The sequence below is a fragment of the Streptomyces sp. NPDC006339 genome (assembly GCF_040612775.1).
GTDB lineage: Bacteria > Actinomycetota > Actinomycetes > Streptomycetales > Streptomycetaceae > Streptomyces.
The window spans coordinates 55390-111851 of record NZ_JBEXQW010000005.1 but is presented as its reverse complement, the minus strand read 5'-3'; the positions used below and the strand labels follow the sequence as shown (position 1 = coordinate 111851).

51 protein-coding genes (2 of these 51 only partly in view) are annotated in these 56462 nt (G+C 71.8%); 26 read left to right on the top strand and 25 right to left on the bottom strand.

The window, feature by feature from the left end:
• Positions 1 to 189 carry the 3' end of a transglycosylase domain-containing protein gene (locus ABZ135_RS05655; protein ID WP_356692103.1) on the top strand. The gene continues 1995 nt to the left of window position 1, outside the view, so 189 of the gene's 2184 nt are visible here — the last part of the coding sequence; the start codon falls outside the window, past its left edge; the stop codon is at positions 187 to 189.
• 76 nt (positions 190 to 265) lie between these two features.
• Here ABZ135_RS05655 and ABZ135_RS05650 read toward each other — a convergent pair whose 3' ends face one another.
• The 3 genes from ABZ135_RS05650 to ABZ135_RS05640 form a co-directional block, all read right to left on the bottom strand.
• A complete protein-coding gene (locus tag ABZ135_RS05650) occupies positions 266 to 2128 on the bottom strand; it encodes an ATP-binding SpoIIE family protein phosphatase (protein ID WP_356692101.1) in 1863 nt (620 codons plus the stop codon).
• A gap of 301 nt (positions 2129 to 2429) precedes the next feature.
• A complete protein-coding gene (locus tag ABZ135_RS05645) occupies positions 2430 to 3095 on the bottom strand; it encodes a DUF402 domain-containing protein (protein ID WP_356692099.1) in 666 nt (221 codons plus the stop codon).
• Positions 3096 to 3139: 44 nt separating this feature from the next.
• Positions 3140 to 4552, bottom strand: a complete 1413-nt coding sequence (locus ABZ135_RS05640) for a class II fumarate hydratase (protein WP_356692097.1) — start codon at positions 4550 to 4552, stop codon at positions 3140 to 3142.
• Positions 4553 to 4659: 107 nt separating this feature from the next.
• Between ABZ135_RS05640 and ABZ135_RS05635 the strand changes: the two genes are divergently transcribed.
• The gene (locus ABZ135_RS05635; RefSeq protein ID WP_356692095.1) at positions 4660 to 6192 is read left to right on the top strand and encodes a ricin-type beta-trefoil lectin domain protein; all 1533 of its coding nucleotides are present in this window, start codon (positions 4660 to 4662) and stop codon (positions 6190 to 6192) included.
• A 96-nt stretch (positions 6193 to 6288) separates the two neighbouring features.
• Here ABZ135_RS05635 and ABZ135_RS05630 read toward each other — a convergent pair whose 3' ends face one another.
• On the bottom strand, positions 6289 to 6951 hold the full coding sequence (locus tag ABZ135_RS05630) for a lipoprotein (protein ID WP_356692093.1): 663 nt from the start codon (positions 6949 to 6951) through the stop codon (positions 6289 to 6291).
• A 95-nt stretch (positions 6952 to 7046) separates the two neighbouring features.
• Here ABZ135_RS05630 and ABZ135_RS05625 point away from each other — a divergent pair, with 95 nt between their 5' ends.
• Complete coding sequence (locus ABZ135_RS05625) at positions 7047 to 7568, top strand: dirigent protein (RefSeq protein ID WP_356692091.1); 522 nt, start codon at positions 7047 to 7049, stop codon at positions 7566 to 7568.
• A gap of 36 nt (positions 7569 to 7604) precedes the next feature.
• Here ABZ135_RS05625 and ABZ135_RS05620 read toward each other — a convergent pair whose 3' ends face one another.
• Both ABZ135_RS05620 and ABZ135_RS05615 read right to left on the bottom strand, forming a co-directional pair.
• Positions 7605 to 8249 (bottom strand): HAD family acid phosphatase, encoded by a 645-nt coding sequence (locus ABZ135_RS05620; RefSeq protein WP_356692089.1) that lies wholly within the window; start codon positions 8247 to 8249, stop codon positions 7605 to 7607.
• A gap of 174 nt (positions 8250 to 8423) precedes the next feature.
• A complete protein-coding gene (locus ABZ135_RS05615) occupies positions 8424 to 10094 on the bottom strand; it encodes a fumarate hydratase (protein WP_356692087.1) in 1671 nt (556 codons plus the stop codon).
• A 209-nt stretch (positions 10095 to 10303) separates the two neighbouring features.
• Here ABZ135_RS05615 and ABZ135_RS05610 point away from each other — a divergent pair, with 209 nt between their 5' ends.
• Both ABZ135_RS05610 and ABZ135_RS05605 read left to right on the top strand, forming a co-directional pair.
• Positions 10304 to 11026 (top strand): DUF1707 domain-containing protein, encoded by a 723-nt coding sequence (locus ABZ135_RS05610; RefSeq protein WP_356692085.1) that lies wholly within the window; start codon positions 10304 to 10306, stop codon positions 11024 to 11026.
• 211 nt (positions 11027 to 11237) lie between these two features.
• Positions 11238 to 11621: a WhiB family transcriptional regulator gene (locus ABZ135_RS05605; RefSeq protein WP_356692083.1), complete on the top strand. Its 384-nt coding sequence runs from the start codon at positions 11238 to 11240 to the stop codon at positions 11619 to 11621.
• Between the two features lie 136 nt (positions 11622 to 11757).
• On the opposite strand, the gene glpX is transcribed toward ABZ135_RS05605, so the two are convergent.
• Complete coding sequence (gene glpX / locus ABZ135_RS05600) at positions 11758 to 12789, bottom strand: class II fructose-bisphosphatase (RefSeq protein ID WP_345485884.1); 1032 nt, start codon at positions 12787 to 12789, stop codon at positions 11758 to 11760.
• 120 nt (positions 12790 to 12909) lie between these two features.
• Here glpX and ABZ135_RS05595 point away from each other — a divergent pair, with 120 nt between their 5' ends.
• Positions 12910 to 13443, top strand: coding sequence for a DUF4245 domain-containing protein (locus ABZ135_RS05595; protein WP_356692081.1), 534 nt, complete (start codon positions 12910 to 12912; stop codon positions 13441 to 13443).
• 131 nt (positions 13444 to 13574) lie between these two features.
• Here ABZ135_RS05595 and ABZ135_RS05590 read toward each other — a convergent pair whose 3' ends face one another.
• From ABZ135_RS05590 to ABZ135_RS05575, 4 genes are all read right to left on the bottom strand, one after another.
• Entirely contained in the window at positions 13575 to 14165 is a 591-nt protein-coding gene (locus ABZ135_RS05590) for a malonic semialdehyde reductase (RefSeq protein ID WP_356692079.1), read from the bottom strand.
• 139 nt (positions 14166 to 14304) lie between these two features.
• On the bottom strand, positions 14305 to 14541 hold the full coding sequence (locus tag ABZ135_RS05585; protein ID WP_356692077.1) for an exodeoxyribonuclease VII small subunit: 237 nt from the start codon (positions 14539 to 14541) through the stop codon (positions 14305 to 14307).
• 67 nt (positions 14542 to 14608) lie between these two features.
• Positions 14609 to 15838: an exodeoxyribonuclease VII large subunit gene (xseA, locus tag ABZ135_RS05580; RefSeq protein WP_356692075.1), complete on the bottom strand. Its 1230-nt coding sequence runs from the start codon at positions 15836 to 15838 to the stop codon at positions 14609 to 14611.
• Between the two features lie 207 nt (positions 15839 to 16045).
• A complete protein-coding gene (locus ABZ135_RS05575) occupies positions 16046 to 17401 on the bottom strand; it encodes an APC family permease (RefSeq protein WP_356692074.1) in 1356 nt (451 codons plus the stop codon).
• Positions 17402 to 17467: 66 nt separating this feature from the next.
• Between ABZ135_RS05575 and ABZ135_RS05570 the strand changes: the two genes are divergently transcribed.
• Together ABZ135_RS05570 and ppgK are read left to right on the top strand one after the other, a co-directional pair.
• Entirely contained in the window at positions 17468 to 18484 is a 1017-nt protein-coding gene (locus ABZ135_RS05570) for a 4-hydroxy-3-methylbut-2-enyl diphosphate reductase (RefSeq protein WP_356692072.1), read from the top strand.
• Positions 18485 to 18509: 25 nt separating this feature from the next.
• A complete protein-coding gene (gene ppgK, locus ABZ135_RS05565) occupies positions 18510 to 19274 on the top strand; it encodes a polyphosphate--glucose phosphotransferase (RefSeq protein ID WP_356692070.1) in 765 nt (254 codons plus the stop codon).
• A gap of 94 nt (positions 19275 to 19368) precedes the next feature.
• Here ppgK and ABZ135_RS05560 read toward each other — a convergent pair whose 3' ends face one another.
• A complete protein-coding gene (locus tag ABZ135_RS05560) occupies positions 19369 to 19995 on the bottom strand; it encodes a DUF6542 domain-containing protein (RefSeq protein WP_356692068.1) in 627 nt (208 codons plus the stop codon).
• A 150-nt stretch (positions 19996 to 20145) separates the two neighbouring features.
• Here ABZ135_RS05560 and ychF point away from each other — a divergent pair, with 150 nt between their 5' ends.
• The gene (gene ychF, locus ABZ135_RS05555) at positions 20146 to 21234 is read left to right on the top strand and encodes a redox-regulated ATPase YchF (protein ID WP_356692066.1); all 1089 of its coding nucleotides are present in this window, start codon (positions 20146 to 20148) and stop codon (positions 21232 to 21234) included.
• Positions 21235 to 21336: 102 nt separating this feature from the next.
• On the opposite strand, the gene ABZ135_RS05550 is transcribed toward ychF, so the two are convergent.
• From ABZ135_RS05550 to ABZ135_RS05540, 3 genes are all read right to left on the bottom strand, one after another.
• Positions 21337 to 21993 carry a hypothetical protein gene (locus ABZ135_RS05550; protein WP_356692064.1) on the bottom strand — a complete coding sequence of 219 codons (657 nt, stop codon included), beginning with the start codon at positions 21991 to 21993 and terminating at the stop codon, positions 21337 to 21339.
• Positions 21994 to 22199: 206 nt separating this feature from the next.
• A complete protein-coding gene (locus ABZ135_RS05545; protein ID WP_356692062.1) occupies positions 22200 to 22931 on the bottom strand; it encodes a HEAT repeat domain-containing protein in 732 nt (243 codons plus the stop codon).
• Positions 22928 to 23221: a CPCC family cysteine-rich protein gene (locus ABZ135_RS05540; protein WP_356692060.1), complete on the bottom strand. Its 294-nt coding sequence runs from the start codon at positions 23219 to 23221 to the stop codon at positions 22928 to 22930. Before ABZ135_RS05540 ends, ABZ135_RS05545 begins: the two co-directional genes overlap by 4 nt.
• Positions 23222 to 23407: 186 nt before the next feature.
• Between ABZ135_RS05540 and ABZ135_RS05535 the strand changes: the two genes are divergently transcribed.
• The 3 genes from ABZ135_RS05535 to ABZ135_RS05525 all read left to right on the top strand — a co-directional run bounded on the left by ABZ135_RS05535 (position 23408) and on the right by ABZ135_RS05525 (position 25340).
• Positions 23408 to 23878, top strand: coding sequence for a DIP1984 family protein (locus ABZ135_RS05535; protein WP_356692324.1), 471 nt, complete (start codon positions 23408 to 23410; stop codon positions 23876 to 23878).
• A 356-nt stretch (positions 23879 to 24234) separates the two neighbouring features.
• Positions 24235 to 24975, top strand: coding sequence for a DUF4232 domain-containing protein (locus ABZ135_RS05530; RefSeq protein ID WP_356692058.1), 741 nt, complete (start codon positions 24235 to 24237; stop codon positions 24973 to 24975).
• 32 nt (positions 24976 to 25007) lie between these two features.
• Positions 25008 to 25340, top strand: coding sequence for a hypothetical protein (locus ABZ135_RS05525; protein WP_356692056.1), 333 nt, complete (start codon positions 25008 to 25010; stop codon positions 25338 to 25340).
• A 119-nt stretch (positions 25341 to 25459) separates the two neighbouring features.
• On the opposite strand, the gene ABZ135_RS05520 is transcribed toward ABZ135_RS05525, so the two are convergent.
• Positions 25460 to 26824: a pyridoxal-phosphate dependent enzyme gene (locus tag ABZ135_RS05520; protein WP_356692055.1), complete on the bottom strand. Its 1365-nt coding sequence runs from the start codon at positions 26822 to 26824 to the stop codon at positions 25460 to 25462.
• A gap of 193 nt (positions 26825 to 27017) precedes the next feature.
• Between ABZ135_RS05520 and ABZ135_RS05515 the strand changes: the two genes are divergently transcribed.
• Entirely contained in the window at positions 27018 to 28592 is a 1575-nt protein-coding gene (locus ABZ135_RS05515) for a S8 family serine peptidase (protein WP_356692053.1), read from the top strand.
• A 163-nt stretch (positions 28593 to 28755) separates the two neighbouring features.
• Here ABZ135_RS05515 and ABZ135_RS05510 read toward each other — a convergent pair whose 3' ends face one another.
• Both ABZ135_RS05510 and ABZ135_RS05505 read right to left on the bottom strand, forming a co-directional pair.
• Entirely contained in the window at positions 28756 to 28884 is a 129-nt protein-coding gene (locus tag ABZ135_RS05510; RefSeq protein WP_356692051.1) for a hypothetical protein, read from the bottom strand.
• Positions 28836 to 29942, bottom strand: coding sequence for a serpin family protein (locus ABZ135_RS05505; protein WP_356692049.1), 1107 nt, complete (start codon positions 29940 to 29942; stop codon positions 28836 to 28838). The genes ABZ135_RS05510 and ABZ135_RS05505 overlap by 49 nt, the downstream gene beginning before the upstream one ends.
• Positions 29943 to 30222: 280 nt before the next feature.
• Here ABZ135_RS05505 and ABZ135_RS05500 point away from each other — a divergent pair, with 280 nt between their 5' ends.
• On the top strand, positions 30223 to 31443 hold the full coding sequence (locus ABZ135_RS05500) for a DUF4190 domain-containing protein (RefSeq protein ID WP_356692048.1): 1221 nt from the start codon (positions 30223 to 30225) through the stop codon (positions 31441 to 31443).
• Positions 31444 to 31710: 267 nt separating this feature from the next.
• Here ABZ135_RS05500 and ABZ135_RS05495 read toward each other — a convergent pair whose 3' ends face one another.
• Positions 31711 to 33051 carry a glycoside hydrolase family 18 protein gene (locus ABZ135_RS05495; protein WP_356692046.1) on the bottom strand — a complete coding sequence of 447 codons (1341 nt, stop codon included), beginning with the start codon at positions 33049 to 33051 and terminating at the stop codon, positions 31711 to 31713.
• A gap of 228 nt (positions 33052 to 33279) precedes the next feature.
• Here ABZ135_RS05495 and ABZ135_RS05490 point away from each other — a divergent pair, with 228 nt between their 5' ends.
• From ABZ135_RS05490 to ABZ135_RS05470, 5 genes are all read left to right on the top strand, one after another.
• Positions 33280 to 34032, top strand: coding sequence for a GntR family transcriptional regulator (locus tag ABZ135_RS05490; protein WP_356692044.1), 753 nt, complete (start codon positions 33280 to 33282; stop codon positions 34030 to 34032).
• Positions 34033 to 34347: 315 nt separating this feature from the next.
• A complete protein-coding gene (locus ABZ135_RS05485; protein ID WP_356692042.1) occupies positions 34348 to 34527 on the top strand; it encodes an SPOR domain-containing protein in 180 nt (59 codons plus the stop codon).
• Positions 34528 to 34561: 34 nt separating this feature from the next.
• Positions 34562 to 35098: a (deoxy)nucleoside triphosphate pyrophosphohydrolase gene (locus ABZ135_RS05480; RefSeq protein ID WP_356692040.1), complete on the top strand. Its 537-nt coding sequence runs from the start codon at positions 34562 to 34564 to the stop codon at positions 35096 to 35098.
• A 100-nt stretch (positions 35099 to 35198) separates the two neighbouring features.
• Positions 35199 to 35630 carry an ATP-binding protein gene (locus ABZ135_RS05475; RefSeq protein ID WP_356692038.1) on the top strand — a complete coding sequence of 144 codons (432 nt, stop codon included), beginning with the start codon at positions 35199 to 35201 and terminating at the stop codon, positions 35628 to 35630.
• A 144-nt stretch (positions 35631 to 35774) separates the two neighbouring features.
• Entirely contained in the window at positions 35775 to 38435 is a 2661-nt protein-coding gene (locus tag ABZ135_RS05470; RefSeq protein WP_356692036.1) for a SpoIIE family protein phosphatase, read from the top strand.
• A gap of 84 nt (positions 38436 to 38519) precedes the next feature.
• Here the strand turns inward: ABZ135_RS05470 and ABZ135_RS05465 are convergent, their stop codons facing one another.
• Together ABZ135_RS05465 and ABZ135_RS05460 are read right to left on the bottom strand one after the other, a co-directional pair.
• On the bottom strand, positions 38520 to 39230 hold the full coding sequence (locus tag ABZ135_RS05465) for a PspA/IM30 family protein (RefSeq protein ID WP_356692034.1): 711 nt from the start codon (positions 39228 to 39230) through the stop codon (positions 38520 to 38522).
• A 47-nt stretch (positions 39231 to 39277) separates the two neighbouring features.
• On the bottom strand, positions 39278 to 41365 hold the full coding sequence (locus ABZ135_RS05460; RefSeq protein WP_356692322.1) for a TPM domain-containing protein: 2088 nt from the start codon (positions 41363 to 41365) through the stop codon (positions 39278 to 39280).
• Positions 41366 to 41582: 217 nt separating this feature from the next.
• Between ABZ135_RS05460 and ABZ135_RS05455 the strand changes: the two genes are divergently transcribed.
• Entirely contained in the window at positions 41583 to 42605 is a 1023-nt protein-coding gene (locus ABZ135_RS05455) for a hypothetical protein (RefSeq protein ID WP_356692032.1), read from the top strand.
• Between the two features lie 21 nt (positions 42606 to 42626).
• On the opposite strand, the gene ABZ135_RS05450 is transcribed toward ABZ135_RS05455, so the two are convergent.
• Genes ABZ135_RS05450 through ABZ135_RS05435 form a run of 4 tightly spaced genes read right to left on the bottom strand, consistent with a single transcriptional unit; the run spans position 42627 to position 46437 of the window.
• The gene (locus tag ABZ135_RS05450) at positions 42627 to 43397 is read right to left on the bottom strand and encodes a succinate dehydrogenase/fumarate reductase iron-sulfur subunit (RefSeq protein ID WP_356692030.1); all 771 of its coding nucleotides are present in this window, start codon (positions 43395 to 43397) and stop codon (positions 42627 to 42629) included.
• The gene (locus ABZ135_RS05445; protein WP_356692028.1) at positions 43394 to 45352 is read right to left on the bottom strand and encodes a fumarate reductase/succinate dehydrogenase flavoprotein subunit; all 1959 of its coding nucleotides are present in this window, start codon (positions 45350 to 45352) and stop codon (positions 43394 to 43396) included. Before ABZ135_RS05445 ends, ABZ135_RS05450 begins: the two co-directional genes overlap by 4 nt.
• Position 45353: 1 nt before the next feature.
• Positions 45354 to 46175, bottom strand: coding sequence for a hypothetical protein (locus ABZ135_RS05440; protein ID WP_356692026.1), 822 nt, complete (start codon positions 46173 to 46175; stop codon positions 45354 to 45356).
• Positions 46176 to 46209: 34 nt separating this feature from the next.
• The gene (locus ABZ135_RS05435; protein WP_356692024.1) at positions 46210 to 46437 is read right to left on the bottom strand and encodes a hypothetical protein; all 228 of its coding nucleotides are present in this window, start codon (positions 46435 to 46437) and stop codon (positions 46210 to 46212) included.
• A gap of 261 nt (positions 46438 to 46698) precedes the next feature.
• On the opposite strand from ABZ135_RS05435, the gene ABZ135_RS05430 reads away from it, so the two are divergent.
• From ABZ135_RS05430 to ABZ135_RS05405, 6 genes are all read left to right on the top strand, one after another.
• The gene (locus tag ABZ135_RS05430; protein ID WP_356692022.1) at positions 46699 to 49107 is read left to right on the top strand and encodes an ABC transporter substrate-binding protein; all 2409 of its coding nucleotides are present in this window, start codon (positions 46699 to 46701) and stop codon (positions 49105 to 49107) included.
• A gap of 381 nt (positions 49108 to 49488) precedes the next feature.
• Positions 49489 to 51390 (top strand): translational GTPase TypA, encoded by a 1902-nt coding sequence (typA, locus tag ABZ135_RS05425; protein WP_345485838.1) that lies wholly within the window; start codon positions 49489 to 49491, stop codon positions 51388 to 51390.
• Between the two features lie 450 nt (positions 51391 to 51840).
• Positions 51841 to 53478, top strand: coding sequence for an ABC transporter substrate-binding protein (locus tag ABZ135_RS05420; RefSeq protein WP_356692020.1), 1638 nt, complete (start codon positions 51841 to 51843; stop codon positions 53476 to 53478).
• Positions 53479 to 53649: 171 nt separating this feature from the next.
• Positions 53650 to 54582 (top strand): ABC transporter permease, encoded by a 933-nt coding sequence (locus ABZ135_RS05415; RefSeq protein WP_345492102.1) that lies wholly within the window; start codon positions 53650 to 53652, stop codon positions 54580 to 54582.
• Positions 54575 to 55525 carry an ABC transporter permease gene (locus ABZ135_RS05410; RefSeq protein WP_356692018.1) on the top strand — a complete coding sequence of 317 codons (951 nt, stop codon included), beginning with the start codon at positions 54575 to 54577 and terminating at the stop codon, positions 55523 to 55525. The genes ABZ135_RS05415 and ABZ135_RS05410 overlap by 8 nt, the downstream gene beginning before the upstream one ends.
• Before the next feature lie 14 nt (positions 55526 to 55539).
• Positions 55540 to 56462: the 5' portion of an ABC transporter ATP-binding protein gene (locus tag ABZ135_RS05405; protein WP_356692016.1), read on the top strand. 136 nt of this gene lie beyond the right edge of the window; only the first 923 of its 1059 coding nucleotides appear in the window; it begins with the start codon at positions 55540 to 55542; its stop codon lies off the right edge, out of view.

Genomic DNA, 56462 nt, shown 5'->3' with positions numbered 1-56462 from the left:
ACCGCGACGGCCACCGACGAGGCCACCACCCCGCCGGAGCCGACCACGCCGACCGGAACCACCCCGCCGGAGCCGCCCACGCCGACCGGCACGACCCCGCCGGAGCCGACGCCGACCAGGACGATCGACCCGACGATCCCGCCCGTCCCGGACGGCGAGAGCGGCGCGGACAGCCGCCCCGGCGACTGACCCCACCCGCACACGGCGACGGCCGGGCCCCCACCAGGGGCCCGGCCGTCGTCTTCGTACGGGGAGGTCACCGAGCTCAGCGCGTGGCCAGCTCGAACCACACCACCTTGCCCCCCGACAGCCGGGTCGCCCCCCACCGCCGGGCCAGCCGGTTCACCAGGAACAGCCCGCGTCCGCTCTCGTCGGTGTCCCGCGCCCGCCGCTGGCGGGGCAACTGCGGCGAGTCGTCGCCGACCTCGCAGCGCAGCACGTCCGTCCGCAGCAGCCGCAGCGTCACCGGCCGCTCCGCGTAGCGCACCGCGTTGGTCACGACCTCGCTGATCAGCAGCTCGACCGAGTCCGTCAGCTCCTCCAGGTCCCAGCGCGCGAGCGCCCGCCGGGCAAGCCGCCGCGCCCGGCCCGGAGCCGCGTCCTCCGGCTCCAGGAACCAGTACGCCACGTCGCTCGGCGCGATCCCGTCGAAACGGGCCGCGAGCAGCGCGATGTCGTCGTCCCGGTCACCCGGACCCAGCATGTCGAGAACGTCGTCGCACAGCGCCTCCAGCGGAGGCGAGTGGTCCGGTCCGGTCAACTGGGCCGTCGCCGCGAGCCGCTCCCGCAACTGCTCGATCCCGGTCCACACGTCCCGCAGCCGGGACTCCACCAGACCGTCCGTGTACAGCAGCAGCGTGGCCCCGGCCGGCGCGTCCAGCTCCACCGCCTCGAAGTCCACCCCGCCCACCCCGATCGGCGCACCCGGCGGCACCCGCAGCACCTCCGCCCGGCCGCCCAGGTGCAGCAGTATCGGTGGCGGATGGCCCGCGTTGGCGATGGTGATCCGGTGCGAGACCGGGTCGTACACCGCGTACATGCACGTCGCCATCCGGTTCTCGCCGAGCCGCTGCGCCTGCTCGTCCAGGTGGTGCAGCACCTCCTGCGGCGGCAGGTCGAGGCCGGCCAGGGTCTGTGCCGTGGTGCGGAGCTGGCCCATGATCGCCGCCGAGGTCATGGAGTGGCCCATGACGTCGCCGACGACCAGGGCGACCCGGCTGCCGGGCAGCGGGATCGCGTCGTACCAGTCACCGCCGACCCGGGCCGTCTCGGCCGCGGGCAGATAACGCGAGGCGAGCCGCACACCGGTCGGCTGCGGCAGCGAGTCCGGCAGCATCGTGCGCTGCAGCTCGTCCGCGATGTACGCCTCGCGCCCGTACAGCACCGCCTTGTCGATGCCGAGGGCCGTGTGGGTGGCCAACTGGGCGGCGACCAGCAGGTCGTTGGGCTCGAAGCCGGCCCGCTCCGGGCGGCGCAGGAACACGGCCGCGCCGATCACCCGGCGCCGCCCCCGCAGCGGCGCCAGTATCGCCCGCTGCCCGCCGGGCACCGGGTGGTCCGCTCCGAGCAGCTCCGGCAGCGCGGCCCGCGCGGCGGCGGAGTCACCGGGCACCGGCCGCACCCCGCGCAGCACCTCGGCGAGCGCGCTGCCCGAGCGGACCTCGCACAGCTCCGCGGCCGGCGTCGGGTCCGGGTCGGGGACGAGGACCAGCTCCTCGCCCTCCAGGTCCGTTAAGCGCAGCCGGTCGGTGCGGCGCAGCCGCAGCACGAAGGGCTCCGCGGGGCGCTCGTCGCCGACCGGGAGCGGGTCGCGCAGATAGACCAGGATCGCGTCGGAGAAGGTCGGCACCGTGGCCCGGCACAGACCGAGGACGATCTCGTCGAGGTCGAGACCGCGCGCGATCCGCCGGGTCGCCGCGCCCACGAAGCGCAGCCGTTCGCCCTCGCGCCGTGCGGCCGCGTCGGCACCGCTCTGACCGTTGCCGCCGCTTCCGCCGGGCGCCGGCGCGGGCACGGAGACGGCCGCTGCCGCCGCCGTCGCCGCCGTCTCCTGGCGGGGGCGAGTGCGTTCCTGCGGCCGGGCAGCCATCGCCTTGCGGCCTTCGTGGGAGGTGGGATGCTCCGTCACGCCTGGGATTCCGTCCGTCCGGGCCGGTGGTGCGTTGCACGCGCTCTTCTCGCCGATGCCGCGCCTACGACGGCCCTAAACCACCGGCACGAGGTCGATGTGGAGGAGGGGGGCTCGGTGTCCGCGCACAGGTCCGGCACTGCTCTTCCCCTCAAGAAGCGATCATGGTGACTAGCGGATGACCGGCGGTTGACGCGCCGTCATGTCATGGGCCGTGCAGTGTCGCTGACGTGCGGTCCGATCGGTCGAGTGCTTGCGGAGGACGATCCTACGTTTGCACCCCGGGGGCACATCAAGGGTCTCATGGTGCCGTGTGCGCCGGGGTGCGATCCCAGTCGGCGGGCAGTTCGGGCACCGGCCAGGCGGGGTCGGGCCGCCAGTCCTCCCAGCCGTCCGAGAACGGCGGTCCCCAGGCCCGGATCACCTCGACGGCCGCGTCACCCGCGCGTCTGACCCGGGCCGCCTGCGCGGCGTCCATCAGACCGGCCCGCTGGGCCTGGGCGAACTCGTCCTCGTCCCGCCACAGCCAGCTCCGGTCGGGGTAGACCGAGATGTCGAGGAAGTGGTCCTCGGAGTCGACGCCGCCGGACCAGCGGGTGCGGGGCTCCTCCAGGTTCACGTACCAGCTCCGGAAGCGCCAGCCCCGCTCCCAGAAAAGCCACACCGACCACGGGTCGCCGGGCCGGGCCAGCTTGAGCACGCCGGTGCCGAACCAGCGGGACCGGGCGGTGGTGCGCGGCGCCGTGTACCGGGTGGCCAGCGGCTCCTCGTGCACGGCGGTGCCGTCGGCCAGGACCGGTTTGACGCATTCGGTGCCGGGGGCCATCCAGACCGCGAGCAGCTCCGGGGTGTCCTGGACCACGGTCACCGGGCGGCAGATGTGCACGTCGCCGGTGCCGTTGTCGCGGTAGCGCCAGAGGATCTGATCCCCTGGCGCCCAGTGCTGGGGGCGGCCGGATCCTGTCATGCGCAGATCTTAGGGGTGGGCCCCCGGCGCCGCTGCGGCGAAGGTCACGGATGAGTCATGCGCAGCACGTCCAGCGCCTCGTCGAGCTGTTCCAGGGTGAGGTCGCCGCGCTCGACGTAGCCCGACTCCAGGACGACCTGCCGGATCGTCTTCCGCTCGGCCAGCGACTTCTTGGCGACCTTGGCGGCCTCCTCGTACCCGATGTACTTGTTCAGCGGGGTGACGACGGACGGCGAGGACTCGGCGTACTCGCGGGCCCGTTCGGCGTTGGCGGTGATCCCGTCGACCGTGCGGTCGGCGAGCAGGCGGGCGGCGTTGGCGAGCAGCCGGACCGACTCCAGGAGGTTCTTGGCCATCACCGGGAGCATCACGTTGAGCTCGAAGTTCCCGGCGGCGCCCGCCACCGCGACGGTGGTGTCGTTTCCGGTCACCTGCGCGGCGACCATGAGGACCGCCTCGGGGATGACCGGGTTGACCTTGCCCGGCATGATCGACGAGCCGGGCTGGAGGTCGGGGAGATTGATCTCGGCCAGTCCGGTGCGCGGGCCGCTCGCCATCCAGCGCAGATCGTTGGCGATCTTCGTGAGCGATACGGCGACGGTCCTGAGCTGCCCGGACGTCTCCACCAGGCCGTCCCGGGCGCCCTGGGCCTCGAAGTGGTCGCGAGCCTCGGTGAACGGCAGCCCGGTGGCGCGGGCGACCTCGGCGATGACGGCGGCCGAGAAGCCGGGCGGGGTGTTGATGCCGGTGCCCACGGCCGTGCCGCCCAGCGGGAGTTCGGCGAGCCGGGGCAGGGCCGAGCGCAGCCGCTCGATCCCGTACCTGACCTGGGCCGCGTAGCCGCCGAACTCCTGGCCGAGGGTGACCGGGGTGGCGTCCATGAGATGCGTACGGCCCGACTTCACCACGCTCGCGAATTCGGCTGATTTCCGCTCCAGGGAGGCGGCCAGGTGATCGAGCGCCGGGATGAGGTCGTGGGTGACGGCGGCCGTGGCGGCGATGTGGATGGAGGAGGGGAAGACGTCGTTGGACGACTGGGACGCGTTCACATGGTCGTTGGGGTGGACGTCCCGGCCCTCGGGGAGCCGCTCGCCGGCCAGGGTGGCCAGCACCTCGTTGGTGTTCATGTTGGACGAGGTGCCGGAGCCGGTCTGGAAGACGTCCACCGGGAAGTGCTCGTCCCAGCGGCCCTCCGCGACCTCCTCGGCGGCCGCGACGATCGCCTCCGCCCGGTCCGCGTCGATCACGCCGAGCTCGGCGTTGACCTTGGCGGCGGCGGCCTTGATACGGGCCAGGGCCTCGATGTGGGCCCGTTCCAGCCGCTGCCCCGAGATCGGGAAGTTCTCGACCGCCCGCTGGGTCTGGGCGCGCCACTTGGCGTGGGCGGGGACACGGACCTCGCCCATGGAGTCGTGCTCGACGCGGTAGCCGTCCGAGCCGGTCTCTTCGTTGCTCATGGTTCGTCAACCTCCTGAAAAAGTTGAGCACTTGTCTTGTTCGACGTATTCCCAAGCCGTTTACCGGCCAGTAAAAACCGTGGGTAACCCCACTTCCAGGAGGCGCAATGACGCGCACCAGGTACAGACTCCGTTGGCCGGTCGCGGCGCTCGCCGCTGCCGCGGCGGCCCTCGGCAGCATGACGGCCGCCGCACCCGCCGGCGCGGCCGACACGGCCACCGCGGCCGGAATCACCTCCGTACCGCTCCCGCCCGAGCTGGAGGCGATCCGGGCGGCGGAGGCCACCGCGATCTACGGAAGCCCCGAGGAACGCCCGCTCGCCCAGCGCAGGACCGGCCTCATCTCCCTCGGCGACAGCGAGATCTCCGGCGAGGGCGTCGGCACCTACGAGCCGCCGACCGACGGCCCCACCAACTGGTGCCACCGCTCGCCCGACGCCGCCATCCACCGCACCGGCATCCCCGCGGACCTCACCTTCAACGTGTCCTGTTCCGGCGCGTACACCGGCAACATCCGGATCGGCGGCTCGAAGCAGTACGCGGACGAACTCGTCCAGAGCGACAACCTGGCCGTCAAGGCGCGCAACACCCGCATCAAGATGGTGCTGCTGGTCGCCGGAGCCAACGACGACCTCCAGTTCGGCCCCGTCATGACCGACTGCGTCACCCGCTACCTCACGCTCCAGGGCCCCTGCGAGCCGAAGTACGCGCCCGGCTGGCAGGCCCGCGTCGACGGACTCGTCCCCAAGGTCGAGCAGACCGTGCGCGACCTCAGGACCGTCATGCGCGACGCCGGATACGCCGACGGCGACTACAAGCTCGTCGTCATGGGCTACCCGAGCCCGATCGGGCCCGACTTCCACGACAACCCCGGCTTCCCCGGCAAGCTCGCCTGCGGTGGTCTCGGCTACGACTCCGACACCACCTGGGGCCGCGACACCGCCGTCCCCGCCTTCGAACGCGGCATGCGCAGGGCGGCCGCCGCCACCGGCGCCGTCTACCTCGACAACTCGCGCCTCTTCCACGGCCACGAGGTCTGCATGGAGGACACCTGGGCCCGGGGCCTCTACGTCGACCTCTCCAAGCCCGGCACCCCGGACGAGAACTCCGTCCGCCAGTCCTTCCACCCCAACAAGGGCGGCCACGCGGCCTTCGCGTCCTGCCTCACCCAGCTCTACGGCACCTCGCTGCGCGAGGCGAGCTGCGCGGACGTCAACTCCTCCGGCCGCCCGGTGCTGTTCCCGTTCGCCTGGGACGACGTCTACAAGCCGCTGAAGAACGCGGCCACCGGCAACTGCCTGGACGTGAACGCGTCCCGCTCCGCCAACGGCACCGCCGTCCTCGGCTGGGACTGCCACGGCGGCCGCAACCAGGGCTGGTGGTACGACTCCGCCCGCCGCACCCTCCACACCGAACTCACCCAGGACCGCTGCCTGGACGTCCCCGGCGCGAACTACCGGGCCGGCACGGCGCTCGTCGTCTGGAACTGCCACGGCGCCGCGCACCAGACCTTCGTCCGTGACGGGGCCACCCTCCGCCCGGCCGCGGCGCCCGGCCTGTGCCTCACCCAGGGCGCGGCGAGGGAGCCGATCCGGCTCCAGGGCTGCGACGGCTCGGCGAACCAGCGGTTCGTCGCGTAACGGTTCCCGCCCCGCCCCTTCGACTCCGTGGTCCCCGTCCGGTGCGGGACGGGGGCCACGGACCCGCCTTCGGAGACGTATCCCGGACGCTCCGGCTCAGGAGACCTTGAGGGACGTCTTCGCCAGCTCGTACGCCGGCAGCATCTGCCGGTGCTCCTCGGAGTCCAGACCGCCGAGGTGGACGATCACCGTCCCCTTCGCGGTGGCGACGGCGAAGGCCCGCTCCTCCTTGGTCTCCTCCATGATCTCGCTGTACACGGCGTACGTGACCTCGACCGCGGGCAGCGCGCCCGCCTTCGCCTCCCGGTAGACGGCCCCCTTGGAACCCTTCTCCGCCTTCACGAAGCCTTCGAGCGCGGCCCGCGCGGGACCCGCCGGGGCGGTCCACACCCGCAGATAGCCGATGTTCCCGGCCGGCTTGGCGTCCACCTCGCAGCGCACGGTGGCCGGGCCCTGCCGGGTGAGCTCGGCGAAGTCCGGGTCCTCCGGGGCCTCGACCGCCTTCGGCTTCCAGTCCTTCGCGAGGCCGAAGGCGACGGGCAGGACGCAGGCCGTCCCCGCGCCGCCGATCGACCCGGCCGCGGCGGCGGCGCCGGCCGCCGGCGCGGTGCTCGCGGGTGCGGCGCTCTTCGACCCGCCACCGGCCGGAGCGGCGGGCGTCTCGACGTCGGCCGCGGGCGTCCCGCAGCCGGTCAGCAGCAGCCCGGCCGCCATCAGGGTGGCGGGGACCGCCGTGCGTATCGGTGCTCTCTCTGGCATGCGCTCATCATCCACGACCACGTGCGGCACCCCGGCGGCGGCCGGACAATGGGGGGCGGGTCTCGGGGAAGACCGCCGTCCCACGGGAGGCAGGAATGAACCGCAGCTTCAGGAAGGCCGGTGCCCTGGGCGCCGCCGCCGTCGCGGCCGTCACCTTCGCCGCCACCGCCCCGGCCGCCGCACCGGCCCTCGCGCACGCCGCCGACAACGGCCGGAACTACGACTTCACCCTCTACGCCAAGGAGGTCCCCGACCCCGGCGGCGAGGAGACCGGCGCGCCGCCCCAGGTCGGCGACGTCTTCGCCTTCGCCGAGGACCTCTACCGCAGCAAGGGCGGCGAGAAGGTCGGCCGCTCCGGCGTGAGCTGCGCGGTCGTGCGCGGCTCCGGTCAGCAGCTCGACGTGCACTGCGTCGGCACCTTCGTGCTGAGCGGCGACCCCGCCGGCCAGATCACCGGCCAGACCCTGACGGCCGTCGACATGACCGAGGAGCAGCCGGCCTCCCTCGACGTCGCCGTCACCGGCGGCACCGGCGACTTCAGGGAAGCGCGCGGCTACATCCGTACGAGCCCGGACGGGGACCACGACCGGCTGGAGTTCCACGTCACCACGCGCTGAGCGCGCTGACCGCCGCCGTTGACCGGAACGGTCCCGTCAGGACAGCTTGCCGCCGTAGTCCGGCAGCTTGAAGGCCCGCTCGGCGTGGCCTCCGACCAGGTCGGTGGTGTTGTTGCCGATGTTCGCGATGATCGTGTAGCCCTTGCCCTCGATCTCCGCCCGCTTCGCCGTCTTGTACGCGCCGACCTCGGCGAACAGGTCGGGCAGCGAGCGCACGTACAGCCCGTCGACCGGGTAGCCGGCCTGCTTCAGGTTCCAGTCGGTGAGGGAGTGGAGGATCCCCGGGCGGGCGGTCACGAAGAAGACGTCCACGCCGCGCTCGTGGGCGTCCTGGACCAGGTCGCGGACCTCGGGGATGGCCGGGGTCGGGAGCTCCCAGAAGGGGTGGAAGTCCGTCTCCAGGGAGCTGTTGTCGATGTCGAGGACGATGGCCTGCTTCTCGCGGCCGGCGTCCTCGGCACGCTCCTCGATGTACGGGCGGGCCTCGGCGACCACCGCCGCCACGTCACGGCGCCAGGTCCCGTAGTCGATGTCCGCGAGGGCGGCGGTCGAGGTGACGTGGGTGTCCGGGTCGGCGGCGGACGCCGCCGGGGCGGGACCGACGACGAGCAGGGCGGTCAGACCCAGCGTGGCGACGGCGGTGGAGGCGGCTTTGGCGGAGGTGGATTCGGCGGAGGGCATGGGGGGCTCCCGAGTGGTCGACCGGCTCAGTGGTTGACATGCTCGCGGCCAATACTGACCGGTAGGCGTCCAGAGGACTACCGGTCGGTAGCCACTTTCTGAGCGGAGACCGACGACGCCCCCCGGCCCGGAGGACCGAGGGGCGCCGCGAGGCGGGAGAGCCCGGAGAGGGCGTCAGCCCAGACCGGGACCGCGCACCGGGATGTGGGTGAACGTCGGCTCCGGGGCCGGGTTCTGGAAGAAGTCGTTGCCCTTGTCGTCCACGACGATGAACGCCGGGAAGTCCTCGACCTCGATCTTCCAGACCGCCTCCATGCCGAGCTCCTCGTACTCGACGACCTCGACCTTCTTGATGCAGTCCTGCGCCAGGCGGGCCGCCGGGCCGCCGATCGAACCGAGGTAGAAGCCGCCGTGCGTGCCGCACGCGTCCGTGACCTGCTTGCTCCGGTTGCCCTTGGCCAGCATGACCTTCGAACCGCCCGCCGCCTGGAACTGCTCCACGTAGCTGTCCATGCGGCCGGCCGTCGTCGGGCCGAAGGAACCGGAGGCGTAACCCTCGGGGGTCTTCGCCGGACCCGCGTAGTAGACCGGGTGGTCCTTCAGGTACTGCGGCATCTCCTCGCCCGCGTCCAGGCGCTCCTTGATCTTGGCGTGCGCGATGTCGCGGGCCACGACCAGCGGACCGGTCAGCGAGAGACGGGTCTTCACCGGGTACTTGGTCAGCTCGGCCAGGATCTCGTCCATCGGCTGGTTGAGGTCGATCTCGACGACGTCACCCGCCTCGTCGAGGTGCTCGTCCGTCGTCTCCGGCAGGAAGCGCGCCGGGTCGGTCTCGAGCTGCTCCAGGAAGACACCCTCGGCGGTGATCTTCGCGACCGCCTGGCGGTCGGCCGAGCAGGAGACGGCGATCGCGACCGGCAGCGAGGCGCCGTGCCGCGGCAGGCGCACCACGCGGACGTCGTGGCAGAAGTACTTGCCGCCGAACTGCGCGCCGATGCCGATCTTCTGCGTCAGCTCGAAGACCTTCTCCTCCAGCTCCTTGTCGCGGAAGCCGTGGCCGGTCGCGGCGTCGCCCTCGGTCGGCAGCTCGTCCAGGTAGTGCGCGGAGGCGTACTTGGCGGTCTTCAGCGCGAACTCGGCGCTCGTGCCGCCGACCACGATGGCCAGGTGGTACGGCGGGCAGGCCGCCGTGCCGAGCGAACGGATCTTCTCCTCCAGGAACTTCATCATGCTCGCCTCGTTGAGCACGGCCTTCGTCTCCTGGTAGAGGAAGGACTTGTTGGCCGAGCCGCCACCCTTGGCCATGAAGAGGAACTTGTAGGCGCCGCCGTCGGTCGCGTACAGCTCGATCTGCGCGGGCAGGTTCGAGCCGGTGTTCTTCTCCTCCCACATGGTCACCGGGGCCATCTGCGAGTAGCGCAGGTTGAGCTTGGTGTACGCGTCGTAGACGCCCTTGCTCAGGGCCTCCTCGTCACGGCCCTGCGTGAGCACGTTCTGGCCCCGCTTGCCCATGACGATCGCGGTGCCGGTGTCCTGGCACATGGGCAGCACGCCGGCGGCGGCGATGTTCGCGTTCTTCAGCAGGTCGAGCGCGACGAACTTGTCGTTGCTCGACGCCTCCGGGTCGTCGATGATCTTCCGCAACTGGGCCAGGTGGGCCGGGCGCAGGTAGTGCTGGATGTCGTGGATGGCCTCGGCGGCCAGCTTGCGCAGGGCCTCCGGCTCGACCTTGAGGAACGTACGGCCGTCGGCCTCGAAGGTGGAGACGCCTTCGGAGGTCACCAGGCGGTAGGGCGTGGTGTCCTCTCCCAGGGGGAGCAGATCGGAGTACGCAAACTCTGGCATGACGGCAGCCATTCCTTATCCGGCAGACAGCAGCGCCGCCTTCGTTGGCAGCGCGCCATCCAGCGTAGAACGCGGGCGGGCCGAGGATCCTGTGAGGTAAGGCTCACTAGCGGCGGGGACCGCGCCGGAATGGCGTGTTCGCGGCGTTGTCCACAGGACACGGAGGCTTCCCCTGGTCGCGATCTATCGCGTTTCGCTAGGCTGGGTCCGTGGACCTCGAGAAGCAGCCCCAGCAGCCGGTCGCGCCCGCCGAGCCCGCCCCCGCCCCGGCCCCCGCGCCCCGGCCCGATGTCGCCGATCCGCAGGGATCGCTGCGGGCCTCGGACGCCGACCGGGACCGGATCGCCGACATCCTCAGGGAGGCCCTGGCCGAGGGGCGGATCGATCCCGAGGAGCACGCGGAGCGGATCGACGCGGTCTACCGCGCCAAGACGGTCGGCGAGCTGGAGCCGATCGTGCGGGACCTCCCCGCCACCGGGGCCCGGCCGGCCTCCGCGCCGGCCCCGCTGTACGGCCCTGAGGACACCGAGGGCCCCGCCGACACGATGGTCGCCGTCTTCTCCGCCTCCACCCGCAAGGGCCGCTGGCGCGTGGGCCGCAGGACCAACGCCTTCTCGCTCTTCGGCAGCATCGAGATCGACCTGACCGAGGCGATCTTCGCCCAGCGCCTCACCACCATCAACGCCACCTCGATCTTCGGCCACGTCGAGGTGCGCGTCCCGGAGAACATCACCCTGCGCGGCAGCGGCACCGGCGTCTTCGGCAACTTCGAGGTGGTGACCCTGGAGGGCGCCGACCCGCAGGCCCCGGTCGTGGTCGTCAACGGCTACGCGGTCTTCGGGAACGTGGAGGCCAGACCCAAGCGCGGCAAGTGGGTCACCGACCTCCAGAACCGGGTTCAGGACAAGTTCCGTAAGCATCTCGGCCATTGAGCGGCCGACGGACCGGCGGGCGAGCGGCGGCCGTGCCGGCTCGGAGCGACCTGCGCACCGCCGCCGAGCGGCCGGTTCGTGCGGTGACCGGAATTCGCCGCCCGGTGTCCGCGCTCCGGAAGGCGGACGCACGCAGTGCATAGGCGCGCGCACAGCGGGTAGGGCTGGGGCATCGTCGCTCGCCCGCGGAAGCCGTCGTCAGGAGTAGACCGTGCTGCACACGCCGCATCAGCCCCTCCGGGTCGCCGCCGCCGTGCCGCCCCCGCGCATCCCCGCTCGGGAGGACGAGGCCGGTCCCTGGCACACGGAGGCGGTGTGCCGGAGGGACGAGGCCGGACTCTTCTTCGCCCCCTCCAAGGAGCCCACCGCCGCCCGCCTCTCCCGTGAGGAGGCCGCCAAGCGGGTCTGCGCCCGCTGCCCCGTGATGGTCGAGTGCCGCGAGCACGCGCTGCTCCAGCCCGAGCCGTACGGGGTGTGGGGCGGGCTCACTGCCGCCGAGCGCCGTGTCGTGCTGGCCCGGCGCCGCCGCCGGGACGTCGAGCTGCGGAAGGCCGCGGCGGCCGAGCGTGCCGAGCGGATCGCCAAGGCCGGCTGAGACGGCCGAGGACGGCTGAGACCGACTGAGGCCGGCTCGACGGGTCCCGCCGCCCGTACGGGAAGGGGCGCTCCCACCGCACATGGGGGCGCCCCTTTTCGTACCGTCACGGGTCCGGGCGCGGTGCCCGGACCGGCTACTTCGCCCGGTCGAAGTCGATCTTGCTGTACGCGCGCAGCTTCGCCAGCCGGTGCGTGGAGTCGATCTGGCGGATCGTGCCCGACTTCGAGCGCATGACCAGCGACTGGGTGGTCGCCGTCTCGGAGCGGTAGCGCACGCCGCGCAGCAGCTCGCCGTCGGTGATGCCGGTGGCCACGAAGAAGACGTTGTCGCCGGAGACCAGGTCGTGGGTGGTGAGCACCCGGTCCAGGTCGTGACCGGCGTCGAGGGCCTTCTGCCGCTCGGCCTCGTCCTTGGGCCACAGCTTGCCCTGGATCACACCGCCCAGGCACTTTATGGCGCAGGCCGAGATGATGCCCTCGGGCGTGCCGCCGATGCCCATCAGCAGGTCGACGCCGGTGCCCTCACGGGCGGCCATGATGGAGCCGGCGACGTCGCCGTCGGAGATGAACTTGATCCGGGCGCCGGTCTCGCGGATCTCCTTGACGATGCCCTCGTGACGCGGGCGGTCCAGGATGACCACGGTGACGTCCTCGGCCGTCATGCCCTTGGCCTTGGCGACCCGGCGGATGTTGACCGAGACGGGCGCGTTGATGTCGACGAAGTCGGCGGCCTCCGGGCCGGTCACCAGCTTGTCCATGTAGAAGACCGCGGACGGGTCGAACATCGCGCCGCGGTCGGCGGCGGCCATGACGGCGATCGCGTTCGGCATGCCCTTGGCGTTGAGCGTGGTGCCGTCGATCGGGTCGACGGCGATGTCGACCTCGGCGCCGGTGCCGTCACCGACCCGCTCGCCGTTGAACAGCATGGGCGCTTCGTCCTTCTCGCCCTCGCCGATGACGACGACGCCGTTCATCGAGACGGTGGAGATCAGGGTCCGCATGGCGTTCACCGCAGCGCCGTCCGCGCCGATCTTGTCGCCCCGGCCGACCCAGCGGCCGGCGGCCATGGCGGCGGCCTCGGTGACGCGGACCAGTTCGAGGGCGAGGTTGCGGTCGGGGGCCTCGGGAGAGACCTCGAGCTCGGGCGGCAAGTGGTGCTCGGTCATCGGAGCGCACCTTTCTGTACGGCGACGGCCGGGATGAAGAAGAGGGTGAGGCGACTCTATCGTCAGGCCGACATATTGAGCAGAGGGGCCCACGAATGAGCACACCACCATGATGCGACCATGGGGGGCGTGGCAGGTATGCGAGGCAGGCAGACGGTACGCGGGATGTTCCAGTCCCTCGCGGTGATCATGGTCGCCGCGGGCGTGATGTATCTCTTCATCCCGCACGACGAGAAGGCGAACCCGGTCCAGACGAAGGACTACCGGGTCGAGCTCCTGACGGCCCAGCGGGCGGCGCCCTACCCGGTGCTGGCCCCGGAGGGTCTCGGCGAGGACTGGAAGGCGACGGTCGTCTCGTACAAGCGGGAGGACCACAACGCCTGGAGGCTGGGCTTCCTGGACCCGGACACCCAGTACGTGGCGGTCAACCAGTCGACCGAGGACCCGGCGAAGTACGTTCCCGAGGTCACGCTGCAGGCGAAGAACTCCGGGAAGACCCAGACGGTCGCCGGGCAGGTCTGGCAGCGCTGGGAGGGCCCGAAGTACGACGCGCTGGTGCGCACCGAGGGTGGTGCGACGACCGTGGTGACCGGCACGGCCTCGTTCGAGCGGCTCGCGCAGATGGCGGGCGCGCTGCAGGCGAAGAAGGCGTGACGCGGAGCTCGCGCGGAACGTAGGCGGGCGGGCGTGGACGAGGGCCCCGGTGCGTGTGCACCGGGGCCCTCGTCCGTCTGCCGTCTATGTCTGCCGTCTGTGTCCGGCGTCTTCCGTACGCGCCGTACGCGTCAGACGGTGGTGATGACCTCGTCGAAGGCCAGGCGGGGGGAGCGCGGGAACCAGGCGTCCTCACCCGGCTTGCCGATGTTGACCACCATCAGCGGGGTGTGGTCGTCGTCCAGGAACTCCTTCTGGACGCCGGCGAAGTCGAGGCCCGTCATCGGGCCGGCGGCCAGGCCGGCGGCGCGGACGCCGACGATGAAGTAGGCGGCCTGGAGGGCGGCGTTCAGCAGGGCGGACTGCTCGCGGACCGGGCGCTCGGCGAAGAACATGTCCTTGGCCTGCGGGAAGTGCGGGAGCAGGGCCGGCAGCTCCTCGTGGAACTCGTTGTCCGCGGAGAGGATCGCGACCAGCGGGGCGGCCTTGGTCTTGGCCTGGTTGCCCTCGGCCATGTGCGCCACCAGGCGCTCGCGGGCCTCGGGGGAGCGGACCAGGGTGATGCGCAGCGGGCTCTGGTTGAAGGCCGTGGGGCCGTACTTGACCAGGTCGTAGATCGCCTGCACCTGCTCGTCGGTCACCGGCTCGTCGGTGAACGTGTTGGCGGTACGGGCCTCGCGGAAGAGGAGGTCCTGGGCGGCGGGGTCAAGAACGAGAGACATGCTGCGTACCTTCCGGACTACGGGATCGCCCGCCGGGGGGATCGGGCGATGTCACGACAGTACGCCCGGAGTAGGTGAAGGTTCAACTAAATGAACCGGATAGTGATCCGGTTCACGCTCATCCTCTCATGACCTGCGGTTACTCGGCCTCGTCGAGCTCCTCCGTGGCCCGCTCGGCGGCCAGTGACGCGTCCAGCCGCGCCCGCGCCCCCTCCAGCCAGTGCCGGCACACCTTCGCCAGCTCCTCGCCCCGCTCCCAGAGCGCCAGCGACTCCTCCAGGGTCGTCCCGCCCGCCTCCAGGCGCCGGACGACCTCGATGAGCTCGTCGCGCGCCTGCTCGTAACCGGGAGCGGTCTCTTCCGTGCCGGCTGCCATGCCGTCCTCCATGATCGTTCTTCGTTTTCCGTCGGGTGGGGCCCGGGGCTCAGGCCGGGGCCGGGGCTCAGGCCGGGTCCGGGTCCGGGTCGGCCACGCGGCGCACCGCGAACTCGCCCGCGGCGACCCGCGCCCGCAGCCGCTCGTCCGCCCCGACCTCCTCCGGGGCCCGCACCACCGAGCCGTCCGCCCGCTGCAACACCGCGTACCCGCGCTCCATCGTCGCCGCCGGCGACAGCGCCCGGACCCGCGCCCGGGTGTGCGACAGCTCCGAGTCGGCCCGGTCGAGGAGATGCCCCAGCGTCCGACGGCTCCGGGCGAGCAGCGCGTCGAGCTCGTCCTCGCGCACCTCCACCATCCGCTGCGGATGCTCCATGACCGGCCGGGCCAGCGCGTGGGCCAGACCCCGCTCCTCGCGCTCCAGGAGTCCGCGGACGCACCGCAGCGCCCGGTCCCGCAGCCCCCGTACCCGCTCCAGCTCCTCGCCCACGTCCGGCACCACTTTCTTGGCCGCGTCCGTCGGCGTGGACGCCCGCAGGTCCGCGACCAGGTCGAGCAGCGGCGAGTCCGGCTCGTGGCCGATCGCCGACACCACCGGCGTACGGCAGCCGGCGACCGCGCGGATGAGCTGCTCGTCCGAGAACGGCAGCAGGTCCTCGACGCTGCCGCCGCCCCGGGCCACGATGATCACGTCCACGCCGTCGTGCGCGTCGAGCTCCTTGACCGCCTGGATCACCTGCGGCACGGCCTTCACGCCCTGCACCGCCACGTTCCGCACCTCGAACCGGACGGCGGGCCAGCGCCGCCGCGCGTTCTCCAGGACGTCCCGCTCGGCGGCCGAGGCCCGGCCGCAGACCAGGCCGACCAACTGCGGCAGGAACGGCAGCGGCTTCTTGCGGTCCAGCGCGAACAGGCCCTCCGCGCCGAGGCTCCGCTTGAGCTGCTCCAGCCGGGCCAGCAGCTCCCCGATCCCCACCGGCTTGATCTCCGCCGCCCGCAACGACAACTGCCCGCGCGGCGCGTACCACTCCGGCTTGGCGTGCACCACGACCCGCGCGCCCTCCGACACGACATCGGCGACGGCGTCGAAGACCTGGCGATAGCAGGTCACGTTGATCGAGATGTCGTACGACGGATCCCGCAGCGTCAGGAACACGACCCCCGCCCCCGGCCGCCGCGACAACTGCGTGATCTGCCCCTCGACCCAGACGGCCCCCAACCGGTCGATCCACCCCCCGATGAGCCGAGAGACCTCGCCGACGGGCAACGGCGCTTCCGCAGACGTGTTCAGACCCATGCGCCGAGCGTAACGTTCCCCTCGGACACACCCCCGGGTCCGTGCGCGGCGCGCGCGGCGAGGGGGTGGGGCGTGGCCTGTACGTCGACGGGGCGGCGCGCGGCCCGGCGCCGGCCCCGCGGGCCCCCGGCCCGTACGGCAGGCCAGGCCGCTCGCGCCCCGGCCCGGGCCCCGGCGCCGCCCGCCCCGAAGCCCGAGCCCCCTCCACTACGGCGTCGCTCGGCGGGTTCCCTGCACCGCCAGGACGACCAGGCCGACGCCCAGCCAGATCACGCCGACCACCTGCGCGGACGGCGCCGCCTCGACGATCACCGCGACCAGGATCGCCGCGCCGATCGCCGGGGCCACGAGGTGGGGGAGCCAGCGTGGAGGCCCCGCCATGCGGCGGATCGCGAACCAGCCCACCACGCTCGCGTGGAGCAGCACGAAGGCCGTCAGGGCGCCGATGTCCACGACCGAGACCAGGTGGTCGAGCCCGTCGTCGCGGCGGGCCGCCCACACCGCGGCGATCATCGTCACCGTCGCCGACACCAGCAGCGCCACCCTCGGCACACCCGAGTCCGTACGGGCCAGGACGTGCGGGAGACGCCGGTCGCGGCCCATCGCGAAGAGGAGCCGGCCCCCCGCCGCCTGGCCCGCCAGCGCCGCGAAGGCCGCGCCGATCGCCTTCGAGACCGCCACCAGGTCGTGCAACCAGTCGCCGACCGCCGAGTCCACCGCGTCGTAGAAGGCGGAGCCCTGCTTCGCCGGATCCGCGGCGAGCTGCGCCGAGGAGACCGGCTCGAGCAGCGCCACCAGCCACGTCTGCGCCACGAACAGCACCCCGGCAAGCGCCAGGCAGAACAGCACCGCCCGCGCCACCTTGGCCGAGCCCCCCGTCACCTCCTCCGCGAAGGACGCGATCGCGTCGAAGCCCAGATAGGACAGGACCGCCACCGACACCGCCCCGAGGACCGCCGCCGCCGAGAACCCGGCGTCGCCCGTGAGCGGCGACCACCAGTCCCGCCGCGCCCCGTCCCGTACGAGCACCACGATCGCCGACACCACGAAGACCATCAGCACCGCGATCTCCATGGCGAGTACCGCGAAGCCGACCCGGGCGGCCGCCCGCACGCCCCACAGGTTGAGCAGGGTCGTCACGACCACCGCGACACCCGTCCACACCCACCGGTCCACCCCGGGGACCAGCGCCTCCATCGCGATACCGGCGAAGAGATACGCGACCGCCGGGATGAGGAGGTAGTCGAGCATCGCCATCCAGCCGGCGACGAAGCCCGGCCCCTCGCCCAGCGCCGTCCGCGCGTACGTGAAGACGGACCCGGCCCGCGGCGCGACCCGCACCATCTGCGCGTAACTGAAGGCGGTGAACGCCATGGCGACCGTCGCCACCAGGTACACGAGCGCGACCGCCCCGTGCGACTTCGCGTCGAGCGTGCCGAAGACACCGACCGGGGCCATCGGCGCGATGAACAGCAGCCCGTACACGACCAGATCCCGGAACCCCAGATTTCGCCGGAGCCCCTCGTGCCCGGCGGCCTCCGCCACCTGCGCTTCCTCAGCCATGGCGTCAGTCTCGGCCACGACACCGCCCCATCGGCCGATCAAAACGCCGACCGGTGCGGCCTTACGATGGGACGCATGACTGCAACGCCCGCGTCGACGCCCGCGACGAACCGCCCGAAGCGTGTCCTGCTCGCCGCTCCCCGCGGATACTGCGCGGGCGTGGACCGCGCCGTGATCGCGGTGGAGAAGGCCCTGGAGCAGTACGGGGCCCCGATCTACGTCCGGCACGAGATCGTCCACAACAAGTACGTCGTGCAGACCCTGGAGCGGAAGGGCGCGATCTTCGTCGACCAGGCGACCGAGGTGCCGCCGGGCAACATCGTGATGTTCTCCGCGCACGGCGTCGCCCCGACCGTCCACGAGGAGGCCCGCCAGGGCCGCCTGAAGACGATCGACGCGACCTGCCCGCTGGTCACCAAGGTCCACAAGGAGGCCGTCCGGTTCGCCAAGGAGGACTTCGACATCCTCCTCATCGGCCACGAGGGTCACGAGGAGGTCATCGGCACCTCCGGCGAGGCCCCCGACCACATCCAGCTCGTCGACGGCCCCGAGGACGTCGCCAAGGTCGAGGTCCGGGACCCGTCCCGGGTCGTCTGGCTCTCCCAGACGACGCTCTCCGTCGACGAGACCATGGAGACGGTCGACGCGCTGAAGGAGAAGTTCCCGCAGCTCATCTCGCCGCCGTCGGACGACATCTGCTACGCCACGCAGAACCGCCAGCTCGCCATCAAGGAGCTCGCCGGCCAGGCCGAGCTCGTCATCGTGGTCGGCTCCAAGAACTCCTCGAACTCGCAGCGCATGGTCGACGTCGCCAAGCAGGCCGGCGCCCCCGCCGCGTACCTGGTGGACTTCGCGAGCGAGATCGACGAGACCTGGCTCGAGGGCGTCACCAGCGTCGGCCTCTCCTCCGGCGCCTCCGTCCCGGACGTGCTGGTCCAGGAGGTCCTGGAGTGGCTGGCCGAGCGCGGTTACGCCGACGTCGAGCTGGTCAAGACCGCCGACGAGTCGCTCACCTTCTCGCTGCCCAAGGAGCTCCGCAACAAGGACCTCAGGGCCGAGGCGGAGAAGCTCCTCAACGGCTGAGCCCCCGGCCCGTACGGTGGTGTCCATGAACGTCTTCGGAGTGGACATCGGCGGATCGGGCATCAAGGGCGCCCCCGTGGACCTCGACCGCGGCGACCTGACCGAACCTCGCCACAAAGTACTCACCCCGCAGCCCGCGACACCCGACGGTGTCGTGGGCGGCGTCGTCGAGGTCGTACGGAACTTCGGCTGGTCGGGGCCGGTCGGCGTCACCTTCCCCGGGGTGGTGACCGGCTCCACGATCCGTACCGCCGCCAATGTGGACAAGGGCTGGATCGGCGTCGACGCGGGCCGGCTGATCGGCGAGCGGCTCGGCGGCCTGCCGGTGACGGTGCTGAACGACGCCGACGCGGCCGGCATCGCGGAGATGTCCTTCGGCGCCGGCCGGGGCCGCACGGGCACCGTCATCCTGCTGACCCTCGGCACCGGCATCGGCTCCGCCGTCTTCACCGGCGGCCGGCTGCTGCCCAACACCGAACTCGGCCACCTGGAGCTCAAGGGCCACGACGCCGAGACGCGAGCCTCGGCGAAGGCACGCGAGGACGAGGACCTGAGCTGGGAGCACTGGGCGACGAAGCGCCTGCAGAAGTACCTGGCGCACGTGGAGATGCTGTTCTCGCCCGAGCTCTTCATCATCGGCGGCGGCGTCAGCCGCAAGGCGGACAAGTTCCTGCCGCTGATCGAGGGCATCCGGGCCGAGATCGTCCCGGCGGAGCTCCAGAACAACGCGGGCATCGTGGGCGCGGCGATGGCGGCGGCGGGAGCGGGGCTGGCCGGGGGAGCGGGCTAGCGGGCCGTGCCGTTACGGGGCGGGGGCGGGGGAGCGGCCCCGGCCACCGCCCCCGCCACCGCGCCGGTCCCGGCCACCGCCCCGGTCCCGGCCGCTAGCCGCGTTCGGGGGCCGGGCGGCGTACGGGGCGTACGGGGGAGCCGGGGGAGCCGAGCGCGGCGATCCGCTGGCGGCGGCCCATGTCCCGCACCTTCCGGACGCTCGCGATCACTCCGGCCACCAGGGTCCCGCCGTACAGCCAGCCCGCGTGCACGGCGAGCGCCGTGACCAGGGCCATCGCCTGGCCGCCGACCCCGCCCGTACCGCCCGAGATCGGCACGACGCCGACCGCGAAGGCGATCGGCACGCTGATCGGCGCGGTGACGAGGTCGGCGGTCCTGACCCAGAGCGCGGTCAGGGCGCTGACCGGCAGGAACAGCAGCCCGAAGACGAGCGGCGAGCCGTCGAACAGCAGCCAGTCGAGGAAGCCGATCACCAGCATCACGGCCGAGGCGAACAGACCCGCGCCGAGACCGGTCAGCCGGGGGCTGGGCAGCCTGCGCAGCGCCACGACCACCGGCGGCGCGGGCCGCTCCAGGCGCGGCCGGCCCGGTCGCGGCCGGGCGGCGACGCGATAGACCTCGGCGCCCTCGACCATCGCGCCGGGCGGCGTCAGAGGGGCCTGCGGCCGTCCCCCGGCGGGGCGGCGGGGCTGCGGCTTGCGTGTCCTGTGCTGCTCCACCCCACCAACGTAGGTCGGAAGGGGCCGGGAACCGGGTGCGGGACACGCCCTTTGGGTGACCTTGGCGCGAAGAGCGCCGTCCCGGGTCGGTGCGGTGCGCCCGTAAACTGGGGGAACACCGCATCCACTCCTTATAGGGAAGTCGCCACCGTGTCGCTCACGATCGGAATCGTCGGCCTGCCGAATGTCGGCAAGTCGACCCTGTTCAACGCCCTGACCAAGAACGACGTGCTGGCGGCCAACTACCCGTTCGCCACGATCGAGCCCAACGTCGGTGTGGTCGGCGTGCCGGACGCCCGCCTGACCAAGCTGGCGGAGATCTTCTCCTCGCAGCGGATCCTCCCGGCCACGGTCGACTTCGTCGACATCGCCGGCATCGTGCGCGGCGCGAGCGAGGGCGAGGGCCTGGGCAACAAGTTCCTGGCGAACATCCGCGAGTCGGACGCGATCTGCCAGGTCATCCGCGCCTTCAAGGACGAGAACGTCGTGCACGTCGACGGCAAGGTCTCGCCCAAGGACGACATCGAGACGATCAACACCGAGCTGATCCTCGCCGACCTCCAGACCATCGAGAAGGTCCTGCCGCGCCTCCAGAAGGAGTCCCGGATCAAGAAGGACGTGGCCCCGAAGGTGGCGGCGGTCGAGGCGGCCAAGGAGATCCTGGAGAGGGGCGACACCCTCTTCTCGCAGGGCATCGTCCAGGGCTCGGAGAACGCGGAGCTCCTCCACGACCTCCACCTGCTGACCACCAAGCCGTTCCTCTACGTCTTCAACGTGGACGAGGACGAGCTGACCGACGAGGCGTTCAAGGACGAGCAGCGCGCCCTCGTCGCCCCGGCCGAGGCGATCTTCCTCAACGCCAAGCTGGAGGCCGACCTCGCCGAGCTCGACGAGGAGGACGCCATGGAGCTCCTCCAGTCCGTCGGCGCCGAGGAGCCCGGCCTCGCCACCCTCGCCCGCGTCGGCTTCGACACCCTCGGCCTCCAGACCTACCTGACGGCCGGCCCCAAGGAGTCCCGCGCCTGGACCATCAAGAAGGGCGCCACGGCCCCCGAGGCGGCCGGTGTGATCCACACCGACTTCCAGAAGGGCTTCATCAAGGCCGAGGTCATCTCCTTCGCCGACCTCGTCGCCACCGGCTCCGTGGCCGAGGCCCGCGCGGCCGGCAAGGCCCGCATGGAGGGCAAGGAGTACGTCATGCAGGACGGCGACGTGGTGGAGTTCCGCTTCAACGTCTGACCGGACGTGGACCAACGGCCTGACCTGCGAGAAAGCGGGTCAGGCCGTTGCGTTGTCCGCACCGGTCCGCAGGACCTGGAGCGGCTTCGGCGGGCTGGAGGTTCACGGGTTCCACCGGTCGCAGTACTCGATGTGGATCTCGCGGGCGGCGTCGCCGAGGATGCCGGCGTTCGAGTGCAGCATGGTGCAGAAGTGCGCGTAGCCGGGGTGGACCGGGACGTGGCCCGGTCCTTCGCGGGCGACCTCGAGGAACTGCCGCGCGGTCTCCCGGAACACCTTCGCGCTGCCGGTCATGAACAGGGTCTCGGCATGAAGATGCTGGTGGAACAGGTCGCGGTTCTCCCGGTAGTGACGTGCCGCGTAGTCGGTCACCGCAACGTCGTCCTGCTCCGCCTCGGGCAGGCTCACGGTCTGGGGACGCCCGGGTCCGAGGCGCCCTCGCACCTGCTTCCAGCGTGAGGGGGCGAACTGGAGTGAATGGTGCAGGAGCACGAGGTCGAGCGGGAAGCCGACACCGTCCGGCACCGCCCCGGCCGGTGGGTCATTGGCTCGCATGGGCAGGTGGATCAGCGAGCGCGGTGAGCGTGCGGCGAGCATCCACAGTCCGGCGACGCTCCGGGCGGCGTCCTGGTCGAGATAGGCGTTCAGGTACCGGTCCTGGTCGATGAGCACTGCATGGGTCAGAGGCCGGGCGGGCCGGACGACTCTGAACTCATCGGCGCCCAAGCGGGCCTGATGTATGACGACGGGTAGCTTCATGGCTGCTCCATTGTGGTGCGACGGCTGACTTCGTTGGCGTCCGGTTCAGCCGCTGCGTCGGTTGTGGACGCGTGGAGGCCGGGTTTCTCGTCCTGGCCAGGACCCGCGGTGGTGTTCGGCGCCCTGGACCACGACGGCCAGCCCGCCGGTTAGCGCTCGATCACGTAGCCGTAGCCGACCTCCTCGGGGTGCTGGAACGGCATCGGTCACCTCTCCGGGTACAGGTCGGTACGGTCGATCCAGGTGGGGGCGACGAAGATGTTGCTGCTGGTGGGGGCTTCCGAGGCTTCCAGCAGGGACCAGGTGCGGGACTCCTCGACCAGGTGCTCCCAGGGCGCGGTCCAGTCGAGTTCCCAGTCCAGGGCCGGGCCGGAGACGCCGTATGTGCCGCCGGCGTCCACTCGCCAGAACTGGGAGTAGAGGATCACTTGGGCGTGGTCGGCCAGGTCGTTGATGATCTCGGTGAAGTGGGCTGAAGGCCAGCCGGGGGCGTTGTCCGCAGTGATGGGTCGTAGGCGCGCGGTGAGCGGCGGGACGACGGGGGTGCGGGCGCCGAGTTCGGTCAGGGCCCAGCGGATGCCGCCGGGCTCGGTCCAGTCCGGCGGGGTCCCCCGTTCCAGGCAGGCGCGGTAGGCGCGGCGCAGGGGCTCTATGGCGCCGTCGATCTCCAGGCTCGCCAGGGCCATGGCCGCCCATTCGTGGACGGTCGGATTGTCGCTGTCCAACAGGCCGATGAGAGCGGGGCCGCAACGAGGATCGCCCACCTCCTCGAAGACCTCGATGGCGGTCAGTTGACCGAAGCCGCCGAGGGAGGGCAAGCCGTTGATGACGGCGGGTATGGCGTCGGCGCCAAGCAGGATCAACTCCGCGCGGGCGTCGTAGGACGCGTCGGCCTTGCCGTCGAGCTGCTGGACGAGTGTCTCGATGCGGGAGGTCATGACGCGGAGTGGTCCCGGCGCCAGAAGGTGGGGCGCCAGGTGGGGTCGAGGGGCTCGTCCTCGGTCGGCGGGCGGACGTCCCGGCGGCCGTGTTCGTCGCAGGCGCCGACGTCCTGGTAGTTGCGCTGGGCCTCGATCAGAGAGACCTTGTTCGCGCCGCCGGCCATGGTCGGCCAGCGGAACTGGACCCCGTCGTCCTCCCAGAAGCAGACGGGGCAGATCTCATACGAGCCGGGCATCGCGTCCAGCACGCGGTGCCCGCAGCAGGGACAGGGGAAGCGGTCGCTCACCTGGGCAGTCTCCCTGCCGGCTCTGCCGGTGCGCCATGGATTTCTCGCCCCCCGCCCGCCCGGCCGGTCCGCAGCCGGTCCGCAGGACACCCCAAAGCGGCCGTCGGGCGGGGGACCCGTCAGGTTATCGCTGTCGGCTGCCGGGAGGCATACTGCGGGCGGATGATCGACGAGCGAGGGGGATCCTTGAAGCTGGCCGAGGCGCTGGCGCTGCGGGCGGACGCGGCGCGGCGGGTGGAGCAGTTGCGTGCCCGGGTGGTCGGTAACGCCCGCTATCAGGAGGGCGAGGCGCCGGCGGAGGACGCGGCGGGGCTGCTGGCCGAGGCGGATCAGGTGCTGGAGGAGCTCGAGTCCCTGATCCGGAGGATCAACCGGACCAACTCCGCGGCCGTGATCGACGGTGGCGGGACCCTCACGGACGCGCTGGCGCGCAGGGACGTGCTGCGGCTGCGGCACGCCCTGCTCACCGCGGCGGCCGACGCCGCCGCCGGCCGGGACCAGCACGGCATGGTCCGGCAACTGCGGTCCGAGCTGAAGATGCTCTCCGCGCTTCCGGTCGCGGAACTGCGCGCCCGGGCCGATGTCGTCGCCCGTGAGATCCGCGAGACCGACGTCCTGATCCAGCGGTCGAACTGGGAGATCGACCTGCTGGACTGAGCGGGACGGTGCTCGATGTGGAGCAGGTAGTCGTCACGGAGGCGTGCACAGGCCGAGGGCCGGCGGTGAAACCGGTCCACGCTGGTGCGCGGAGAGCAGCGCGGGGGTTCGAGTCCCCGGATCACACAGCCGCTCAGCACACAGCACAGGTGACCGTGCACAACGCACAGTTCATCACCACGTGCAGATCCGGACGGCGAGGGCGGGATCGGGGATCTCCACATCACGAAGGCCGCGCCGCGGGAGGGCGACAAGGGAGCGTTAGCCGTACGCAAGCGGGACGGCAAGGGTGGGCGGGAAGGTGTAGGTGGCACCGAATGCGGGGCCGTCCGACCTTGAACCGGGGGAGAACCATCATGCGTACCCACCACCGCAAGCAGACCGTCCTGGCCGTCGCGGCCGCCGCCGTCCTCTCGCTGGGCCTGACCGCCTGTGGCGGTGACGAGGGCGGGAGCCGCGACGAAGGCGCCGCGACCACGACCACGTCCACGCAGGTCACGCCCGAGGGCGGCGGCCAGAAGAGCGCCACCGGGGGCACGACCACCGGTGGTTCCACGGCCGGGGACGCGACCACCGGTGGTTCCACGGCCGGTGGTTCGACCGGCGGCAAGGCCGCCGCCGCGACCTCGGCCGGGTCGACGTCCGCGTCCGGCTCCTCGGCCGGGGCCCGGACCTGCACCTACAAGGACGTCAAGGTCACCGCGGCCAAGGTGGACGAGACGCCCACCGAGCACATCGTCCTCACCGCGACCAACACCTCCGGCCGCGCCTGCCGCCTCGACGGATACCCGCTGATCGCCTTCGGCGAGATCCAGACCGCCAAGGACATCCCGGCGGTCGCCAAGAGCAAGCCGGCCGCGCCCGTCGTCCTGCAGCCGGGTGCCCCGGCGTACGCCAATGTGCGCGTCGTCCTCGGTGGTGTCCACGAGGACAACAAGGTCGTCACCTCCTTCAACGTGAACCTCTTCGCCGCCGGCGCCCCCGCCGAGGGCAGCATCGTCGTCAAGGCTCCGGCCGGCGGCCTGGCCGTCAACGAGTCCGCCGCGAAGACCGGCTACTGGACGCCGGAACTCCGGAACGGTGCCGACGAGTTCTGAACCGCCCGGGCGGCCTTTGCGTCCCCCACCCCATGAAGGACGGAATCGGCTTTCTCGCCGTGCTCGGCGGGTTCACCACCGCGCTCGTGGTGTGGGGGATTGGCGCCACTCCCGCTCTGACCGGCGGATTCGAGGGCGAGGGGCGGGACTTCAGCCTGGTGTGGATCGAGCTGCCGCTGATGCTGCTCGGCATCCCCGCCCTCGCTCTCGGCGTCTGGGCCCTGCTCCGCCGGCGCTCCTCGGTGCTCCTCGCCCTCGCCGTCGTCGTGACGCTCGCCATGGCGGGGTGGGCGAGCGAGGAGTGGCTGCAGGCGCGAGTGCCGGACTTCCGGTACGAGGAGGGCGCGGCCGGTCGGTCCGCGTGACACCCGCGGTCCGGGCCTCGGCGGTCCGGGCCTCGGCGGTGCGGGCCCAGCGGTGCGGGCCTCGGCGGGGCGGGCCCCCTGCGGGTCCGGCGCCCTGCGGCCCGGCCCCTCGACGGTGCCTATTCGCCCGACGGATCCGCCGCTGCCGCCAGGCCCGTCTTCGCTCCCGCCCCGCACAGGGGCAGGACCGCCGTGCCGGGGCCCGGTGGCGTCGCGCGTACGGCCGCCCAGCAGGCGACCGCCGTCGGCTCCACGTACAGGCCGCGCCGGGCCAGGTCCAGTTGGGCGGCGCGGATGCTGTCCTCCGGCACGGTGAGGAAGGTGCCGCCGGAGGCCCGTACGGCCCGGAGGATCTGTGCCGCGCGCGGCGGGTTCGGGATCGCGATGCCCTCGGCGAGTGTGGGACGGGCGACGGCCGCAGCCGGAGCCGACAGGCCGTCCGCCCCCGACAGGTCGCCCGCGCCAGCCCGGTTGCTCGCGCGAGCCCGGTTGTCCGCGCCGGCCCGGTTGTCCGTGCCGGCCCGGCCGGCCGCGCCATCCGGGTCGTTCGCCCCCGCCCTCTCGTTCGCCCCCGCCCGGCCGCCCCCGCCCACCAGGTCGTCCGCGCCCGCGTGGAAGGCGGCGGCCAGGGGGGAGACGGCCTCCGCCTGGACGGCGACGAGGGCGGGGCGGCGGTCGACGAGCCCGTGGCCGTACAGCTCCTCGACGGCGAGGGCCGCGCCCAGCAGCAGCGTTCCGTTGCCGACCGGCAGCACGAGGGTGTCGGGCAGTCTGCCGCCGAGGTCCTCCCAGATCTCGTAGACGTACGTCTTCGTGCCGTGGAGGAAGTGAGGGTTGTACACGTGCGAGGCGTAGAAGACCCCGGGCTCGTCGGCGGCCGCCCGCGCCGCCCGTGCCGTGGCCTCGCGGTCGCCGGGGACGACGAGCGTACGGGCGCCGTGGGCGCGGATCTGCTCCAGCTTCTTCGGGGAGGTCCCCTCCGGTACGTAGACGGCGCAGTCCAGTCCCGCGCGGGCGCAATACGCGGCGACGGCCGTGCCGGCGTTGCCGCTGCTGTCGGCGATCACGGTACGCGGCTCCAGCCGGCGCGCGAGTTCGGCGAGCATGACGGCGCCGCGGTCCTTGAAGGACAGGGTCGGCATGAGGAAGTCGAGTTTGGCCGAAACCGTATCGGTGAGGGGGACCAGCGGCGTCCGGCCCTCGCCGAGGGAGACCGGGGGCACCCCGCCGGTCCCGGTCACCCCACCGCGTGCGGCCGCCCCGGCCGCCCCCGTAACCCGGGCGATCCCGGTGGCCAGCGGTAGTGCTTCCGCGTAACGCCACAATGAATTCACGCGTGACGGAAGTGACGCGAGAGGCACCGGCGCGCTCGCGACGGCGAGGTCCCACGGGCCCCGACAGCGGGGACAACACCAGGTGAGCGCGGTGCCAGGGGCCCGCGTACCGCACCGCGGACACACGTAGTCGGTCATGATCTCCAGCATGGCAGCCGTGTGGCGGCGGCGTTACGGGGCGGGCGGAACCCTTGTGTGATTCCTATGGATCCGTCAATCTTTCGCTCGGCACCCGGACTCGGCGAGCGGCGTGGAGCCACGCTGCCTTGTCATGTCCCTGCTAAACGCTTCACCGCTCGACCACCCCCACAGCAACGCACCACCAATGAGGAGGACCCCTCACATGTCCGTGATGCGTGATTCGCGGCGCAGACTCGCCGCAGCCGGCGCCATAGCCGTCGCAGCCCTCGCGCTCGGCTCCCTCTCCGCCTTCCCGGCCACCGCCGCCGGGACCACCGCCGAAGGCGTCATCCTGAACGCCGGCGCGGAGGGGACCGTCCCCAACAGCTACATCGTCACCCTCCGCGAGTCCGCCGCCCAGGCGGAGACCGCGCAGGGACGGGCCGTCGCGACGAAGTTCGGCGCCAAGATCAAGCGGACGTACACCGCGGCGCTCAACGGCTACTCCGTCGAGCTCTCCGAGGCGCAGGCCAAGAAGCTCGCCGCCGACCCGGCCGTCGAGTCCGTCAGCCAGAACCGCGTCTTCACCATCGACGGCACCCAGCCCTCCCCGCCGTCCTGGGGCCTCGACCGGATCGACCAGAAGGCCCTCCCGCTCAACCAGAGCTACACCTACCCGGACAGCGCGGGCCAGGGCGTCACGGCGTACATCATCGACACCGGCGTCCGCATCAGCCACAGCGACTTCGGCGGCCGGGCCGCCAACGGCTACGACGCGATCGACAACGACAACACCGCGCAGGACGGCCACGGCCACGGCACCCACGTCGCCGGCACCGTCGCCGGCACGGCGCACGGCGTCGCCAAGAAGGCGAAGATCGTCGGCGTCCGCGTCCTCGACAACTCCGGCTCCGGCACGACCGAGCAGGTCGTCGCGGGCATCGACTGGGTGACGCGCAACGCCGTCAAGCCGGCCGTCGCCAACATGAGCCTCGGCGGCGGCGTCGACACCGTCCTCGACGACGCCGTGCGCCGGTCGATCGCCGCCGGCATCACCTACGCGGTCGCCGCGGGCAACGACAGCTCCAACGCCTCCAACTACTCCCCGGCGCGCGTCGGCGAGGCCATCACGGTCGGCTCCACGACCAACACGGACGCCCGCTCCAGCTTCTCCAACTACGGCAGCGTCCTCGACATCTTCGCTCCGGGCTCCTCCATCAAGTCGGCCTGGAACACCAACGACACCGCCACCAACACCATCTCCGGCACGTCGATGGCGACCCCGCACGTGGCCGGCGCCGCCGCCCTCTACCTGGCGGACAACCCGACGGCCACCCCGTCGGCGGTCTCCACGGCCCTGGTCAACGCCGCCACCCCGAACGTGGTCACCAGCCCGGGCACCGGCTCCCCGAACCGTCTGCTGTACGTCGGCGGCGGCACCACCACCCCGCCCGGCCCGCGCTTCGAGAACGCCGCGGACTACACGATCAACGACAACGCGACCGTCGAGTCCCTCGTCACCGTCAGCGGCGTCGCGGGCAACGCCCCGTCCGCCCTCCAGGTGCCGGTGAACATCGTCCACACCTACATCGGTGACCTCCAGGTCCAGCTCATCGCCCCGGACGGCACCGCGTACACGCTCAAGGGCTTCGGCACCGGCGGCAGCGCGGACAACATCAACACCACGTACACGGTCAACGCCTCCTCCGAGGTCGCGAACGGCACGTGGAAGCTCCGGGTCACGGACAACGCGAACTACGACACCGGGAAGATCGACTCCTGGGCGCTGCAGTTCTGACACCGCGAGCGGCTGAACCCGTAGCAGTACGTGAGTGAGTGAGTGACTGAGTGAGTGACTGAGTGACTGAGTGAGGGGCGGTCGCCGATCCGGCGGCCGCCCTTCCGGCCTTCCTGCTCGTCCACCCGCCCGCCCCCTGTCAGTCCTCCTCTCAGTCCTCCCGTCAGTCCTCCTCGAAGACGTACGGCACCGGCTCGGCCACCCAGCCCGCCGCGAGGACCAGGCGCGAGGTGCGGTGCACGGTCAGGAAGCCGAAGGGCCGGTCGATGTCGAGGTCGATGCGGCGGACCACGTACGGCGTCGACGGCGCGGCCCCGGCGGGCATGCCGATCGCACGGAGGCCGCCTCGAAGCCTTTCGCGCCGAATCGGGCCATCGCCGCCTGGTCGGCCTGCCGGACGGACAGCGGCGGGACGTCACAGACGCCCGGGAAGTGACCGACGGTGCCGTCCCGCGCGGTGGTGAGGCCGAACAGCTCGTGCAGGGCGGTGAGGTCGTGCTCCGCCGTGAGCGAGAACGGCGAGGTCGTCACCGAGAGATACGGCTCCCGGGAGGTGCCGCGCACGTGGCGGACGTTCAGTCCCGGGCCGGGCTCGCCCAGCGGCAGCAGGTCGCCCGGGACGGTACGGAAGGTGCCGGCCAGGACACCCACTCCCGCCTTCAGCACGGCGCCGCACTCCGCCTCCTCCGGGCCGAGCAGCAGATGGACATCGACCCCGGTGCTTCCCAGCACCCGCAGCACCGTGAGCGGGCCCGCGTCCGTCTCCGCCACGCCGACCCGGTCGAGCAGGCCGGTCGTGCGGTGCAGCGCGGCGAGCGCCCGCTCGGCCCAGGGGCCGGAGTCGGGCAACATGCCCCCCTCCACGAACGGCCGCAGCCAGCTCGTCCGTACCGCCTGCGCGGTCGCCAGGACGAGGTCCGTCTCCTCGGTGACCCGTACGGGCACGGCCGGGATCAGGCCACCCGTGCGCTCCGCCGCCCACGCGTCAAGCAGCCGCTTGCTCTCCGCGTCGTCCGCGCCGAGGCGGCCGAGCGTGGCCTCCGGCAGGCCGGCCGCCCAGGAGTCCCGCGGCCGCACCCACGGGCGCGTCCACAGGCCGACGGCCGAGCCGACCCCGGGGACACGGGCCAGGGCGGCGAGCAGTTCGCGGGCCGCGCCCGCCGCCCGGTCGGCCGGCATGCCGAGCGCGTCCTCCAGTTCGGTCCTCGCCGGGCCCGCGGCGCCGTCCGCGAGAAACGCGAGCAGGGGCCAGACACCGCTCGCCGACAGGACCGTGTCCCGGCCCGGCGGCAGGGCTCCGGCCCACCGCGCCGTGAGGCGGTTGACCGCCCGTACCGTCGAGACCCGCATGCCGCCCCCCGCTCACGGACCACGTACGATGCGCGCGCCCGTTCGACTCTCTGATTCTCCGAGCGTCCGACCCGTCCGACCCGTCCGATCCGTTCCGATCCCCCGGACTTGCCGCCCCAACAGGAGCACCGTACTCGTGGACCCGTTCCAGCCGCCTCAGGATTCCCCGTCCCCGCAGCAGCCCCCGCAGCCGCCGCGCCAGGGCGGGCCCGCGCCCGGCCCGCAGGCGTCTCCCGGCCCGTACGCGTCTCCCGCTCCGCACGGGTCTCCCGGTCCGCATGTGTCCTCCGGTCCCTATTCCGCCCCGGGCTCCTACGCCTCCCCCGGCCCGTACAACTCCCCGCCGCCCGGTCCGTACGGCCCCGGCGGCCCCTACGGTCCCGGCGGGCCGGGAGCGCCCGGACCGTACGGGGCGCCGGGCCGGAGCACCAACGGACTGGCCGTCGCGTCCCTCGTCTCCGGCATCGTGTGCTGCCTGCCGCCCCTCGGGCTGATCTTCGGCCTCATCGCCCTGCCGCAGATCAAGAAGAAGCACCAGAAGGGCAAGGGGATGGCGATCGCCGGCATCGCCCTCTCCTCCGTCGCCTGCCTGCTCATGGCCCTGGGCTTCGCGAGCGGCGGGTTCGGCGAGGCATGGCGCGACTTCGACAAGGGCATGGACGAGGCCGCCGAGTCCCAGTCGCCGTTCGCGCTGAGCAAGGGCGACTGCTTCCGCGTCGACGGCAAGCTGGAGGCGTACGCCACCGACGTGAAGACGGTGCCCTGCACCACGCCCCACGAGGGTGAGGTCACCGGCGAGTTCAAGGTGTCCGGCTTCACCCGGTGGCCGGGCGAGGACGCGATCGACCGCATCGCGGAGGACCGCTGCGAGGACGTCAACAGCGCGTACGCGCTGGACACGTGGGCGGTCCCGGAGGACGCGCTGAGCTACTACTACATGCCGACCCGAGAGAGCTGGCGGGGCGGTGACCGGACCGTGACCTGCGCGTTCGCCACCGAGAGCAAGCCCTTCACCCGCTCCCTGCGCAGCGACGCGAGCACGCTCGACGCCGACCAACTGCACTTCCTGAAGCAGATGAACCCCATCGACGACGCCCTCTTCGAGGAGCCCGACAAGGACGCGGACGAGGACCTGGCGGCCAACAAGGCATGGGCCCGGAAGGTGCACCGGGCCGTCACGGGCGCGGGCGACGGGCTGCGCGGGCGCACCTGGCCCGCCGCCTCCGCCGCCCCGGTCGGCGAGCTGACGAAGAAGCTGGACGCCGCCGCGTCGAAGTGGCAGGCGCTCGCCACGGCGAAGGACTCGGACGCGTTCTGGGAGGTCTACGAGGACGCCTATGACGCGCTCTCGACGGACTTCGAGTCGAAGTCCCGCTCCGCGCTCGGGCTGACCGACACGCTCGAGGAGGGCGGCGCGAACGGCGGCGGGACCGGTGGCGGGACCGGTGGCGGCAGTGGCAGTGGCGGCGGCAGTGGCGAGGGTGCCGGTCAGAAGGTCTGAGGCCCCCGGGTTACGGCGCTCGGGCCCCGGTCCAGGGCCGCGCGTCGACGGGCGGCTGCTCGACGGAGCGCCGAGCGGGGCCGGCTCCCGGGGAAGTGAGCCGGCCCCGCTCGCCTGCGGGCCGGGGCGGCGGCCCGTGACCGACCGCCGCCCCGCGCGTGCCCGCCGTCGGCGGGCGGGCACGCGGTCCGTGGCCCGCTGTCCGCGGTCCGTGGGCCGTGGGCCGTGGTCCGTGGGTCTACGGACGACGGCCCTCGGCCGGTCAGGTCAGCGGCGGTCGCCGAGGACGCCGTCCACCGCAGTGATCAGCTCGCCGTCCGGGGTGTCGCCGTCGAGCGACCAGAACATCGCGCCGCCGAGCCCCCTGGCCCGTACGTACGCCGACTTGGCGCGCAGCACCCACGGGTCGTCGTACGTCCACAGGGTGGTGCCGTCGAACAGCCAGGCATGGCCGTTCCTCCGGTCGCGGTGCAGGGTGTACGTGCCCGAGTCCGCGAGCTTCTTCAGGGCCTTGTAGTCCTCGTAACCGTTCGCCCACGTCGCCGGGGCGGGGCCGCCGGCCGGCTGCCCGAGGCCGTCGCCGCCGCCCGTGACGCCCGTCCAGCCCTGGCCGTAGAACGGCATCCCGACCACCAGCTTGCGGGCCGGTGCGCCGCGCCGCAGCCAGTCGTCGACGGTCTGGTGGACGCTGAAGTCGCCACGGGGCGCGAAGAGCGCGGACTGCTGGGCGGTGGTGGACTCCCAACTGCCGTGGAAGTCGTAGCCCTGGAGGTTCACGAAGTCCAGGTCGCGCATGATCTTCGGGACCTCGAAGCCGGCGTCGATCTTGGCGGGCGCGGTCGGCACGAAGGCGGTGAGCTCGTAGCGCTTCCGCTGCTTCTGGGACCGTGCGTAGGCGTCGAGCTGCGTGCGGAACTCCCGTACGAGCGCGGTGAAGTTCTGCTTGTCCTCGGGCCGGAAGACGGTGTCGGTGTCACCCGCGGAGCCGGGCCACTCCCAGTCGAGGTCGATGCCGTCGAAGAGGCCGGCCGCGGCCCCCGCGCCACCCCGGGCGCCGTCGACGGGCAGGTTGCCCTTGATGTAGAGGTCGATGCAGGAGGCGACCAGGGCCTTGCGGGAGGCGGGGGTGCGGGCCGCGTCCGAGAAGTGGGTGGACCAGCTCCAACCGCCCAGGGAGATCATCACCTTGAGGCCGGGGTGCTTGGCCTTGAGTTCGCGCAGTTGGTTGAAGTTGCCGGCCAGCGGCTGGTCCGGGGTGTCGGCGACGCCGTCGACGGAGCCGGCGGCGTCGAGCGGGCGGACGTAGTCGGCCCAGGCGTCGGCCTCGCCGGGGACGTTGCCGGTGAAGCACCGGCCGTCCGCGCCGACGTTGCCGAAGGCGTAGTTGACGTGACTCAGCTTGGCCGCGGTGCCGCTGGTGTCCAGGTCCTTGACCTGGAAGTTCCGCCCGTAGACGCCCCATTGGGTGAAGTAGCCGACGCGCTTGTACGCGGGCTTGGCGGGGGCCTCGTGGGCGGCGGTGCCGGCGCTGGCGGCGGGGGCGAGGCCGGCGAGGAGGCCGAGGGAGACGGTGGCGACGGACAGCCGGAGAAGAGGTCTGCGACGCATGGGGCTCGTTCCTGTGCGGGGGATGCCGGAAGGGAGCTGTGCGCACAGGACCGTATTGGTCTGGACCATTAACGTCAAGGATTCCGACGGCAGTTCGGTGGCTATATCTGCGGTGGGCGTCCACGTAAAGGCAAGTCATCACTTCGAGTGAAACCCTGGCCCATGCTTGCGGCTGTGCACCCTCGGTCGTCAGTCTGTAGCTGACAGTCAAGCTGAGGGGAGTGTCCAGTGACGTTCGGTGAGCAGCCCGCCTATCTGCGTGTGGCGAGCGATCTTCGGGAGAAGATCGCCAACGGCTCGCTTCCTCCGCACACCCGGCTCCCCTCGCAGGCGCGCATCCGCGAGGAGTACGGGGTCTCGGACACCGTCGCACTGGAGGCGCGCAAGGTCCTCATGGCGGAGGGCCTGGTCGAGGGCCGCTCCGGTTCGGGGACCTATGTGCGTGAGCGGCCCGTGCCGCGCCGGATCGCCCGCTCCGGATACCGGCCCGCCTCGGGCGCCAACCCCTTCCGCCAGGAGCAGGCGGCCGAAGGCGCGCGCGGCACCTGGGAGTCGAACAGCGAGCAGGAGCCGGCGAGTGTCGAGGTCGCCGCACGCCTCGGCGTCGAACCGGGGGAGCGGGTGATGCGCACCCGGTACGTCTACCGGGACGCGGGCGAGGCGATGATGCTCTCCACCTCCTGGGAGCCCCTGTCCGTCACCGGCCGGACTCCGGTGATGCTGCCCGAGGAGGGCCCGCTGGGCGGCTGCGGCGTCGTCGAGCGGATGGCGGCGATCGACGTGGTCGTGGACAACGTGGTCGAGGAGGTCGGCGCCCGCCCCGGGCTCGCGGAGGAACTGCTGACCCTGGGCGGCGTGCCCGGTCATGTGGTCATGGTCATCGAGCGGACGTACTACGCGTCGGGGCGCGCGGTCGAGACCGCCGACGTGGTGATCCCGGCCGACCGCTACCGGATCGCGTACCACCTGCCCGTGCGCTGACGCGGCGCCGCCCCGCCCCGTGACGACTCGTCACGCCTTCTCGCCCTCCTGACTCCTCACTCCTCCCCTTCCCTCACTCCCCTCGCGCCTTCCGGGTTCGGCGCTCGGCTCGTCCTCATGTCGGTGCCGTGCGTCCCCAGGACGGCCCGCGGGGTCCGCTCTCCGGCCTCTCTCCGCCGGTTACCGGCCAGATCCGTATCTCTTTGTGAAAACCCGTATCCGCTGTGTAAAGGTCAGGCGTAGGCTCAGGCATATGCGCAGTGCGGTTTCCACGAGATCGTCAGACACAGCCGGGCCGGCGGAGGGAGAAGTCCGATGAGCGAAAGCGGTCCCGTCCTTCCCTGGCTCGTCATACGGCAGGACGACAACGGCAACCGCTACCGCGTCGGCCGGTACGCGACCGAGGACGAAGCCCAGAAGGTCGCCGACAGCCTGGACAGCCGCGGACACAAGCAGCTCTACTCGGTGGAGCGCGTCGGCCAGCCCGCGCTCTGAGTCTCCGTCCCGGGGGCGGGTTAGGCTCCCGGGCATGACCGATCGCAGTGCCGGCCCCGTCGTGGTCGTCGCCGGAGCCCTCTATCGACACGGGCGGCTCCTCGCCGCGCGGCGCAGCGCGCCCGCCGAGCTGGCGGGCCGCTGGGAGCTCCCCGGCGGCAAGCTGGAGCCGGGGGAGGGCCCCGAGGCGGCGCTGATCCGGGAGTTGCGCGAGGAGCTCGGCATCGAGGTCGAGGTCGGTGAGCGCATCCCGGGTGAATGGCCGCTCAAGCCCGGCTACGTCCTGAGGGTCTGGACGACCCGGCTGCGCTCCGGTGAGCCCCGGCCGCTCCAGGACCACGACGAGCTGCGCTGGCTGGCCCGGCACGAGCTGGACGCCGTCGACTGGCTCGACCAGGACCGCCCCGCCGTCGCCGAGGCCGGCCGCCTACTGCCTGCCACCCCCGGGGCCCCCGTCACCCCCGCGGCCCCCACACCGACCGGTGGCTCCGCCCCGGCCGGTGACCCCTCCGCGTCCCCCGCTCGCACCGCCTCCGGCGGCCCCGCGCCGGAGGACGGCGCGCGCCGCTGAGTCCTACGCCGTTCGTGCCACCGTGCGCCGACTGGCGCGCCGGGCGCGATATCCCACTCCGAATATCGGGTATGTCCTGAATAACCCCCCGAAATAGGACGTGGGCCCCGTGATCGACACCGAAGGCGACCGCGCCGAGTGGCACTTCCCCGCGGAGGCCAACGCCGTGCGCACGGCCCGCCACGCGGTGCGGGACGCCCTGAGGGGCTGGCAGCTCGACGCGGTGATCGGGGACGTGACCGTTCTGCTGGTCAGCGAGCTGGTCACCAACTCCCTGCGCTACGCCTCCGGGCCCATCGGCGTCCGCCTGGTCCTGCTCCGATCCGACGCGAGCGGCCCCGGGCGCGGCCCCGCGCTCCTCGTGGAAGTCTCGGATCCGCTTCCGGACGGGCCCACCGAGCGCCCCGCGGGCCCCGACGACGAGGGGGGCCGAGGACTCCAGCTCGTCGCCTGTTCCGCCCGTCGCTGGGGTACCCGAGCAGGACGGACCGGGAAAACCGTGTGGTTCGAGCTGGCCCTGCCGGGTGAGTAAAGAGGGTGGGACGACGATCAGCGGGCCTCGGCCGGAAACGAACGAGACCACCCTGTGATCGTGAACGTCGTGCCGACGGGGACCATGGTGCTGAATACTGCCGTCATGGCCGGTCCGGTGCGGTGAGCTGGAGGGGACGGTCGCGTGAGCGAGATACCTGAGACGGCGAGCGGTGTCGTATGGCAGAGCAGCCCGCCCGGATCCATCTATGACTACATCCGGGTCGCCTCCTTCTCGATAGGCCCCGACGGGCTCGTCGACCAGTGGAGCCGGCGTGCCGTCGAACTCTTCGGAGTCACCGCCGAGGAAGCCAGGGGCAAGGATCCCGTCGAGGCGTTCATGCCCGCCGACCTGCGCGAACGAGGACACCACCGGGTCAGGGAGATCCTCGACGGCAAGGAGTGGACCGGCCTCGTCCCCTTCCGGGTGCCGGGCGAGGACGGTGCCCACGGCATCGCCGAGCTCTATGTGATGCCGAGCGAGACGCAGACCGGGGAGCGCGCGGCGCTGTGCATCGTGGTCGACGTGCGGGCCCTGCGCCGCATCGAGACCGACCTCGCCGCCTCGCAGGCCATTTTCGGCCAATCCCCTTTCGGCTTTCTGCTCTTCGGCACCGACCTGACCGTCAAGCGCGCCAACCGCCGCTTCGCCACCGTCTTCGGCGGCTCCGCCGACGACCACCGCGGCCGCACCGTCCACGACTACCTCGCCAGGCCCGAGGCCGACCGGATGACCGCCGCCCTGAAGAAGGTCCTGGAGACCGGCGAGTCCGTGGCCGACCTCCAGATCGTCGGCGCCGCGCCCGGCTCCCATGACCGGCGCCACTGGTCGGTCAACCTCTACCGCGTCCACAGCGGCTCCGGCCGGCCCATCGGTGTCGCCGGCCTCGGCATCGACGTCACCCGCCGGCACAACGCCGCCCGCGAGGCCGCCAGCGCCCGCCGCAACCTCGCCCTGCTCAACCAGGCCGGCTCCCGGATCGGCAACTCCCTCGACCTGGAGGCCACCGCCCGCGAACTCCTCGACGTCGCCGTCCCCGGCTTCTGCGACCTCGCCGCCGTCGACCTCTATCAGGGGCTGCTCACCGGAGACGAGGCCCCGCCCGGACGCTGGGGCAGCTCCCACGACGTCGGCTACGGGGCCGGCAGCGCCGAACTGCGCCGGGTCGCCGTCGCCAGCGCCGTTGCCGACACCCCCGTACGGGTCGGAAAGCCGCGCGGCAGCGCGGAGGACGCGAAGCCCGGGAACGACGGGCCCGGCGCGACCGGCCCGGACGCCGGCGCCGCCGGACACCCCCGGCACACCGGGCCCGCCACGGAGCTGTGCTGCGACACCGGGCACGTCCAGGTCGGCTCCGTCCACCGCTACCCGTTCAACTCGCCCTGCGCCGGAGCCCTGCGCACCGGCCGTCTGGGCACCGTGCCCGGACCGGACGGCGGCCTCGTCCAGTCCACCCTCGTCGTCCCGATGGTCGCCCACGACACCGTCGTCGGACTCGTCCAGTTCTCCCGGACCAAGGGCAGCGAGCCCTTCGGTGAACGCGACCGCGCCCTCGCCGTCGAGCTCGCCGCCCGCGCGGCGGTCTGCATCGACAACGCCCGCCTCTACCGGCGCGAACACGAGCGGGCCCTCATCCTCCAGCGCAGCCTCCTGCCGCCCGGCGACCCCGAGGCCGCCGGACTCGACATCGCCTGCCGCTATCTGCCCGGCACCGTCGGCTCCGAGGTCGGCGGCGACTGGTTCGACGTCATCGAACTGCCCGGTCACCGCACCGCCCTGGTCATCGGCGACGTCATGGGCCGCGGCCTGCGCGCCGCCGTCGCCATGGGCGAACTGCGCACCGCCGTACGCACCCTCGCCCAGCTCGACCTCGAGCCCGCCGAAGTCCTCTCCCACCTCGACGAGATCGCCCGCGGTCTCGGCGCCCCCGCCGGCGCCCAGCAGTCCGCCCGCGCCCACAAGGCCCGCGGCCCGGAACTGTCCGAGGTCTACCTCGCCACCTGCGTCTACGCCGTCTACGACCCGGTCACCCGCCGCTGCACCTTCGCCAACGCGGGCCACCTGCCCCCCGTGCTCCTCGAACCCGGGGAGGAGGCCCTGCTCCTCGACGTACCCCCGGGGATGCCGCTCGGCGTCGGGGGCGAGCCCTTCGAGGAGGTCGAGGTCGAGCTGCCCGAGGGTGCGCTGCTCGCGCTCTACACCGACGGGCTCGTCGAGTCCCGCGACCATCCGCTCGACGAGGGCCTGAGCGCCTTCCGCAGCGCCCTCGCCAATCCCGGACGCCCGCTCGAGGACGTCTGCGACCACGTCCTGACCACCCTCGACACCCACCACGGCGAGGACGACATCGCCCTGCTCATGGCCCGGATCCAGGGCCTGCCCAGCGAGGCCGTGGGCGACTGGCGGCTGCCCCGGGAGCCCCGCTCGGTCGGCCGCGCCCGCGAACTGGCCCGGGCCCAGCTCACCACCTGGGAGCTGGAGCCCCTGGTGGACACCGTCGAACTGCTGGTCAGCGAGCTCGTCACCAACGCCCTGCGCTACGGCGAGGGCGAGATCCGGCTGCGGCTGCTGCGCGACCGCACCCTGGTCTGCGAGGTGTGGGACGCGGGGCTCGTCCAGCCCCGGCGCCGCCGCGCCAAGGACACCGACGAGGGCGGCCGCGGACTGCAACTGGTCGGGCTGCTCAGCGCCGCCTGGGGCTCGCGCCGCACCCCGCGCGGCAAGACCGTCTGGTTCGAGCTGCCCCTGCCGGACGGCGACGGCCTCGCCGAACCGACCGTCGACCAACTGCTCAGCATGTTCTGACCCACCGGCCCGCCGCGCCCCACCGGCCCGCCGCGCCGCCGCGCCGCCGCGCCGGCGCCCCACCGGCCGGACCGGGTGCGCCGGTCAGGCGGCCTTGAGCGCGGCGAGCCGGGCCGCGATCTCCGCCTCGTCGCCGAGGGCGTCCAGTTGCTCGAACTGGGCGTCCAGCGAGGAGGCGGCGAGCTCCTGCTTGCCCATCGCCCTCGCCTCCTCCCGGCGGACCTTGTCCTCGAAGCGGCTCAGCTCGCTCGTCGGGTCCAGGACGTCGATGCTCTTCACCGCGTCCATCATCGTGTTCTGCGCCTGCGCCGTCTTCGCCCGCGCGACCAGCTCGTCGCGCTTGGCCTGGAGCTCGCCCAGCTTGGCCTTCATCTGGTCCAGGCCGCTCCTGAGCTTGCTCACCACCTCGGTCTGGGAGGCGATCGTCGGCTCGGCCGACCTCGCCTCCTTCTCCGACTGGAGCTGGCGGCCCAGCGCGATCTTCGCCAGGTTGTCGAAGCGGTCCGCCTCCGCCGCCTGCCCGGCGGCCCGCAGCCCGTCCGCCTTGCGGCTCGCGGCCAGGGCCTTCTCGCCCCATTCCGTCGCCGCCGCCACGTCCTCCTGGTGGTCCTGCTCCATCAGCCGCAGATTGCCGATGGTCGCCGCGACCGCCTCCTCCGCCTCCGTGATGTTGCTCGCGTAGTCGCGGATCAACTGGTCCAGCATCTTCCGCGGGTCCTCCGCCTGGTCCAGCAGGGCGTTGATGTTCGCCTTCGCCAGTTGGGCGACGCGGCCGAGGATGGTCTGCTTGCTCATGGACGGTCTCCTTGCGCACAAGACGGGATACGAACGAAAGAGCGAGGTCAGAAACGACCGCCGCCGCCCAGCCGGCCGCGCGTGCCGCCGCCGCCGAAGCTGCCGGGACCGCCGCCGAAGCCGCCGCCCCCGAAACCCCCGCCCTGACCACCGAAACCTCCACCACGACCTCCCCCGAACAGTCCGCCGAGGATGATGCCGCCGAGCACGGCCCCACCGAGCCCGCCGCCACCGGCACCTCCCACCCCTGTTACACCGCCCAGGCCGTTCGGGTTCCCGTACGTCCGCACATCCTGCTCCGCGAGTTCCTGCGCCCGCCGGGCCAGCGCGTCCGCCTGCTGCGCCTCGGCGAGCGCCGACTGCGGGTCGTCGCCGGCCGACTGCCCGGCCCGGTCCAGACGGCGCCGGGCCTCGGCCAGGCGGGTGCGGGCCTCGGCACCGACGGCCCCGCGATGCGTCGTGATGTAGTCCCCGGCAGCGCCGATCGCCGAACGGGCCGTCAGCGTCACCTGATCAAGGAGCGCACGGGCGCGCCGGGCTCCCGACTCGCGCTCCCGCGCGCCCTCCAGCGCCTCGTCGAGCGCCGCGTCCGCCTCCTCGATCCGGCGCAGCGCGTCGATCGGGTCGTACCGGCCGGAGTCCACCGCCGCCCGCACCGCGGCGAGCACCGACTCGGCCCGGCCGATCCGGCCGCGCAGATCGGCCGTCGGCACCTCTTCCGCGGTGCCCTGGAGCAGCCCGCGGGCGTCCGCCAGATCCGCCTCTGTCTCCTCGACCGCCCCGGACAGCCTTCCCACCGCCTCGGCGAGCTCCTGGGCCCGCCGGTCCACGGCGTCGATCAGCCGCGCCGCCTGGTCGACGGCGCCCTCGGCGGCCCGGATCTGCACGGCCGCGCCGCCGTTGTCGCCTTCGTCGATCCGCTGCCGGGCCGCGTTGATGGTGGTGGTGGCGAAGACCAGCCGGTCCTTGGCCTGTTCGACGTCGCCGGAGACCGGGGCCGCCGCCGACTCGGTGTAGCGCTCGCGCATGGCCGTCAGGGCCGCCTCCGCCGTGCCGATCCGGCCGGTCTGCTCGCGGAACGCGTTCTCGACGGTGGCCAGGGCCTGCGGGGCGTTGCGCTCCAGCGCCCGCAGCCGGTCGAAGTCCGCGGACTCCGCGTCCAGGCGGGCGTTGACGTCCGCGCAGCGCCTCAGGATCTCGTCCAGCATCGAGCGGCGGGTCGCGTCGTCCTCGGGGAAGGCGTCGTCGAGCCGCTGCCGCAGCCGGAACGCGGCCGTGAGCTCGTCCTCCGCGTACCGCAGCGCCTCCGTGAAGGGCCCGGCCGCCTCCTCGCCGAACTGGGCGGTGGCGAAGCCCAGTTCCTCCTGGCTGGTCCGTACGGCGTCGTCGGTGGCGACCAGCGCCTGCCGGGCCCGCCCGTCCAGCTCGTCGAGCGAGGGCGGCGGGGGAGTCCTCGGCGCGCCCCAGCCCTGGCCGCCGCCCGCGCCACCGCCGCTCCCGCCGCCGGGGGTGGTGCGGGTGGCGGTCCTGCGGCGGCGCCGGGCGTACGCGTACGCCGCCACGGCCCCCGCGCCGCCGACCAGGACGACCGGCACGAGCAGGTCGGCCGCCGAGCCGGAGCCGCCCGTCGTGCCGCCGCCCGGGTCGGCGGGACCGGAGGTGATCGTGGGGGCCGGGACGGGCAGGCCCGCGAGGACGGCCGAGTAGCCGTTCGCGGCGCCGACGGCCGCGCCGGCCCAGTCGTTCTGCCGCAGGGCCGGTTCGATCGCGGTCCGTGCCACGTCGTCGAGCTGGGCCTGGGTGAAGGGGCTGTCGGGGTCGGCGGAGTAGCCGTACAGCCGCTCGTGGGTGGCGACGGCGAGCAGCAGGTCGTCGCGGCCGAGGCCGTTCCGCTCGGCGGTGGTGTCCGCCCAGCTCTGGGCGCCGCGGCCGGAGAAGTCCCGTACGTAGACGACGAAGAGCTGGACCCGCCGGTCGTCGTAGAGCCGGTCCAGGGCCTGCGCCACCGCCGCCCGCCGGTCGCCGAGGGCTCCCACCCGGTCGGTGATCTGTCCCTCACGGGACAGCTCGACGGGGTCGTCGGCAGGGGCGCCGTGGGCGGCGGGCACGAGCAGCCACCACGCCGCCACCAGCATCGAGAGCAGGGCCCGGGTGGCTCTTCGCGTCACGCAAGCGAGGGTATGTCCGGGATTGTCCCCACGCGACCGGGCCGGGCCGTACGGGCGGGAGGGGCGTGACGCGGCAGCAGGGATCGGACGGGCCGTGCGGAAACCGTTCTCCACAGGCCCGCGTCACTGTCGGTAGCCACCGCTACGGTGGCTCCAGTGACACGACGACCCTCGGGGGGCCCGGGTGAACGCACGGTGGAAGAGCAAGGGGCGACGAGGACGCCGGATCGTCCTCGGGCTTGTCCTCCTGCTCGTGGTCCCGGTCCTCGTCGCGGGCACGGCGCTGCGCCTCAACTACACCGGTGAGCTGCGCGAGGGCACCACGACGCGCGGCAAGGACGCCATCTGGCTCGGCCACGCCTGGGTCGACGGCCGGAAGAAGGACGCCGACCTCACCGCCTTCGCCGCGCGGATCAAGGGCACGGGCATCCGCGACCTGTACGTCCACGCCGGGCCGCTGGAGCACGACGGCACCCTGCCCGCCGCCCGCTACCCCCGGGCCCGCTGGCTCCTCGACGGCGTCCACCGCACGATGCCGGGCATACGGGTGCACGCCTGGCTCGGCGACATCCTCGCCACCGAGGGCCCCGACGGGCTGCGCCTGGAGGACGCCGGCTCGCGGGCCGCGGTGGTGGCCTCGGCCCGGCAGATCCTCGACGCCGGCTTCGAAGGGGTCCACTTCGACCTGGAGCCCCTGCACTCCGACGACCCCCACTATCTGTCGCTGCTCGACGACCTCGGCGCGCTCACCCGGGCCCGCAAGGCGCCGCTCTCGGTCGCCGCGCACCAGATAGATCCGCTGCCGGCCGCCCACACCGCCCTCGGCGTGGTCACCGGCGGCAGCGAGAAGTGGTGGTCGCAGGAGTTCTTCGGACAGGTCGCCCGCCGCGTCGACCAGATCGCCGTCATGTCGTACGACACCTGGATGCCGCTGGAGGGCCTGTACGGCGGTTACGTCGCCCAGCAGACCAGCCTCGCCCTGGAGGTGACCCCCGAGAGCACGGACCTCCTCATGGGGCTGCCCTTCTTCCACGAGGACGACCTCGGACACCACGAGAACGCCGAGACCGTCGCCGCCGCCGTCCGGGGCGCCCGGCTGGGGCTCGGGCGCACGGACCCGGGCCGGGAGCGCTTCGGACTCGCGCTGTACGTCGACTTCGCGGCGGAGGAGGGCGACTGGGCGGCCTACCGGGCGGGCTGGCACTGAGCGGGGCCGCCGCCCGGCGGGCTACGAGCGGCGGCGCCGGATCCGGTCGCCCAGCCACACCACCGGGTCGTACTTCCGGTCCACGACCCGCTCCTTCATCGGGATCAGGGCGTTGTCGGTGATGTGGATGCCCTCCGGGCACACCTCGGTGCAGCACTTGGTGATGTTGCAGTAGCCGAGGCCGTGGTCGTCCTGGGCGGTGCGGCGGCGGTCCAGACCCGCCTCCTCGGCGGCGTCCAGCGGGTGCATGTCCAGCTCGGCGATCCGCATGAGGAAACGAGGACCGGCGAACACCTCCTTGTTCTCCTCGTGGTCGCGGACCACATGGCAGGTGTTCTGGCACAGGAAGCACTCGATGCACTTGCGGAACTCCTGCGAGCGGTCGACGTCCTCCTGCCGCATCCGGTACGCGCCCGGCGCCAGCCCGGCGGGCGGCACGAAGGCGGGGATCTCCCGCGCCTTCGCGTAGTTGAAGGACACGTCCGTCACCAGGTCGCGGACCACCGGGAAGGCCCGCATGGGCGTCACGGTGATCATCTCCTCCGGCCCGAAGACCGACATCCGGGTCATGCACAGCAGCCGCGGCCGGCCGTTGATCTCGGCCGAACAGGAGCCGCACTTGCCGGCCTTGCAGTTCCAGCGCACCGCCAGGTCCGGCGCCTGGGTGGCCTGGAGGCGGTGGACGATGTCGAGGACCACCTCGCCGTCGTTCACCTCGACCGTGTAGTCGGTCAGTTCGCCGCCGTCGGCGTCGCCCCGCCAGATGCGGAACCGCGCGTCGTAGGTGGTCATGACTCCAGCCCCGCTTCCGCCGCGTCCAGCTCGTCCTCGGACAGGTACTTCGCCAGCTCCTCCTTCTCGAAGAGGGCGAGCAGATCGGCGCGGATCGGCTCGGTGCGCACCCGCTCCAGCCGCACCCCACCCGCGCCCCCGCCCCCGCCCCCGCGCCCGTCCCCGTCGTCCACCCGGCACAGCAGGTTCACCGGCCGCCAGGCGCGGTCCATCGACGGGCGGTCCTCCCGGGTGTGCCCGCCACGGCTCTCCGTCCGCTCCAGGGCCGCCCGGGCCACGCACTCGCCGACCAGGAGCATGTTGCGCAGGTCCAGGGCCAGGTGCCAGCCGGGGTTGAACTGCCGGTGGCCCTCGACGGCGAGCCGCCGCGCCCGCTCGCGCAACCGCGCGATCCGTTCCAGGGCCTCGGCCATCTCGCTCTCCCGCCGGATGATCCCGACCAGGTCGTTCATCGTCTGCTGGAGCTCCTGGTGGAGCGTGTACGGATTCTCGGCGGCCGCCCCGAACGCCTCGCCGTCGAAGCCGTCGAAGCCGTCGAACGGGGCCAGCGCCTCCGCCCGCGCCTCGGCCACCGCCGCCTCGCCGACCTCGGTCCGGCCCGCCTCCGCCGCGTACGCGGCGGCGTACAGCCCGGCCCGGCGTCCGAAGACCAGCAGATCGGACAGGGAGTTGCCGCCGAGCCGGTTGGAGCCGTGCATGCCGCCGGCGACCTCACCGGCCGCGAAGAGCCCCGGGACGCCGACCGTGGCCGCGGTCTCCGAGTCGACGGCGACGCCCCCCATCACGTAGTGACAGGTCGGCCCGACCTCCATCGCCTCGGCCGTGATGTCGACGTCCGCGAGCTCCTTGAACTGGTGGTACATCGACGGCAGCCGGCGCCGGATCACCTCCGCCGGCATGCGGGTCGACACGTCCAGGAAGACCCCGCCGTGCGGGGAGCCGCGGCCCGCCTTGGCCTCCGCGTTGATCGCCCGGGCCACCTCGTCGCGGGGCAGCAGCTCGGGCGGGCGGCGGTTGTGGTCCGGGTCCTCGTACCAGCGGTCGCCCTCCTCCTCCGTCTGCGCGTACTTCTCCTTGAAGACCTCGGGCACGTAGTCGAACATGAACCGCTTGCCCTCGGAGTTGCGCAGCACCCCGCCGTCGCCGCGCACCGACTCGGTGACGAGGATGCCCTTCACGGACGGCGGCCAGACCATCCCGGTCGGATGGAACTGCACGAACTCCATGTTGACCAGTGGCGCGCCCGCGAGCAGAGCGAGGGCGTGACCGTCACCGGTGTACTCCCACGAGTTGGAGGTCACCTTGAAGGACTTGCCGATGCCACCGGTCGCGAGGACCACCGCGGGCGCCTGGAGGACGAAGAAGCGCCCGGACTCCCGCTCGTAGCAGAAGACCCCGGCCACCCGCCCCGAGCCGTCCTTCAGGACCCGGGTGACGGTGCACTCCTGGAAGACCTTCAGGCCGCTCTCGTAGTCGCCGGTCGCGCGGAAGTCCTCCTGCTGGAGGGAGACGATCTTCTGCTGGAGGGTGCGGATCAGCTCCAGGCCGGTCCGGTCGCCCACGTGCGCGAGCCGCGGGTACTCGTGGCCGCCGAAGTTGCGCTGGGAGATCCGCCCGTCGGGCGTGCGGTCGAAGAGGGCGCCCCAGGTCTCCAGCTCCCACACCCGCTCCGGGGCCTCCTGGGCGTGCAGCTCGGCCATCCGCCACTGGTTGAGGAACTTCCCGCCGCGCATCGTGTCGCGGAAGTGGGTCTGCCAGGTGTCGTGCGGGTTGGCGTTGGCCATGGCGGCGGCGATGCCGCCCTCGGCCATCACGGTGTGCGCCTTCCCGAAGAGGGACTTGCAGATGACGGCGGTACGGGCGCCCCGGTCCCGCGCCTCGATCGCCGCCCGCAGCCCGGCGCCCCCGGCGCCGACCACGATCACGTCCCACTGCTGCCGTTCCGTATCGGTCATCTCAGAAGAACCTCGGGTCGTCGAAGGCGCCGGTGGCGAGCAGGTACACGTACAGGTCGCAGACCGCGACGCTGATCAGCGAGGCCCAGGCGAGCTGCATGTGGCGGAGGTTGAGGCGCCCCGCCCAGGTCCACAGCCGGTAGCGCACGGGATGCTTCGAGAAGTGCCGCAGCCGGCCGCCGACCACGTGCCGGCAGGAGTGGCAGGACAGGGTGTACGCCCAGATGAGGACGATGTTCACGAGGAAGACCAGCGTCCCGAGCCCGGCGTGCCCCCAGGCGTAGGAGGCGTCCCGGAAGGCCAGCACGGTGTCGTACGTGAGGACGCCGGCGACCGGCAGGGCCAGGTAGAAGAAGTACCGGTGGACGTTCTGCAGGATCAGCGGGAAGCGGGTCTCGCCGCTGTACGCGCGGTGGGGTTCGGCGACCGCGCAGGCGGGCGGGGAGGCCCAGAAGCCCCGGTAGTACGCCTTGCGGTAGTAGTAGCAGGTCAGCCGGAAGCCGAGCGGGAAGATCAGGATCAGCAGGGCGGGGGAGAGGCCCCACCAGCTCCCGAAGAGCTCCCAGTTCGGGCCGCCGCGCATGGGCACGCAGTTCTCGGCGAGGCAGGGCGAGTAGAACGGCGAGACGTAGGGCGCGGCGTAGTAGTGGTCGCCCGCGAAGGCCCGCCAGGTCGAGTAGGCGACGAAGGCGAGCAGTCCGGCGGCGGTGGCGGCGGGCGCAAGCCACCAGCGGTCGGTGCGCAGATGGCGGGCGGCGACGGAGGCGCGCCCCGGGGAGCGCACCCCCGTCGACCGTGGTGAGGGTTCGGTACCTGTGGCCAACGAGGGGCCTCCTCTGCCGGTTGCCGGTGGGCGCCTACGGCGCGTGGCGGTCGCGTGCTCCCAGGCCCTCGTCGTCGGAATCGGTCCACATCCCGCTGTCGTACGGGGTGTCCGGGATGGGTACGAGGTCGGGCCGGCCGGTGGTCGGCGTCGCCGTGGGCGCGTCCCGCTCCGCCGCGACGCGGCGTTCCAGCCGCTCGACCGTGAGCTCGAGGTCGTGCAGGCGGCGCTTGACGGCCGCCAGATCGTCCTGCACGGACATGGTTGCCCTCACTTCCGCGAGTGCGGGGGTGGCGAACACGCGCCTGAGAGTGTCGCGCGTCACATCCCGCTTGTGAAGCCGTGTGCCGTGATTCCACTCGTCCGGGGCGCCCCGGCGCGGGGGCCGTTGGGCCGCACGGGTGGGCTTTGCCGGCCGTGCCGTCGTGTCGCCCTCGCCGGATCCGCTCCGTCCTTTTCAGTGTATGAGCAATAGGTGTGATCATCTCCAAATGGCATGAAACTGGACGAAGGGGTACAAGTCATGTCCCAGGTCGGCGCCCCTCGCGGGAGGACATGCTCCAGGAGCCCCCGCTCCCGCACGCTCCGCTCCGTCGCGACCCTCGGCAGCGCGGTCCTCGCCCTCGCCGTGCTCGCCGGATGCACCTCCGGCGACAGCGGCGACGAGCCGCCCGCCGCCGCCCAGGACAACGCGCCGGCCCCCCGCGACAAGGTCGCCGACGGAGGAACCCTGCGCTGGGCCGTCGACGCCCTGCCCACCACGCTCAACGCCTTCCAGGCCGACGCCGACGGCACCACCGCCCGCATCGCCGGAGCCGTGCTCCCCGCCCTGCACACCCTCGACGAGCGCGGCCGGCCCCGGCTCAACCCCGACTACCTGGAATCCGCCCAGGTCATCGAGACCGAGCCCCGGCAGGTCGTCCTCTACAAGCTCAACCAGCAGGCGGTCTGGAGCGACGGGCGCGAGATCGGCGCCCCGGACTTCGTCGCCCAGTGGCGGGCCCTGAGCGGCCGGGACACCGCGTACTGGACCGCCCGCAACGCCGGCTACGAGCGGATCGAGAAGATCGAGCGCGGCAAGAACGACCTGGAGGTACGGGTCACCTTCGGCAAGCCCTACGCCGACTGGCGCTCGCTCTTCACCCCGCTCTACCCGAAGGAGGTGATGGGCTCGCCCAACACCTTCAACGACGGCGCGCGCAGCACCCTCAAGTCCACCGCAGGACCGTTTCTCCTGAAGGCGATCGACCGCGAGAACGACACCGTCACCCTCGCCCGCAACCCCCGCTGGTGGGGCAAGACCGCCAAGCTCGACACCCTCGTCCTCACCGCCGTGCCCCGCACCGAGCGGGCCGCCGCGCTCGCCGCCGACAAGCTGGACCTGGCCGAGATCGACCGGGCCGCCGCCGAACGGATCGCCCTCGCCGTACGGGACGCCCGCGCCGGCCGGAACGGCGCGCAGGCCCTCGCCCACGGGCCCGGCGCCGGGATCACCCCCGCCGCCGCCCTGAAGTCCTGGGCCCTGGCGTACGGCTCCGACGAGGAGAAGGCCGAGGAGGTCAGGGCGGCCCGGGAGAAGAACCAGCGCGCCATCGCCCGCTACGCGGCCGAGCAGAAGGGCCTCGCCCGGTTCGTGGTCCGCAAGTCCCTGGAGCCCGCCTACACCCAGCTCTCCCTCAACGGGGAGTCCGGGCCGCTCGCCGACGAGCGGGTGCGCCGGGCGGTGGCCCGCGCGATCGACCGCCAGGAACTGGCCGAGACCGTCCTCAAGCCGCTCGGCCTGCCGGCCAGGCCCCCGGGCAGCCACCTGGCCCTCGTCGGACAGCCCGCGTACGCCGACAGCAGCGACGCGCTCGGCGACCAGGACACCGAGGAGGCGCGGGCGCTGCTCGCCGACGCGGGCTGGGTCCCGGGCGGGGCGCTGAAGAAGCCGGCCGCCGCCACGAAGGCGGGCAGCGAGGCCGAGAAGAAGGGCCCGCAGGAACGGAAGGCCGAGGACGCCGAGAAGGCGGCCGACGAGAAGAACGAGAAGAACGACAAGAACGAGAAGAAGACGGACGGGAACGCGGAGGAGGCGGACGCCGCCTCCGACGAGGGCCTCTACATCGTCGGCGACGACAAGCCGGGCGAGCGCCGCGCCGCCCCGCTGATCGGCGCGGGCGGCCCGGAGAACGGCACCAACATCCTCGCCCCGGCCCCCGTCGCCGCCTTCCAGGGCGCCGCCCTGCTCCGCCAGGCCGCGGCCCTCGACACGGACACCGGCGCCAAGGCGGAGGGCAAGCCGGTGGCCAGGCCCGTCGCCGGCGCCTACGCCCCGCGCGGCACGGCCGCCCCGGCGGCCGTGGACGCGGCGGCCGCGCAGGCCCTGGGCAAGGACGGCAAGCCGCTCAGCCTCCGCTTCGTCCTGCCCTCGGGGCCGGGCTCGGAGTCGCTGCGGGCGGTCGGCGACCGGATCATCCGGATGCTCGACGCCATCGGCATCCGCACCGAGGTCGTCAAGGTCTCCGACGAGAGCTTCTTCAAGGACCACATCGCCTCCGGCGACTACGACCTCGCCCTCTACTCCTGGCCCGCGACCGCCTTCCCGGCGACCGACGCCCGGCCGATCTACGCCAAGCCCGAGCCGGCCTCCGACGGCTCGCTGCTGGTGGAGCAGAACTACGCGCGGGTCGGCACCGACCGCATCGACCAGCTCTTCGACCAGGCGGCGGCGACCCTCGACGAGGAGGAGGCCCGCGATCTCGTCCGCCAGGCCGACGCCCGTATCTGGGCGGCGGCCGGCTCCATCCCGCTCTACCAGCGCCCCCAGCTCGTGGCGGTCAAGCCCGAGGTGGTCAACGCGGGCGCCTGGGGCTTCGCCGCACCGCGCTACCAGGACATCGGCTTCAAGAAGCCGGAGTCGGCCAAGGGCGCCGAGCGCAACAAGGGGTAACGGCGACCGGCCGCGTCCCCCGCGTCCCTCCGCGTCCCCTCCGCGCCTCTCAGGGACGCATCCGTGCCCCCCAGGGGCCGAAAACGCCCCAATACCCGAAAGTAGCCGAAACTCCAAGTCGCAAGCTCAGAAGCAGCTCAATTTCCTTGCCCGCCGGTCCCGCCGGCGGGCAGGATCACGATGGCCCCTTGACCCGGCCGCATGAGCCCGCATGATCTTCCCCACACCCCGAAACCTCCCAGTAGACCCTCTCGGATCCCTCCGGGGAAGCCCCTTGCACGGCAGCCCCGTACCATAGGACATAGCCGTGGCGCGTCCGCCCGGCGGGCGTAAGAGGAACTGACGCCGATTCCCACGATCCGAGAGAAGCGCAAGCCACCCATGCCCACGCGCCACGACATCCGTAACGTAGCCATCGTCGCCCACGTCGACCACGGCAAGACGACCATCGTCGACGCCATGCTCAAGCAGGCGGGTGCCTTCGCCGCCCACCAGCAGCTCGACGACCGCATGATGGACTCGAACGACCTGGAGCGTGAGAAGGGCATCACGATCCTCGCCAAGAACACGGCGGTGAAGTACCACCCCAAGGACGGCGGGGCCCCGATCACGATCAACATCATCGACACCCCCGGCCACGCCGACTTCGGTGGCGAGGTCGAGCGTGGTCTGTCGATGGTCGACGCCGTCGTCCTCCTGGTGGACGCCTCCGAGGGTCCCCTGCCGCAGACCCGCTTCGTGCTGCGCAAGGCCCTCCAGGCCCGCATGCCCGTCATCCTCTGCATCAACAAGACGGACCGCCCCGACTCCCGGATCGACGAGGTCGTCAACGAGACCTACGACCTGTTCCTGGACCTGGACGCCGACGAGGACCAGATCGAGTTCCCGATCGTCTACGCCTGCGGCCGCGACGGCATCGCCTCGCTGACCAAGCCGGAGGACGGCACCGTCCCGGCGGACTCCACCAACCTGGAGCCGTTCTTCTCCACGATCCTGGAGCACGTCCCCGCCCCGACGTACGAGGAGGACGCGCCGCTCCAGGCCCACGTCACCAACCTCGACGCCGACAACTTCCTCGGCCGCATCGCGCTGCTCCGCGTCGAGCAGGGCGAGCTGCGCAAGGGCCAGACGGTCGCGTGGATCAAGCGTGACGGCTCGATCCAGAACGTCCGCATCACCGAGCTGATGATGACCGAGGCGCTCACCCGCAAGCCGGCCGAGGTGGCCGGCCCCGGTGACATCTGCGCCGTCGCCGGCATCCCCGACATCATGATCGGCGAGACCCTGGCCGACCCGGAGAACCCGGTCGCGCTGCCGCTCATCACCGTCGACGAGCCGGCCATCTCCATGGTGATCGGTACGAACACCTCCCCGCTGGTCGGCCGCGGCGGCACCGGCAAGGGCGCCGACGCCAAGGCGGCGGTCAAGGACCGCAAGGTCACGGCCCGTCAGGTGAAGGACCGTCTGGACCGCGAGCTGATCGGTAACGTCTCGCTCCGCGTCCTGGAGACCGAGCGCCCCGACGCCTGGGAGGTCCAGGGCCGCGGCGAGCTGGCGCTGGCCATCCTGGTCGAGCAGATGCGCCGCGAGGGCTTCGAGCTGACCATCGGCAAGCCGCAGGTCGTCACCAAGGAGGTCGACGGCAAGGTCCACGAGCCCGTCGAGCGCATGACGATCGACGTGCCCGAGGAGCACATGGGCGCCGTCACCCAGCTCATGGGCGTCCGCAAGGGCCGCATGGACAACATGTCGAACCACGGCTCCGGCTGGGTCCGCATGGAGTTCGTCGTTCCGTCCCGTGGCCTCATCGGCTTCCGTACGGAGTTCCTGACCCAGACCCGCGGCACCGGCATCGCCCACTCCATCCACGAGGGCCACGAGCCGTGGTTCGGCCCGCTGCAGACCCGTAACAACGGTTCGCTGGTCGCCGACCGCGCCGGTGCGGTCACCGCCTTCGCGATGACCAACCTCCAGGAGCGCGGCGTCCTCTTCGTGGAGCCGGGCACCGAGGTGTACGAGGGCATGATCGTCGGCGAGAACTCGCGCTCCGACGACATGGACGTGAACATCACCAAGGAGAAGAAGCTGACGAACATGCGTTCCTCGTCGGCCGACTCCTTCGAGGCGATCGTCCCGCCGCGCAAGCTCTCCCTGGAGCAGTCCCTGGAGTTCTGCCGCGACGACGAGTGCGTCGAGGTCACCCCGGAGGCCGTGCGTATCCGCAAGGTGAACCTGGACGCCCGCGAGCGCGCCCGCGCCGCCTCCCGCGCGAAGAACGGCTGAGCCTGCGCCGCGACCGCCGAGGTCGGGTGAGCGGAAGCTCACGTTCAAGGGTCCGGCCCCCCGCACACCGTGCGGGGGGCCGGACCCTTTTCAACGATTCGTCAACTTGCGTCAACCATTTTTTCCCGGCCAAGCGTCCGGATATCGGTCGTCGCTCTCCGGAACGTGTGTTAACGGTCCGTTTCGTCGGTGTCTGTCTCTGCTCGCTTTGTCCGGATTTCGGTCTTCCCGCCCCTGGCGATGTTGTCAAAACGAGACCGCTTAAGTGTGGTTTACGGCCCGGACGTACTTAATAGTTGGCTCCATTGAGCTCGGGTCAATGGGTCACGCACTGTGGGGAGTGCCGACTCACGAGCACACTCAGGGCACTTGAGTGCAACGCCGTCAGGGGTGTCGGCAGACTCGGAGTGCCCTTCTTGTAGTGACAAGTGGACTCATGAGGAGGAACCCATGCGCGGTGCCAAGAGCGCCAAGTGGGTAGCGGGCGCGATCGTCGTCGCCCTGGCAGCGACCGCCTGTGGCGGGGGTAAGAGCGACGAGGGCAAGGCTGGCGCCGGCGCCGTCGACCCGAACGGAATCTTCTCCGTCGAGCTGGGCGAGCCTGAGAAGCCCCTGCTCACCGGTGACACGATGGAGTCGAACGGCTCCGCGGTCATGGCCGGTCTGTTCTCGACCCTGGTCGACTACAAGGCCGACGGCTCGCTGGAGATGATCAACGCCGAGTCGGTCACCACCACCGACTCGAAGACCTGGACGGTCAAGCTCAAGCCGGGCTGGACCTTCCACGACGGCACCCCGGTGACGTCCAAGTCCTTCGTGGACGCGTGGAACTGGAACGCCAACGTCAAGAACGCGCAGGGCCTCGCGTCCTGGTTCGCGGACGTCAAGGGCTTCGACAAGGTGCACCCCGAGGCGGAGGGCGCCAAGCCGACCTCCGACAAGCTCGAGGGTCTGAAGATCGTCGACGACAACACCTTCACGATCGAGCTCAACACCGCGGTCCCGTACTTCGCGCACAAGCTCGCCTACATCGTCTTCGCCCCGCTCCCGGAGTCCTTCTTCAAGGACCCGGTCGCCGCGGGCCAGAAGCCGGTCGGCAACGGTCCCTACAAGTTCAAGTCCTGGGACCACAAGAAGAAGATCGAGATCGTCCGTTACGACGGCTACAAGGGCCCGAACAAGGCGAAGAACGGCGGTGTGGTCTTCAAGAACTACACCACCCTCGAGGCCGCGTACGAGGACCTGAAGTCGGGCAACGTCGACGTCCTGCGTCAGATCGCCCCGAAGGACCTCCCGGTCTACCGTCAGGACCTCGGCGACCGCGCCGTGGACCAGGCGTACTCCGCGATCCAGACCGTCGCCGTCGCCTTCTACGCGGACCAGTGGAAGAAGCCGAAGCAGATCGACCCGCGCGTCATCCAGGGTCTGTCCATGGGCATCGACCGCGCCACCATCACCAAGACGGTGCTGAACGGCACGCGTGAGCCCGCCACCGGCTGGGTCGCCAAGGGCGTTCTCGGCTACCAGCCGAACGCGGTCGAGATCACCAAGTTCGACCCGGCCAAGGCCAAGGAGCTCATCAAGGCCGGCGGCGGCGTCCCCGGCAACAAGATCTCCATCCAGTACAACGCCGACGGCGGCCACAAGGAGTGGGTGGAGGCCGTCTGCAACTCCATCCAGCAGTCCACCGGCGTCCAGTGCGTCGGCGACGGCAAGCCGGACTTCCAGGCCGACCTGACCGCTCGTAAGACGAAGCAGGTCAAGTCCCTGTACCGCTCCGGCTGGGTGCTCGACTACCCGGTGAACGCCAACTTCATCTCGGACCTGTTCCGTACGGGTGCGGGCGGCAACCAGGGCGACTTCTCCAACAAGGAGCTGGACGCCAAGATCGCGGCCGCCGACTCGGCCAAGACGCTCGACGAGTCGGTCAAGGCGTACCAGGCCATCGAGAAGGACCTGGTCAACTACATGCCGTCGATCCCGCTCTGGTACTACAAGGTCAACGCGGGCTACTCGGAGAAGGTCTCCGGCGTGGCGTACGGCCAGGACGGTGACCCGATCCTGACCGGCGTCGAGGTCAAGAAGTAATCACCCAAGCGTAGTCCGCTCGCCGTCGCGGGGCTGACGGATCGTCAGCCCCGTCTCGGCGCCTTACGCAGTGGCTGGGGGGCCCTTCCACGACATCGGCATGCCCGCACCTGGGCACGCCGTCGGGGGAGGGCCCGTCGGCTGCGGCCGTCACATCTCAACGGAGGCATGATGGGGCGCTATGTCGCACGACGACTGCTCCAGATGATCCCGGTGTTCTTCGGGACAACCCTGCTGATCTTCCTCATGGTCTACAGCCTGCCCGGCGACCCCGTGGCGGGTCTGTTCGGCGACAAGGGCGCGAGCCCGGCGACCATCGAGGCCATCAGACACAAGCTCGGTCTGGACCTGCCGCTGTACGAGCAGTACTGGAACTACATGAAGGGCATCATCCTTCATTTCGACTTCGGCACCCAGATCCGCAACGACCGCCCGGTCACCGAGGTGCTCGGCGAGGCGTTCCCCGTGACGCTCCAGCTCGCCACCCTGGCCTTCGCGTTCGAGCTCATCTTCGGCATCGGTCTCGGCATCATCGGCGGCCTGAAGGCCGGCAAGCTCGCCGACAACGCGATCCTCATCTTCACCCTGCTGATCATCTCGATCCCGGTCTTCGTGCTCGGCTTCTTCATCAAGATGGTCTTCGCCGACAACCTGGGCTGGATCGCCCCGAACGTCAGCAACGAGCAGCTCTGGTCCGAGATGATCGCCCCGGCGGTGGTCCTCGGCGGTCTGTCCCTCGCGTACGTGGCCCGACTGACCCGTACGTCCATGGCGGAGAACCTGCGCGCCGACTACATGCGCACGGCCGTCGCCAAGGGCCTGCCGAAGCGCCGCATCATCGGCGTCCACCTGATGCGCAACTCGATGATCCCCGTCGTCACCTTCCTCGGCACCGACATCGGCGCCCTCATGGGTGGCGCGGTCGTGACGGAGAAGATCTTCAACATCAAGGGCGTCGGTGGTCTGATCGCCGAGTCGATCTCCCGCCGCGAGGGCTCGACCCTGGTCGGTCTCGTCACCATCCTGGTGATCGTCTACCTCGTCACCAGCCTTCTCATCGACCTGCTGTACGCGGTCCTGGACCCGAGGATCCGTTATGCCTGACGTGACCAAGACCGCCGCCGTGGCAGAAGAAGCCGTCGACGCCCCCTCCGTCGTCGAGGCCGCCGCGCCGAAGCAGGAGAAGCCCCGCTCCCTGTGGGGCGACGCGTGGCACGACCTGCGTCGCAACCCGTACTTCCTCGTCTCGGCCGTGCTGATCCTTTTCCTCCTCACGATCGCGGCGTTCCCGAGCCTGTTCACCAGCGCCTCGCCGACCGTCGGTGACCTGGTGAACCACTACCTGGGCAAGCCGGAGCTCGCGCACATCGGCCAGGTCGACTGGCTCGGCTACGACGGCCAGGGCCGCTCGGTGTACGCACGCATGATCCACGGCACCCGTGCCTCGATCATCGTCGGCATCTGCGTCACCGCCATCGTCACCGTCGTCGGCGGTCTCATGGGCATGCTCGCCGGCTACTTCGGCGGCGTCATGGACGCGATCCTCTCCCGGGTCACCGACATCTTCTTCGGCATCCCGTTCCTGCTCGGCGCCATGGTCGTCCTGCAGTCCTTCACCGAGCGCACCGTCTGGGTCGTCGTCGGCGCACTGGCCTTCCTCGGCTGGACGCAGATGGCCCGCGTCATGCGCGGTGCCGTGATCACCGTCAAGCAGGCCGACTACGTGCACGCCGCCAAGGCACTCGGCGCCGGCACCGGCCGGATCCTGTTCAAGCACATCCTGCCGAACGCCATGGCGCCGGTGATCGTCGTCGCGACCATCGCGCTCGGCGGCTACATCTCGGCCGAGGCGACCCTGTCCTACCTGGGTCTCGGTCTCGCGGCGCCGACGGTCTCCTGGGGCGTCGACGTCTCCACCGCCGTCGACCAGATCCGCGTCGCTCCGCACATCCTGCTGTGGCCCTCGATCATGCTGAGCGTCACCATCCTGGCGTTCATCATGCTCGGCGAAGCGGTCCGCAACGCCCTCGACCCCAAGATGCGCTGAGGAGGGCGTAAAAGATGAGCATCCTTGACAAGACCGCGACCGTCCCCGCGCCCCGCGAGGGCGACGACCACACCGGTCCGCTCCTCGAAGTGCGCGACCTGCACGTCGAGTTCCACACCCGCGACGGTGTCGCCAAGGCCGTGAACGGCGTCAACTACTCGGTCGACGCCGGCGAGACCCTCGCCGTCCTCGGCGAGTCCGGCTCCGGCAAGTCCGTCACCGCCCAGGCCATCATGGGCATCCTCGACATGCCGCCCGGCAAGATCCCGCAGGGCGAGATCCTGTTCCGCGGCCAGGACATGCTGAAGATGTCCTACGAGGAGCGCCGGCAGATCCGCGGCCGGAAGATCGCGATGATCTTCCAGGACGCGCTGTCCTCCCTCAACCCGGTCCTCAGCGTCGGCTACCAGCTCGGCGAGATGTTCCGGGTGCACCACGGCCTGTCCAAGAAGGACGCCAAGGCCAAGGCCATCGACCTGATGGACCGGGTGAAGATCCCCGCCGCCAAGGCCCGGGTCTCCGACTACCCGCACCAGTTCTCCGGCGGTATGCGCCAGCGCATCATGATCGCCATGGCGCTCGCCCTGGAGCCGGACCTGATCATCGCGGACGAGCCCACCACGGCGCTCGACGTGACCGTCCAGGCCCAGGTCATGGACCTCCTCGCGGAGCTCCAGCAGGAATACAACATGGGCCTGATCCTGATCACCCACGACCTCGGCGTCGTCGCCGACGTCGCGGACAAGATCGCGGTCATGTACGCCGGCCGCATCGTGGAGCAGGCACCGGTGCACGAGCTGTACAAGCGCCCGGCCCACCCGTACACCCGCGGTCTGCTGGACTCGATCCCGCGCCTGGACCAGAAGGGCCAGGAGCTCTACGCGATCAAGGGCCTGCCGCCCAACCTGCTCCGCGTGCCCACCGGCTGCGCCTTCAA

Excerpts from the sequence above, each read along its gene's own strand:
- ABZ135_RS05645 (WP_356692099.1), bottom strand. The coding sequence starts at position 3,095 with ATGACAGGATCCGGCCGCCCCCAGCACTGGGCGCCAGGGGATCAGATC.
- ABZ135_RS05640 (WP_356692097.1), bottom strand. The coding sequence starts at position 4,552 with ATGAGCAACGAAGAGACCGGCTCGGACGGCTACCGCGTCGAGCACGAC.
- ABZ135_RS05635 (WP_356692095.1), top strand. The coding sequence starts at position 4,660 with ATGACGCGCACCAGGTACAGACTCCGTTGGCCGGTCGCGGCGCTCGCC.
- ABZ135_RS05630 (WP_356692093.1), bottom strand. The coding sequence starts at position 6,951 with ATGCCAGAGAGAGCACCGATACGCACGGCGGTCCCCGCCACCCTGATG.
- ABZ135_RS05625 (WP_356692091.1), top strand. The coding sequence starts at position 7,047 with ATGAACCGCAGCTTCAGGAAGGCCGGTGCCCTGGGCGCCGCCGCCGTC.
- ABZ135_RS05620 (WP_356692089.1), bottom strand. The coding sequence starts at position 8,249 with ATGCCCTCCGCCGAATCCACCTCCGCCAAAGCCGCCTCCACCGCCGTC.
- ABZ135_RS05615 (WP_356692087.1), bottom strand. The coding sequence starts at position 10,094 with ATGCCAGAGTTTGCGTACTCCGATCTGCTCCCCCTGGGAGAGGACACC.
- glpX (WP_345485884.1), bottom strand. The coding sequence starts at position 12,789 with ATGACCGAGCACCACTTGCCGCCCGAGCTCGAGGTCTCTCCCGAGGCC.
- ABZ135_RS05595 (WP_356692081.1), top strand. The coding sequence starts at position 12,910 with ATGGGGGGCGTGGCAGGTATGCGAGGCAGGCAGACGGTACGCGGGATG.
- ABZ135_RS05590 (WP_356692079.1), bottom strand. The coding sequence starts at position 14,165 with ATGTCTCTCGTTCTTGACCCCGCCGCCCAGGACCTCCTCTTCCGCGAG.
- ABZ135_RS05585 (WP_356692077.1), bottom strand. The coding sequence starts at position 14,541 with ATGGCAGCCGGCACGGAAGAGACCGCTCCCGGTTACGAGCAGGCGCGC.
- xseA (WP_356692075.1), bottom strand. The coding sequence starts at position 15,838 with ATGGGTCTGAACACGTCTGCGGAAGCGCCGTTGCCCGTCGGCGAGGTC.
- ABZ135_RS05575 (WP_356692074.1), bottom strand. The coding sequence starts at position 17,401 with ATGGCTGAGGAAGCGCAGGTGGCGGAGGCCGCCGGGCACGAGGGGCTC.
- ABZ135_RS05570 (WP_356692072.1), top strand. The coding sequence starts at position 17,468 with ATGGGACGCATGACTGCAACGCCCGCGTCGACGCCCGCGACGAACCGC.
- ppgK (WP_356692070.1), top strand. The coding sequence starts at position 18,510 with ATGAACGTCTTCGGAGTGGACATCGGCGGATCGGGCATCAAGGGCGCC.
- ABZ135_RS05550 (WP_356692064.1), bottom strand. The coding sequence starts at position 21,993 with ATGAAGCTACCCGTCGTCATACATCAGGCCCGCTTGGGCGCCGATGAG.
- ABZ135_RS05545 (WP_356692062.1), bottom strand. The coding sequence starts at position 22,931 with ATGACCTCCCGCATCGAGACACTCGTCCAGCAGCTCGACGGCAAGGCC.
- ABZ135_RS05530 (WP_356692058.1), top strand. The coding sequence starts at position 24,235 with ATGCGTACCCACCACCGCAAGCAGACCGTCCTGGCCGTCGCGGCCGCC.
- ABZ135_RS05525 (WP_356692056.1), top strand. The coding sequence starts at position 25,008 with ATGAAGGACGGAATCGGCTTTCTCGCCGTGCTCGGCGGGTTCACCACC.
- ABZ135_RS05520 (WP_356692055.1), bottom strand. The coding sequence starts at position 26,824 with ATGCTGGAGATCATGACCGACTACGTGTGTCCGCGGTGCGGTACGCGG.
- ABZ135_RS05515 (WP_356692053.1), top strand. The coding sequence starts at position 27,018 with ATGTCCGTGATGCGTGATTCGCGGCGCAGACTCGCCGCAGCCGGCGCC.
- ABZ135_RS05505 (WP_356692049.1), bottom strand. The coding sequence starts at position 29,942 with ATGCGGGTCTCGACGGTACGGGCGGTCAACCGCCTCACGGCGCGGTGG.
- ABZ135_RS05495 (WP_356692046.1), bottom strand. The coding sequence starts at position 33,051 with ATGCGTCGCAGACCTCTTCTCCGGCTGTCCGTCGCCACCGTCTCCCTC.
- ABZ135_RS05485 (WP_356692042.1), top strand. The coding sequence starts at position 34,348 with ATGAGCGAAAGCGGTCCCGTCCTTCCCTGGCTCGTCATACGGCAGGAC.
- ABZ135_RS05480 (WP_356692040.1), top strand. The coding sequence starts at position 34,562 with ATGACCGATCGCAGTGCCGGCCCCGTCGTGGTCGTCGCCGGAGCCCTC.
- ABZ135_RS05465 (WP_356692034.1), bottom strand. The coding sequence starts at position 39,230 with ATGAGCAAGCAGACCATCCTCGGCCGCGTCGCCCAACTGGCGAAGGCG.
- ABZ135_RS05460 (WP_356692322.1), bottom strand. The coding sequence starts at position 41,365 with ATGCTGGTGGCGGCGTGGTGGCTGCTCGTGCCCGCCGCCCACGGCGCC.
- ABZ135_RS05450 (WP_356692030.1), bottom strand. The coding sequence starts at position 43,397 with ATGACCACCTACGACGCGCGGTTCCGCATCTGGCGGGGCGACGCCGAC.
- ABZ135_RS05445 (WP_356692028.1), bottom strand. The coding sequence starts at position 45,352 with ATGACCGATACGGAACGGCAGCAGTGGGACGTGATCGTGGTCGGCGCC.
- ABZ135_RS05435 (WP_356692024.1), bottom strand. The coding sequence starts at position 46,437 with ATGTCCGTGCAGGACGATCTGGCGGCCGTCAAGCGCCGCCTGCACGAC.
- ABZ135_RS05430 (WP_356692022.1), top strand. The coding sequence starts at position 46,699 with ATGTCCCAGGTCGGCGCCCCTCGCGGGAGGACATGCTCCAGGAGCCCC.
- typA (WP_345485838.1), top strand. The coding sequence starts at position 49,489 with ATGCCCACGCGCCACGACATCCGTAACGTAGCCATCGTCGCCCACGTC.
- ABZ135_RS05420 (WP_356692020.1), top strand. The coding sequence starts at position 51,841 with ATGCGCGGTGCCAAGAGCGCCAAGTGGGTAGCGGGCGCGATCGTCGTC.
- ABZ135_RS05415 (WP_345492102.1), top strand. The coding sequence starts at position 53,650 with ATGGGGCGCTATGTCGCACGACGACTGCTCCAGATGATCCCGGTGTTC.
- ABZ135_RS05410 (WP_356692018.1), top strand. The coding sequence starts at position 54,575 with ATGCCTGACGTGACCAAGACCGCCGCCGTGGCAGAAGAAGCCGTCGAC.